26 protein-coding genes and 1 pseudogene are annotated in these 52,490 nt (G+C 39.8%); 4 read left to right on the forward strand and 23 right to left on the reverse strand.

The window, feature by feature from the left end; all coding sequences use genetic code 11:
• The 16 genes and pseudogenes from PSF86_RS17375 to PSF86_RS17450 all read right to left on the reverse strand — a co-directional run.
• Nucleotides 1-742 (reverse strand): annotated as a pseudogene (locus PSF86_RS17375) (hypothetical protein); the annotation flags it as partial.
• 228 nt (nt 743-970) lie between these two features.
• The gene (locus PSF86_RS17380) at nt 971-1,243 is read right to left on the reverse strand and encodes a hypothetical protein (RefSeq protein ID WP_277901368.1); all 273 of its coding nucleotides are present in this window, start codon (nt 1,241-1,243) and stop codon (nt 971-973) included.
• 7 nt (nt 1,244-1,250) lie between these two features.
• Nucleotides 1,251-1,907, reverse strand: a complete 657-nt coding sequence (locus tag PSF86_RS17385) for a hypothetical protein (RefSeq protein WP_277901369.1) — start codon at nt 1,905-1,907, stop codon at nt 1,251-1,253.
• 4 nt (nt 1,908-1,911) lie between these two features.
• A complete protein-coding gene (locus tag PSF86_RS17390) occupies nt 1,912-4,539 on the reverse strand; it encodes a hypothetical protein (protein ID WP_277901370.1) in 2,628 nt (875 codons plus the stop codon).
• Nucleotides 4,536-6,779, reverse strand: coding sequence for a fibronectin type III domain-containing protein (locus PSF86_RS17395; RefSeq protein WP_277901371.1), 2,244 nt, complete (start codon nt 6,777-6,779; stop codon nt 4,536-4,538). The genes PSF86_RS17390 and PSF86_RS17395 overlap by 4 nt, the downstream gene beginning before the upstream one ends.
• 32 nt (nt 6,780-6,811) lie before the next feature.
• On the reverse strand, nt 6,812-7,930 hold the full coding sequence (locus PSF86_RS17400; RefSeq protein ID WP_277901372.1) for a hypothetical protein: 1,119 nt from the start codon (nt 7,928-7,930) through the stop codon (nt 6,812-6,814).
• A 9-nt stretch (nt 7,931-7,939) separates the two neighbouring features.
• Entirely contained in the window at nt 7,940-9,280 is a 1,341-nt protein-coding gene (locus tag PSF86_RS17405; protein WP_277901373.1) for a PKD domain-containing protein, read from the reverse strand.
• Nucleotides 9,281-9,423: 143 nt separating this feature from the next.
• Nucleotides 9,424-14,562 (reverse strand): T9SS type A sorting domain-containing protein, encoded by a 5,139-nt coding sequence (locus PSF86_RS17410; RefSeq protein ID WP_277901374.1) that lies wholly within the window; start codon nt 14,560-14,562, stop codon nt 9,424-9,426.
• Between the two features lie 5 nt (nt 14,563-14,567).
• Nucleotides 14,568-16,679, reverse strand: a complete 2,112-nt coding sequence (locus PSF86_RS17415) for a fibronectin type III domain-containing protein (RefSeq protein ID WP_277901375.1) — start codon at nt 16,677-16,679, stop codon at nt 14,568-14,570.
• A gap of 8 nt (nt 16,680-16,687) precedes the next feature.
• A complete protein-coding gene (locus PSF86_RS17420; RefSeq protein ID WP_277901376.1) occupies nt 16,688-17,491 on the reverse strand; it encodes a lipocalin-like domain-containing protein in 804 nt (267 codons plus the stop codon).
• 108 nt (nt 17,492-17,599) lie between these two features.
• Nucleotides 17,600-22,369 carry a hypothetical protein gene (locus PSF86_RS17425; RefSeq protein WP_277901377.1) on the reverse strand — a complete coding sequence of 1,590 codons (4,770 nt, stop codon included), beginning with the start codon at nt 22,367-22,369 and terminating at the stop codon, nt 17,600-17,602.
• Between the two features lie 1,062 nt (nt 22,370-23,431).
• Complete coding sequence (locus PSF86_RS17430; protein ID WP_277901378.1) at nt 23,432-24,886, reverse strand: sulfatase family protein; 1,455 nt, start codon at nt 24,884-24,886, stop codon at nt 23,432-23,434.
• A gap of 204 nt (nt 24,887-25,090) precedes the next feature.
• Nucleotides 25,091-26,059: a PorP/SprF family type IX secretion system membrane protein gene (locus tag PSF86_RS17435; protein ID WP_493559039.1), complete on the reverse strand. Its 969-nt coding sequence runs from the start codon at nt 26,057-26,059 to the stop codon at nt 25,091-25,093.
• 7 nt (nt 26,060-26,066) lie between these two features.
• Nucleotides 26,067-40,382 (reverse strand): T9SS type B sorting domain-containing protein, encoded by a 14,316-nt coding sequence (locus PSF86_RS17440; RefSeq protein WP_277901380.1) that lies wholly within the window; start codon nt 40,380-40,382, stop codon nt 26,067-26,069.
• 69 nt (nt 40,383-40,451) lie between these two features.
• Nucleotides 40,452-42,590, reverse strand: coding sequence for a PorP/SprF family type IX secretion system membrane protein (locus tag PSF86_RS17445; RefSeq protein ID WP_277901381.1), 2,139 nt, complete (start codon nt 42,588-42,590; stop codon nt 40,452-40,454).
• Nucleotides 42,591-42,594: 4 nt separating this feature from the next.
• On the reverse strand, nt 42,595-44,784 hold the full coding sequence (locus PSF86_RS17450; protein ID WP_277901382.1) for a T9SS type B sorting domain-containing protein: 2,190 nt from the start codon (nt 44,782-44,784) through the stop codon (nt 42,595-42,597).
• 354 nt (nt 44,785-45,138) lie between these two features.
• Between PSF86_RS17450 and PSF86_RS17455 the strand changes: the two genes are divergently transcribed.
• From PSF86_RS17455 to PSF86_RS17470, 4 genes are all read left to right on the forward strand, one after another.
• Entirely contained in the window at nt 45,139-46,821 is a 1,683-nt protein-coding gene (locus PSF86_RS17455) for a glutamine--tRNA ligase/YqeY domain fusion protein (RefSeq protein WP_277901383.1), read from the forward strand.
• A 180-nt stretch (nt 46,822-47,001) separates the two neighbouring features.
• Entirely contained in the window at nt 47,002-47,379 is a 378-nt protein-coding gene (locus tag PSF86_RS17460) for a YtxH domain-containing protein (protein WP_277901384.1), read from the forward strand.
• A gap of 10 nt (nt 47,380-47,389) precedes the next feature.
• Nucleotides 47,390-47,746 carry a phage holin family protein gene (locus PSF86_RS17465; RefSeq protein ID WP_277901385.1) on the forward strand — a complete coding sequence of 119 codons (357 nt, stop codon included), beginning with the start codon at nt 47,390-47,392 and terminating at the stop codon, nt 47,744-47,746.
• A 126-nt stretch (nt 47,747-47,872) separates the two neighbouring features.
• Complete coding sequence (locus PSF86_RS17470) at nt 47,873-48,079, forward strand: DUF6327 family protein (protein ID WP_277901386.1); 207 nt, start codon at nt 47,873-47,875, stop codon at nt 48,077-48,079.
• 294 nt (nt 48,080-48,373) lie between these two features.
• On the opposite strand, the gene PSF86_RS17475 is transcribed toward PSF86_RS17470, so the two are convergent.
• The 7 genes from PSF86_RS17475 to PSF86_RS17505 form a co-directional block, all read right to left on the reverse strand.
• A complete protein-coding gene (locus PSF86_RS17475; RefSeq protein WP_277901387.1) occupies nt 48,374-49,357 on the reverse strand; it encodes an alpha/beta hydrolase in 984 nt (327 codons plus the stop codon).
• Between the two features lie 214 nt (nt 49,358-49,571).
• Nucleotides 49,572-49,859 (reverse strand): type II toxin-antitoxin system RelE/ParE family toxin, encoded by a 288-nt coding sequence (locus PSF86_RS17480; protein WP_277901388.1) that lies wholly within the window; start codon nt 49,857-49,859, stop codon nt 49,572-49,574.
• 45 nt (nt 49,860-49,904) lie between these two features.
• Nucleotides 49,905-50,141 (reverse strand): ribbon-helix-helix domain-containing protein, encoded by a 237-nt coding sequence (locus PSF86_RS17485; protein WP_277901389.1) that lies wholly within the window; start codon nt 50,139-50,141, stop codon nt 49,905-49,907.
• Nucleotides 50,142-50,283: 142 nt separating this feature from the next.
• Complete coding sequence (locus tag PSF86_RS17490) at nt 50,284-50,652, reverse strand: DUF1801 domain-containing protein (RefSeq protein WP_277901390.1); 369 nt, start codon at nt 50,650-50,652, stop codon at nt 50,284-50,286.
• 3 nt (nt 50,653-50,655) lie between these two features.
• Entirely contained in the window at nt 50,656-51,294 is a 639-nt protein-coding gene (locus tag PSF86_RS17495) for a DUF998 domain-containing protein (RefSeq protein WP_277901391.1), read from the reverse strand.
• A complete protein-coding gene (locus tag PSF86_RS17500) occupies nt 51,287-51,778 on the reverse strand; it encodes an SRPBCC family protein (protein WP_277901392.1) in 492 nt (163 codons plus the stop codon). The genes PSF86_RS17495 and PSF86_RS17500 overlap by 8 nt, the downstream gene beginning before the upstream one ends.
• Before the next feature lie 6 nt (nt 51,779-51,784).
• Nucleotides 51,785-52,108, reverse strand: a complete 324-nt coding sequence (locus PSF86_RS17505; RefSeq protein ID WP_277901393.1) for an ArsR/SmtB family transcription factor — start codon at nt 52,106-52,108, stop codon at nt 51,785-51,787.
• Nucleotides 52,109-52,490: the final 382 nt, after the last annotated feature.

Genomic DNA, 52,490 nt, shown 5'->3' on the forward strand with positions numbered 1-52,490 from the left:
TCCCATCCTGAGCCCGTAAATCCTGTGTAAGGGCACTTGAGGCATATTCGGCGAACACGTCAAGATTATTGCTGATCTTATAGGTCCCTTCCACGCTCAACACTAAATTTTCCTTTGGCAGTACTTTTTTCTGTTCCGGGACCGAATCGATGGAATTAATGGCGTCCTTGGCGTAAAAACCAATAACACCTACCGAATATTTCTCGGTTTCGTACTCGGTTTTTAGCCCGTACCCCATTCGCTTGTACGCAGGTACCGTTCGCGGATCCTCATTGTCCGGGGTGGCTTTTAGGAGCCGTCCCGCCATGGCACTTACCTTAAACCTTCCTTTGGGGGTAAGGTCCACGCCTCCGCCCGTAAATTGGTGCCCGTTTAGGGTATAGGGCGAAAAGGCCATGTTTACATCGCCAATATGCCCTGTTATCCATTTGTATTTGGGGTGCAGGCTAAGCCTGTTGAAGTTAAAGGGCAATTGGTAATCCAACTTTTCTCCCTGATTGGTAAAGCTGTAACTAATGGGCATTGCAAAACTGTACAACTGCACGTTGAGCGTTCCCTGTAAAAAGTACGTAAACGGCTCGCGCGCACTGTTCTGGTTGGAATTATAGTACACGCTGTTGGCGGCAATATTGCCGGTAACCTTTAGCGGTTTTTCCTGGCCAAATTGTTCCAAATCGACGCTTTGTGCCATGGAAATACCAGCTACAGATAAAAGTAGTATGCAGAGTAGTTTTTGTTTCAATATTTAGTTAGAATAGATGGAGTTAGCCTATATGGTCGCTGTATTTTGTTTTTGGTGTTTGAAAGGTGGTTATGTTGTGTTTTTTTATTTATTCTTTTGTTTCTATGCTTTTTTGTCTCGTTTTCCCTCTTTTATTGTTTACTTCTTGTTTGACTTTTTAACTATGCTCCACGCAAAGTTGGGAAACCTGAAAGCTTTCGTAATCGCGTAGCGAGGAGAATCATATGATTATTTCATTTTAGATTGCTTATAACCTTTTACAAAATATGTCCATGCCATAAATAAAAAAAGAGCAACTAATAAAAACCTCCAGTTGCTTGATTCTAATTTGGCAACGGCATAAACAAGCCCAGAAGTTTTGGAAGATCCCAGATCAGAGTAACTTCTTTCGCCCATTATTTTTGAAAACCATTTAAAACTTATTGCCAAGGAGAGTAATAAAGAAATTACTCCTAAGACAATATGTTCATACCATTTTATTTTATAATTTGATTTTGCCATAACTTACTTATTTCGAAATGTTTTCCAATTCTTCTTTTGTGTGGTTATCTAAAAACTCAACTACCTTATTTAAATCCTGTCTACTCCATTCAGGCCACTCTTTTATAAGTTCATTGTATTTAGATTTCAATTGCTCATAATTTGGATTCTGAGACAGCTTTGATACTATCAAACCATTAATCAATGTTGTTGGAAGATGCATTGATTCATTTAAAACTTTTTGAGAATTAATAAATTTATCAAGTTCATGAATTTCAGTTAGTTTTTCTAAAAATGGATAAGCCACTTTAGTATAATATTCATACAAATCATTGACCATTTTGGTTATATCTTTTTCTGTTTCAATATCGTATTCTAAAACAGGAAATTCTCCATTATCAAATAATCTAGTTTGTTTAGTACCATATACGGTATATGGATCTCCTTTCTTCAATCCTCTTTCAAGTAAAATAGTAGCTAAAAGGTTATTTACTTTTACTGAAGAAATTCCATAATGAAATGTAGAGGGAAAAGTAATATCACTATCAACTATTCCATAACCAATATAATATTCGTAATCCTTATCTTTTTTAAATAAAAAACCCTTTCTTTTTTTAAATCCTAATTTTTTAAATTTATCTGATAATTTATTCAATAAGACTCTATTAACCTCTGATTTTTTCATTTCTTTAAAAATTAATTATTTTTTTAAATATACTATACCCATCAACAGCAACATCATTTACATAAAATTCAACGTTATTACCAATGCTGATTGGCTCTATCAAGTTATTGCTTTTCACATCAAAAAATTCTAAGGCATTCTTCCCTCTCGGTTTAATGTTTTGAACATTTCCATTTTTTAGAGCATTATAAAAAGTTTTTTGATTTGGAGTAGACCAGCTATTTACAAGATTGTCTGCTGTCTTTGTACTCAAATTTTGAACAGTACTACTTTTCGCATCAATTATTTTATAAATACTCCCATCCTTCACCAGGTTGTCCAACCTACAAGTTATTACATTTCCGTTCTTTAAAGTAATATCTACAGTAATTTGTCTACCCACATTGGTATTACCATAAATTTGTCGTAAATATTTGGTAACATTCATTTCATGGTTGGCCCAAAACTTTTTGGTAGTATTGGAGATTGTATTATTTGTTATAGCTATTTCTGTTTCATTTTCGGCAAAATCTTTTGCCGCTTCTGCCAATTCATCAAGTACATTATTTGTTTTCCCTGAAGCAACATTATTACCTCCATTCGTAGATTCAATATCATCAACCCCTTTTTCTATAGCTTCTATTAATTCATCTGCCTTATCATCAGGAATCCCTCTTTTAATAAAGAGCTCCCTTAACTTTTCTTTACCTTTTAAAATAGCTTCAGATGCTCTCTTTTTAATATAAGGTGAGGAGGTAAGCGCTTTTACTCCATAAGTAATAACCACGTTTAAAGCACAAGCTTCAAAATCAAAATCTTCTTTAAAACCTTTGGCATCTGTATAACCATTAATCAAACATGTTCCGGCACCTGAGGTTAGAAGTTCTGTTAATAGACTCTTATATTCAATTGTACTTTCTGCTGCAGACCAGCCTACTGACATCCAATTAATGTTTTCTGGTTTAGCTGCTTCTTGAAAGGTTTCATACTGGTCGTCAAGGATATAATTAAAAGTAGCTTGTAGGCCATAATCTATTATAGCTCCTTGCAATGCATCTTTCCCCTTCTCAGTAATAATTTTCTCAAGCCCGGCTTTGCCTATTTGCTTAGAAAGTTCTTGCATAAGGAATGGACCAAATTCTACGACCAACCGATAGCCTGAATATGCAATTAGTGGAGCCTCAGCCCACCTCGAAGACCATTCTGCTATAAAAGGATATGCCGAATTAGTGTTATATTTACTTGTGTACTGATCATAAAAATCTTCATAACTAATCGATGATGCTTGCCCTGCATCTTCACTCGCTATTATTTGTCTCTTTATACCACTGTATTGTGGATCGTTAAAGACACCATACCGCATTAATAGATCGTTAAGGGAATAATAGTACCTGTCCGTTATTTCTACATAATCATCGGATTCTTCATAATCCCAGTCTCCTCCATCCTGAATATAATAATCAAATGAATTTTTATTATAGTTTTCTACATCTAAATCGCCCCATAAATCATAGATTGAATAATATGTTGTAAATACATTCTTTCTACCTTCATAATGTCTGGCAACTCCTTTATACGAGAAAGTATCTTTAAATTCTTCTATAGTTTTTATGTTAAAGTCACTGATGACCGTAATTAACTCTTCTTCAACTTCACAGTTATAGTCCAAACAGTCAGCATTATCTACCACAAAATGTTCACCGTTGTAATTATCAGTCAGGTAATTGGCGAGTTCTATGAGTTTCTTATCTTCCTCACTGCCTTTTTCTATTTCACCTACATAAAGTTGGTATATTTCAGTTCCGACACCTTCTTTTAAACCTTCTACTTCGGGAATGTCAATATAATACTCAAGGGCTAGGAGTACACTTTCCATTTGGTCTTCGGAAAATCTGTAGATATTGCTTTTATCAGGGATTCCCTTATATTTTTGGTATAGTTCCTTTAAAAAGGCTTGATTGATATTTTTTTCCTTCTTTTTAGGATGCATCCCCCATACAAAAAACTGCTTTCTCAGTGCATCACCTTCATAATTGGCCATTTTCTCATAGGTAAGGTTCATGATATATGGCAGAAAGTGGTTTTTCTTAGGAGACTGTTTAAAACTTGTAGTATTGTTATAAATACTGTCTAGGATACCTTTTTTTAACCCAGAGAAGTGTCTCAGGGCAAATCTGGCTTCTCTCAGTTCTTTTTGTTCTGGAGAGCCTGTTTCTAATGATCTACTGCTTAACTGGCCTTCTATTTCGGTTATGTGTTCATTAACGGTTTTTCCTTTAAATAAAGAAGTGACCTTTAATGTTTTTCCATAATCGGTGATGGCAGCATAAACTTCATAATCCGGGCTTTCCCTGTTAATGGCAGTTAATTTATCGTTTAAAGCGGTTAGTTTCCGTACATCATATTGCCCCTGATACCGGGTAGCATTGATGATATACTTTAGATCTTCCACATCACTCCCTAAAAAGAAAATGTACCAATTATCCCTATTTGATTGTTTGTTCAAACTATACAGGTAATCCAGTTGCTCTGCTGAACTCTTATATAATTTGTGGTCTACCGTTACAATAGAGTCCTTTTCGGTAGCCCCTACTGTTGTTATGAATAGGAGCAACAATAAGGATGCAATGATATTTTTGATAATCCGGGTCATAACAATATTTTTACAAATGCCATTCTTAATTCTACCTTGAGCTCTTCAATAATTTCGTTATCAGATTTATTAGCTGATTTTCCTTCTTTGATGATCTTCATATAATCTATATCAATTGCTTTTGACTGTGAAATGAAATTAGAAATTATTGTTTGGTCTTCCTTCTCACTAAGCACCTTGGAAAAAAGATATACAGCATACCTTTTTTCAGCATTAAACATATCTTTAGTTGAAATACTTACTTGATCGCTTTCCACTGTTTGGTCGCCTAAGGTCTCAAATCCAAATTCTACTTCTTCGGATACATCGGAAGGAATATCATCAAGGATAAAACTGTTATAACTGTTCACAATTTCAACCTCACTATCCCTTCCCTCCCTATACAACTCTCTTATTGCCTTTTTAAGTAGATCAGCGGCTTCCTTTTTAATTTTCTCTATTTCCTCATTAGCTTCATTAAGACTTTGTTGTGCGTTTTGGAAATCTTGTTGAGCCTGGTTTGCAGCCTGGGTATCTCCAGTTGAAACAGCTTCATCATAATGCTCTTTGGCATCCAGCATGTCATTTTTTGCTTCTTCGACCTGCGATACCAGTTCTTGTGGCAAACCTTCATCTTTGATATCCTCCATCAAGGCATTAGTCAAAGCTTCAATATTTTCCCTCGTAGCCTTATCAATATCCAAGTTCAATAATTCCGTGACAATATCCGCTAACTCCCCAATAGCCTCGGGTATCTCGGCAACAGCATCAAGTTCATCTCTCACATCGTCCACATTGCCCCAATCGGGGTCATAAGTGGTGTAAAGCGTCCCAGCATACAGCTGGTAATCGGTATTGATGCGGATGTTATTGAATTCTACGGCTATTTTCGTATCGGCCAGGTAGGGTACTACAATATAACCTGCCCCGCTATAGGTCCCGTTTTGCCCCTCCACTTCTTTTACCGTTACCGGGAAGTCGCCGGCGGTGAACACCTCGTTGGCAGCAAGGCTTGGTAGCGGGGTTTTGTTGCTGATACGTATTTCGGGGGCTATGCCACAATTATAGTAACTGTCTGCCGTTTTTATCGGTGTGGTAAATTCCTGTACCGCCGAGTAGGTATACCTCGGTTCCTGATTGGCAACGGGTAGCATACACTGCCCGCCCACACGGAACTCATAGGTGGTGCCCGGCTCCAGATTATAGATGCGTGCCTGCGGGTTGATGGCGTTGACATCGAACCAAACCGCACCGCGCACTCCTTTCTTTTTGTACTGTACCTTATACGCCTGGTGGTCCAGGTTGGGCTGCCAGGTGATTTCCTCGCTGTCGCTGCTGAGCGATTTTGCCAAAATAAATTGAGGTGGCTTACAATCAGCAGTATACGTAAAATAAAAGATTTCGCTGTACCCATTGTTCCGAAACACGGAGGTCTCGCTGATGCCATCGGTGACCAAGGCGCGTACCCGCCAGGCATAGGTCTTGTTTTCCAAAAGCGGCGTCTCCCCCGGGCCGTACAACAAGGTATTGTTACGGGTGGTTGTTTGGTACAGGTTCGGGCTCGCCAAGAAAGCGGCCTGTGGGTCTATCTGTGTGTCCCATAGTTCCCGGAGCTCAAACTCGTACTGTACGTTGGTGGCATTCAGGTGCCTTGGCGTCCAGTTGAAAACAATGTTCTGCGGGTTCTTTGCCTCTACCAAATCCCCTTTCCTGGGCAGATTCAAAAACGGTGGGTCGTTGACAATAAGGTATGCATTGGCGCACCCCAATTGTGGGTTCGACAGCCGTTGACCCGATACCCAATCGAAGACTTCAAAACAGAAACTGTAATTGCCGTCCGGTAGCGGGCTGTTGTATTGCTGCGGGGTGATGCCCTGCAGGTTCTGCAGTTCGAAATACGGGCGCAGGTCGATATTGGTGAGCCTGAGCGGTACGCCCCCATCGGCAAAGACGGGATTGGTACCGATGACAAAATCGTTGGAACGGATATTGAGCCCGTTCCCTTTGATGGTCAGCCGGAACCGGAGCTGCCTGTTGTATTCGTTCACGTCGGTCATGAGCACGTTGGCGATGAGCTTGTCGCTCTGTGCGGTCACGTAATCGGACAGTTTTAAGCTATAGGGCGGGATAAGCTGCGTGTGTACCTGTACGGGGTAGACCTGGGCCAATCCACTTTTTGAAAACAATACGCATAGCAGGACCATTAAAAAGAAATTTCTCTTTTTGATCTTAAAGCCTTGATATTTGAAATTTGTGTTCATAGGTGGATCAGGTTCGTACTGTTAGTTTATGATTATTCTGTTATCGTGATAGAATATTCATTAGTTTCATAAAATTCATCTCCTTGTTCAAAGACTACCCGAATTGAAAATTCTCCGGGATGAAATTCATACTCTGATTCAAGCCCTCTAATTACAAGGTGATCCATTCTATGGTATACATTTAAACCAAAAGGATTTTCATAAGGCCTGTCTCCTAACCTTGAGAAAAATGAACACTTTTGTAAATCAGTTAAATGTTCAACAAAAAAGAAATCATCTGTATCCTTATCCGTAACAAATACTCTTACTTTATTTGATTCGATAAAACCTTGCCCTTCATCACCAGTATTGTCGACATTCATAAATGCTCCGCTTAATGCAATATTGTACGATGGTACATTGCCACATGCATAGTCCACTGCTTCAAGCTTCGTTATTACCGATTCTAAAATTTGCGGTTTTTTGTTATAAACAACCATCACGATATTATGTGCCCTGGAATCATCACTGTTTTTTAAGTTGAACGATTGTTCATTGCCCACTGTATACTCGATATTATATGTCCGATATATCTCATAGGGGTCATCCGGTATCATATTTTCTGGGATTGTAAAATAAAGACTGTCGTTTTCTATCCTAACATTTTCCAACAGCACCGGTTCGGTTGTTACTTCTTCCGGGATAAGCTTCGCATTGATGGCATTGACCTTTGGAGATATGTTTTTCAACTTAATCGCATGTTCAAAGCCTTCATGTGAAGCCACATTGTATTCAGAAAAATTAGAATTTTGTTCTTCAAAAACCACATCAAAGGGTAATGTTGTAAATGCCACTTTTTTATCGGATACCTCTCCTGTTTCTGTATCATAAGCAAAGAACTCATAATCAGTATATGGTTCTAACCCTACTTCTCTGTTCTCATCGTCATAAACCTGATTTATTTTAGTATCATTTTTCTTTCTGTATGCAATAGCAATACTTGATAATCCGTTAAAGTTTCCTTCCTCATAATCCACTGTTGTGGCCGAAACATTTGTAACAGTTATGTCCCAAATCGTTTTATCGACTTCTTTAACATCAGGTGTTTCATCATCCTTTGAGCAAGAAAGTAATAATGTAAACATCAACAGAAATAATAATTTGTTTCTCATCTTTAATTTTTAATTAGATTCTTTTTGCGCTTTTATATCGATCAATATATAGGAATCACTTCCCTCTTTTATAAATGCTGTTATTTTGATAGCCCCTTTACGTCCATCGGCTGTTTCGAACAGTACAATCCGTGGGCTTACTTCATTGGTGAAATGCTGTGAACCGGCATTCGTTTCTTCTATGGTTAAATTCTTGAGCAAGCTATCGTCTTCCATACTGTCAAATTCCGCCACCGACATGGAAACGCCACAACCACAATTTTCCTGTGTGTTGATAAACTTGGTATGGGTGGCATTCGGGATTGCCGAAAAAGTAGTTTCTTCGGTAACCTTGTCGGGTGCTATAAATTTGTTAAAGCTAAATGTGCCGTCCAGTCCAAAGAATACGATATCTATTTCTTTTCCTGTTTCGGTCGATACCCCATTTTTTGTATATACTTCGCGAGTCGTTGTGGAGAAAAATGCTCCGATATTGTTATTGTTGTGCGCCGTATTGATGCCCAGTTTTACGTTTTTATGTGTACTCAAATTGGTGTCCGGGAAAACCTCGAATGTTTTGGTAACCTCCTTGGTTTCCTTTCCGTTGGTTACTTTTAAGGTGATGGAATGCACTCCGGGAGTATCAAATGTTGCGGTAGGGGCTTCTTCTGTTGATGTCTGCGGCAAGCCCCTGTCAAAAGTCCATTGATATTCGGTGGCACTGATGCTGTTATTGGTCATTGTCAAGGTTACCGGGGCCTGATAGTCGTCATCCTGAAAGGCCACTTCCCAGCCAAAATCGGCTTCCAGATAGGGCTTCACTGTAATAGTCCGTTGTTGCGAGTAATTTTCAAAATCGGTTCCGGCCTTTAATGTGATTTTATGGTCTCCCGGCGCTGTAAAAACTACATTTTGAGGATGCTGTGCTGTTGATGTTTTGGGAATCCCTCCTTCAAATGTCCACTCATAAGTACTCGCCCCAGTAGTTTTATTAGTGATATTTACTTCCACGGGAGAAAAATCGTCTTTTACGATCGCCACATCAAAATCGAGGTCAATTCCATCAAAAACGGTTATCGGAAAAGATTTTTCCCCTGCTTCCCCATCTTGATTGCTGGCCTTTAATTTGATAAGGTAATCGCCCCCTTTTTCATAAACAATGGTTCCGGGATTCCGGCTCGTGTTCATGGTATTCGATATGCTCCCTTCCAAAGTCCACTGATAGGCATCTGCACCTGTGGTCTTGTTATTGATTTTTACCTGCACGGGAGCCGAAAAATCATCGTTTACCACGACAATATCATAATCTACCTGCACCGGAACCGCCTGTTCTTTGGTGCAAGAGGAAGTGGCAAGCAATAATATGCTCATGAAATACCTTAGTTTTAATATGTCTTTGTTATTAATCACCATTCTATTTTACTATTCCTTCTAACGAACATGAGATTTCTCCCTCCGGTCGAAATGACTTTTCATCTTTTCCATTTAATCCTTCAATATTTAACTTTCCAACTTTACTTTATAATCACCCTTCGTACTTCGTTTCCTTTCGGGGTTTCCAATAACAGGATATAGGTGCCCGAAGCCAATGCCGTGCTATAGGATTCCGAATAATTATCCCTGTTTATCATGGTCCGTATGTCCGAAACATCGGCGGTCAATAAACTGATGAGACGCAAGGCCACATCGGCGGTTTCCGACAGCTCTATTTCTACGGTGAAATTGCCGTCATTTGGGTTTGGATGTATCAAAAACTTCTTTAGGAACGGTTGCTCGGCCTCGCCTATATCATACAGTTCTGTTGGCTCTTCCACCACGATCTGTTTGGTATAATCCTGATAACAGTCGCCTTCAAGTGTCCGCAAACGGACTTCATAGGGTCTGGTTTTTTTGAATTTTAATATGATGGCCTCATTGCTTTCCGAAACAACCGTAACCCCGTCGGGCACGTACCATTCGGTCCCTTCGCCCAGCGGACTGCTAACGTTCACCAATACGACTTCTTCTCCCACGAAGGCCTGCGAGGTAATCAAGAAATCGGCGTCGATGGCCGCATTGCTCTGTACTATTTCAATTTGATCTTGACCAATGCATCCCAAAGAAGTAGTAATAGTAGCCGTATAAACTCCGGCCTTGCTTAAGGTTACCTGCGGATCGGCACTTGTAAATCCGTTATTGGATTCCCAATAATAACCTGCCCCTGCATCGTCAATGGCGATATCCAATGAAAATTCTTGATCGTCGCATAAGGTCCTGTCTTCACCTAAATCGATATAAACGGGCTCGGGGTCTTCCAAAACAATTTCTTTGTAGGCAATACAATCTTGGCCGTCGATTACCCGTAACGTGTACTTTCCTTTTGATAGGTTTGAAATAGAATTGGTTGATCCACCTGTATTCCACTGATATTCATACGGCGGGATTCCCCCGGTGATATTCATGCGTATTGCTCCATCATTGCCTTCAAAACAGGTCGGGTCCTTTTGCACGACTACGTCAAACCGTATCCCTCCCGGTTGTGCCACCTCCACATTGCCGCTTACTTCGCAGCCACGGCTATCGGTCACAAAAACGAAATAGTTGCCGCCAATCAGTTTTTTGATCTCTTGTGCGGTTTGTCCGTTCGACCATTTAATGGTGTACGGCGGTGTCCCCCCCGTGATGTGTACCTTGGCCGAGCCGTCGTTTCCTGCATCGCAGTTTACCTCAGTCGTTGTAAAACTTACTTCTAATAGATCGGGTTCCTTAAAATAAAAAGTGCTATCGATGGCCTTTGTTAAATTATCGCTGGAGTACCTCCCCATTACCGTTCCCTTGGAATCTTCCACGTTTAGGGCATAATTCCCATCGTTTAAATTAAGGGCAATGCTATCCAATTGATCTGTTAAATCTTCCCATTGCCCGGCTTCGTTCTGTTTTTTCCAGTGATAGATGTACGGGAGCCCGCTATCGAAAGGGACACCCCCTGTTATGTGTGCTACCAGGGCTCCATCGCTATACGGATCTTGATATTCATTTGCCGTGTTACACGATATGGGTATCTCTATTTCGATAACCGCTTCAATGGGCTCATCAATAACAAACTCGCTATTGGCAAGGGTACAGCCCAGTTTCGTGGTCGCTATCCCGTAATTTTTATCCTGAGCGGTTAAATAATACGTTCCCGCGGTAATGTTTTTTAACCGGATAACATATGAGCCGTCTACCGTTTCTGCCGAGGTCTGGGCATTTAACAATGTACCTTCTTCGTCTTCCCAGAAATAGGTATAGGTGTCATCATCAAAAGAAGTACCTCCGGTAACCACTGCTTCTATCCAGGCATCATTGGCACCTATGCTTGTTGGCCTGTTATACTGCGGGTAACTTATAGAAACCGGGGCCTCGGGTTCGGTAATCGTTACTTGTGCAATCGCTTCGCAGCCCCTGTCATCGATGACATGGACTTCATAGGTCTTGGCGCTTAATTCGGTTGCCCGTGCAGTTGTATCCCCATTGGACCATTCAATGTCATAGGGAGCTGTCCCCCCGGTAATGGAAACTTCGGCCCAGGCGTCGCTACCGGCATAACAATATACATTTTGTTGGGTCGTGCTTATTTCCAAAAGTGGTGGTTCCTCCAATGTATAGAGCGTGTCAATGGCTTCTTCCAACTCATTATCAATTCCATAATTTCCTAAAATCACCCCATTGGCATCTTTGATGTTCACGGCATATTCCCCGGCATCAAGATTAACGGCGACACTATCGGTCTGGCTGGTCAACACCCGCCATGTCCCATTGGCATTTTTCTTTTTCCAGGTATAATAGTAACGAAGTCCATCGTTAATCTCGGACTGTAACCACACCCCTCCTTTGGCGTGGGCGGTAAGTTCCCCATCGGCCCAGGGATTTCCGTGTTCATTAAGTACATTACAGGAAATCACCTTAGTTTCTACAACTATAAGTTCCAAAGGATCGGGTTCGTCCAATTTGTACATATCAGTTGCCGTACACCCCATATGACTGTCCGTTTTTGAATAATTGGCATCCGTAACCGTTAAGGAATAGGTGCCCTTGCCTATGCCATTCAATTTGATATAATAAGCATTGGTCCCTAAAGAGTCCGTTACTTGGGTATTTAGGTTATTTCCGGCCGAATCTGTCCATTGATAATTGTATGTTTTGTTCGGTTTTGGTGTTCCCCCGGTAATTTTGTACTGGATATAACCATCGGTCAGTCCGGTGGCTTTGGGCTGTTTATAGGCAAACTCTTCTACCATCAATGGTTTATCGGGTTCATCAATGACAACTTCCCTAGTGGTATAGCAGTCGTTAGAGTCATATACGTACAAAGTATAGGTCCCGGCATAAAGGTTCTCTATCCTATTTGTTGTTTCCCCATTACTCCATTCGTATCTGTAGGTCTCTCCGGGGTTTAATGTCCCACCGGTTATACTGGCTTCTATCCAAGCATTGTTGCCACCTTTACAATACACATCCTCTAGGCTAATACTTATTATTATTGGGTCAGGTTCCTGTAATTCGTATTCAATATTAGTAGGTCTTTCCAAGGCATTGTCTTTATGCTTCCCAATGATAATTCCATTTTCATCTTTGATATTGACGGCATACTCTCCCTGGGATAACCCGGATAACACACTGTCTTTTTCATGTTCCATTTCAATCCATTCCCCCTGGGCATTCTTTTCATACCAGGTGTAATAATAAAACTTACCTCCATTATCCCCAGCCTCCAAACGCACTCCTCCCCGTCCACGGGCGGTCAACTCTCCATCGATTAAATCAAATTCATCATTGGTACTGGCATTATTACATGAGATTGCTTGAGTTTCATCTATGATCAAACTCAGAGCTTCCGGTTGACCAATCTCAATATCCCCAACGATAATTATACACCCTTTACTATCTTCAATTGTTGCAGTGTATGTTCCTGCTCCAACATCCAACAACCTTTCGGTATAAGTAAAACTATCGTCGGTCTCTTCTTTCGAATCCGATTCTGTATTGGGATTGCTTATAATCGATCTGTCTTTTTCCCAAACCACCGTATAACCGATATTGTTATGGTTTCCGCCGTTGATTTCAATGGAAATCACCCCATCGGTAAAGCCATGGGCGGTAGGCTCTTTGGTTTCAGCCTCAATGAGGGATGCTTCTAGGGTTAACGGTTCAGTTATTATTTGTGCTTCTTCTATTTCTTCGCCTAAACCGATTATATCCCCTGTTGTTTCATCCCTTTCTATCTCTTTTGCAATACAGCCATTTGCATCTTGTACTTTTACGGAATAATTCCCTTTTGGCAACCCAGAAATTACAGATGTATTTACAGATGAAAATAATGTCCAGTCTCTATATACAGCACCTTCTTTTAGCAATTGGTATTTATAAGTTCCTGTTGTATTTCCTCCGGAAGCTTTTATACTGATAGTCCCATTATCTTCTCCATTACATACTACATCGGTATACCCTGTAATGGAAAATTCTACCGGAGTGGGACGTACAATAGTAATATCAAGAGAGTGATTGGTGCCATCTGTATAATAAGGAAAATCATTATATTCTGAATCTTCAATAGCAATAGGGACTTCTTCTTCATCTCTATATTCCGTACCTTCCCCAAACCCTATCATTTCAAAAAAGTAATGATCGCTTGGTACCAGCCCATCTATCTCTATAAAATATTCACCATTTTCTTCTGTAAAGCTGGTTAAATTATTTTCATTAAATAATGGCGTATAATAAGGTTTGCCCCCAATATCGCCAGCAGGTTTGGTTTTATCAGATATAACATAACTGATTTTGTCTCCGGAGTCTAATTGCCTGTTAAAATAAAGTTTTACAGAGCCATTGGAATCATAACACTTTGGTTGGGTTATGTCTTTTCCGATTATTTTTGGTGCTGATTTTCTTAAATCATAAAATATTTCATCATTTGATGTATATCCTTGACACGATTTAATTCTGAATCGTATTTTTTTATTTATAGCATCTTCATTTAAAAACTCATTAGGTACGATATCAAAATTTTTTTTACCCATCGTCCAATATGGCATATCTCTCCACTCCCATTCTCCCTCTATACGATATTGCCAATTATAGGACGTATTCGAAAATCCCATAGAGTTACTAGCAACCTTTATATTAAATGGATCATCATATCCGATAATGGTATTAGAATTTTGGAATAAATCAATTAATGGCTCTGCATGATCAAAAGTAAAACTTAACTCAAAACAAGCCGCATCGGCGTGAAAAGTTTTTTTCTTAATTGCTCTAGGAATAAAAGTTTTACTTGGGCATGTAATATCTTCAACATTAAATGTTCTAATATACTCTGATGTACAATCTCTTTGGGCATTTTTTATATTAGATGTTGTTCTAATCTCAAAAGTAATATTATTACTTGCATACATCTCGACAGTACCCTTAATTGTCTCCCCAAAAGCCTCCCATAACTGATGTTCGTTGTCATATATATACTTTATGTCTGATGATGATTTAAATATCAACTCCCTTATTCCTGCTTTTTTTCCATCTTTACAATTACAATTTTGATTAGGAATATTTAGTGTCCAATATATTTTATACTTGTTCTGAGAAAACAAGCATGTTATACTAAAAAACATTATCAATAAAAGCAGAACTCTCTTCATGCCGCTTAGTATTTTATGTCCATAGTTTCCAATATAGAAAGCTCGCCTGTTTTAAGGGTCGCCCGTATATGGTAACTATAGGTATTGTTAGGGTTAATATTTGTATCCTTTATTTCGGTAATACCCGCCGGCAATACCTTAAAGGTCACGGGAGGTTGCCCTGCTACATTTTTATATAAGGTTACCTCGGCAACTTCTTCTTCGTTTTGCAGCTTCCAGCGGATTTCTATTACATGGCTCTCCCTATCGGCATAACCGGTAAAGGATTTCATATATGCTTTAGGTTCTATATTGGTTATTGTTACCGTAACCGGCGTGGATGGCTCCGATTCCAGCCCACTTTTATCGGTCGCCATAATTGCATATCGGTAGGTTTTGTTCCCGGTTACTTCCCGGTCGGTGTATTTCTGTATGGTGTCACTGGTCGAGAATACTATTTCCCAGGCCACATCATCGGTTATATTCTTTCGGTACAGGTTGTGCACGGCACCTTCTTCGGTACTTGGTTCCCATTGCAATTGTACGGTACCGTCCGTTACTTTGTAATTGGTGAAAATTGGTGACGACGGAGGTACCACATCCGGTTTTTCCAGTTCCAAAACTTCTGAAAAATCGGATTGGTTATAGCGTTTGTCCACTGCTATAACCGTATAATACACCTTGCCGTTCAAGGATTTTAACTGTACCGTATCTTTGAAGTTGACCGTCTCTGTAGGGGCCACGGTCAACTGTACCGGTTCCTCTTTTTCAATGTTTTTCCTAAATACGCGGTAGCCAAATATATCTTTTTCGGTATTGGCCTGCCACGATACCGTTACCACGCCCAGACTGTCAATGGTGCCTTCAAGGTTTACGGGCGGTAACGGCGGAATGGAATCTACCGGTTGTACAAGTGTTGAAAATGATTCCTTTATTTGATTGTTTTCGCCAACGGCTTGGATTTTTATATAGTTGGACGGGTTTAATTTTGAATACAGTATTTCCCTTTTATGTTTGGGAATGCTGTCAAAGATGAGCTCGTAAGGCCCTTCGTCCTTATCGGCTCGTGTCATTGTAAATTTTTTGATAAGCGCTTCGCCTTCTTCTGGGTATTCCCATTTGATAAGGGCTTCATTTTCATTATCTGTCCATTCAAAATTTGCTATCCTGGGCGTAAACACCAGTGTTGGGCTTGCTTCCCCCGAAATTACTTCCGAATAAGGGCCTTTTTCTCCAAAAGGGGAAATACCATAGACCCTGTAATGATATTTTTTGTGGTTTTGTGCCAAGGTGTCTACATAGTACATACGCTTGGCAGGGGCATCGGGCTTGTCGTTCAGGTTGACAATGGGTGTCGGGCTCAGTTCTGTAAAGTGGGTACCATCTTCGGAACGTTCTACGTTATAAGAAGTATAAATGGTTTTAAAAAGTGCATATTCCCATGTAAGCATTACATTTTTATCGCCCCAGACACCATGAAGTCCCATTGGTTTTGGGAGCTCCTCGTATTTATCGATCCCTGCCAGTACCGAAGCGCTCTTTACAATGGCTACCTCTTGTGGAATGGCCGTTTTTACCTGATAGGCATATTCTTCGCCCGGTTTTACCTCATAATCTACATAGCCCCACCCCGCTTTTACTGCGGCCTTAAAATTCATATCGGCGGCATAAAGGCCAAAGGAGAAACGCTGCTCTATTTCCTGAACAGTATTTATAATTTCTGCTATCTGTCCTTGGTTCTGGGTCCCTTCCACTTCAAAACCTTCTCCGTACAGTGCCTGGGCAATAATGGCCGCATAATCGTTTTCTTCGACGATCTGTTGCCATTTTTCTACCGGATCGGCCTTGATAAAGATAGGGGTCGGGTTGACTTTTTCCAATGGGTCGACCCGGGCTCCGTTTCTTTTGAACACATACTTATCCAAATAAAAACCATAGGTATTGGCCCGTTGCCATTCCAAAGGCCTGTCCACCGCCCAACGCAACAATATTTTGTCCTGTTGGGCACGGGCATGTAGTTGAACGGCAGCCGTATCATTCACTGTAGGGTCGTATTGTGCTTGTGTTATAGACACAAACAGCAACGTTAACAATGTAAGTACCGTTTTTTTATTTGGATAAGTAAGGCTTAAATACATTAGGATATTTAATCAATTTTTGTATAGGTGTCAACATTTGTATAAGTATTTTCACCATCTACATATGTTTCTTCCGATGTAAAAGTGTTTTTATTAAAAGTAATTTTTGCAGTATATTTATCTCCATTTTCATATCTTGTTTCATATACACCTTCTCCTTTGTTTTCCCATTGAAGGTTATCAACTCCTTGTGAAACGCAATCTGTACCATCTTCATCAAAAAATTCAGAAGTTAGTGTCCCATCTACTTTAAATTCAATAGTTGACTGTTTTTCACATTCTGATAATTCTGATGGTTGTTGTTCTCCATCCATATATTCGATTGCTTTGGTATATTGCCATTTCCCAATAACTGGATCTTCTTGCTGCACGCCCTCATCATCCCCACTTTCATCAGGTGTCATTGAATAAACATGGATATCTTGCACACTAGAATCCCCTGAAGTATATGTATACGTCTCTATTAAGGTTTCTCCTTCCAGCTTCACTTCAGTTGTATATCCATCGTCTTCTATGTATGTAAAAGTATATACTCCTTCAGCAGAAATCATCCAATCTATATTTTGACTCCCATCTTTTTGACATTCATCATTTACATCTCTGTAATGAAATGTGGAAAGAATAGTTCCGTCTTCTTTAATATCAAAATTGTCCATTTTTTCACAGGCATTCATCAGAAAAGTTGTTTCTTCCCCATTTACTATCTGTCGTTCCTCTATTTGATACCACTTGCCAACTATTGGATCAATGGTTGGCTCTTGTGAATTATCATCATCACTACTACAGGCTACAAAAGACATTACTGTCACCATTACTATAAACATTGTTTTTTTCATTCTTTTAAAAATTTTAAATTACTGTTAATCAATTCTGTGCACTTGTTCTTTTATTTACTATGGCTGCACTTCACCTTGATTTTTTTATCTAAACCTGTTGTTGTTTTTAAAACCGTATCGGTAACCGGTCCCTTTTCCACCTCCCGGCAATACATACTGCATATCGATAGTGTATTTCCCATAGCGCATAAAGTAAAAGTCCTTGTCCAAAAATGCCGCCGCCAAACTTCCCTTTGGTACCAGGCCATCTACATAATCATTTAGTATTTGCGAACGTAAATCCACCCAATCCTTCTTGTAAATAAGCGGCAGGTTATAGAAATACGGGAAGTTGGTCTGCATCCATGCATGCTCGACATCGTTTTGGGCACTGCTCAAATAGTACGCCAACACCGGTACCGCTTTTCTGGGCGGCATCCCGTATCCATCTTCTTCACGGTTTTCAACCCTATATGTTCCCCCAAGCGGATATTGCCCGTATATGGGCGGTTTCATATCCTTTTGGTAATAATCATCGGTCAAGGTTGCCGTTACACTTACCAAAGGTTTGTTTTCGGTATAATCATTTCCGGTTAGCTCTGCGACATCAAAGGTTTCGTCGCTTTGTATCCGGTTTGCCAAAAAGATGACATCGGAATAGATCTTGCCCCAGTTCCGGCTCACCGTTTTTATGGCCCTTGCCTTTTCTGTAAAGGTATTGTACTTGCTGGTCGAAAAATCATAGCTCAAGCGGTCTATCTCTCCTTCTTTGATAATGCTTTCTGCCTGCGTTTGACGGATTTGGGCAGTGTTCCCATCCCCAACATTTTTGTTCTCATAAGTTGCTTTGCTGCCCGATGTACTTTTCTTTTTGGTCGTACTTACAATGGCCATTTTATATTTGGCGGTATTTTTCAGTTCCGGCAGGTTGTAGTACACTTTATTGTCTGTTGTTTGATAATTAAACGCTGCCATGGTTTCCTTTCCGGTCTGGTCCACCATTTTGACATCGGTTTTCCAATCGGCCAGATCGAACAGGTAATCCTGTCCGCGTTCCAACTGGATATATCCTTGACCGTGTTCTTCCTGCAAGAAATATTTTTGGTCGATCACCGGATATGCATACACAATGTTGTGCAATGGGATATGGTCGGGTGCTTCCCCCGTGGTGAAGTCCCGGGTTTCGGTTTCCACCGCTTTTTTGCCATCCACCATCAGGGTCCGGTAGTTTCCGTTTACGTATTCCTGAAAGCTCACTTCCACCTCAACCTTCATTGGCTGATGCGGGGGTAAGATATCGGTAGAAATAAACGTTCCCCGATCACCGTTCATACCCCATTTTATTTTCCCGGGGATTTCTTTTCCATTATGGACAATCCTGAATTTATCTACAAGAATTTTATAGGTTTTATCCCCCTGGTCTTCCGGAATTACAATCGGCTGATTGACTTTCATGGAGAACGTGGCCTGAGGCGCGGCAAATACATCAATGTCTTTGGTACCGTCCTTGGGGGTAACATCAGCAATTATTTTCATGCCACCCAAAGGTGAAGCATTCATCAGCTCACATTCTTCCCCAATGGTCAGTTTTAACCGGAAATTTCCTTTTACAAGTCCTCCAAGAAGGTTAAATTCACCAGCCACATAGCCCTTCATCCAAACGGGATTCGGGGCTTTTGCCTGCAATAAAACTGCTGCCGCACCCTTAATAATGGGTATCTTCTTTCGTATAAAGAAAAGTTTGATATTGATTCCCAATTCTCCTTGCAAATACGCATACGCCTGCCCGTTGGCATACCAACCGTCGATTCCGATTTGTTTCCCGCCCCTGTTTGAACAGGCCGCTTCACCATAATCCTTCAGCATGATATCAAATCCGGCACCTGCCTGGAACCTCGCATAGAGGATCAAGAAGTTGATGTCGCCCGTATCCACGGATATATCGGCACCAAAAGCAAAGCCACGGCCTTCACCAAGCGCATTCAGGTCCCGCATATAATCAAGGTTTTGCACATCTTCCTTTAAAATTTCCGCTACGATAGGTGGTGGAGGTGGACTTCCCGGGATTTTATCTCCTATCATAAAATAGCCTCCTGATTTTACAGAGACAGGGCCGACACCGATTTTTAAACCCAGGCGGTCGGTAGGGGTTCCCATATGGAGATACCATTCATTTGGTGATGCATGATATACGGCCCATCCGGCCCTTCCGCCACTGGCCCGTCCTTCAACAACCCCTCCGGCAACATTTACAAAAACATCCAATTCCCCGTGAAGGGTAGAATTCTCAAAATCGAATTCAATGCCCAGACTGGCCTCAACCCCCATTTGCGTATTGATTTCAGGAAAGCTCATTTCTGCTTTCTGCAAAAAGGGCTTTCCCATTTTGGCAAGTGATGAATTGGGGTCAATATTGATATAATCGTCCAAGGCAGGGGCATTTTCCTTTACTTTGCCCATCAAGACATTTATATCATCTCCCAAGGGGAGGTCTGCCATAAATTTTGCCTGTCCAAAAAAGCCCATCCGGGACACCCCTCCATTTTTATTGAAAAGGATTTCAAAACCCGCTCCCGCGTCAACCACTCCGTTGGCCCCTATGGAGCACATCATCATAGCTTTTACACCCAAGCCTTGCTCTTTATCAGGTACATATGACAACCCGGAAGGTGAGAATTCAGAACCAAAGCCCCTTCGCTTCATTTTATAATAAGCACCTCCGGCAAACCCTTTAGGTGTTATAAATCCTGTAGTCGTTCCCGGCGGCACCAAATTGTTCACACTGGCATCAAAGTACCAGTACCGATATCCGTCGACCCTTCCAAAAATCCCTTTGGCACTGACCTCAACTCCCTTTAATCCATTAAACGTTGCACTTAATTCCCCGGCAAAGCCATCTCCATATTCAGGATCGTCATCCATGATGGTCAAGGAACCATAGAAAGCAAAGGCCCCCATGTTCGCGGAGACCGAAATCATTCCCATATCAAGTCCGTCATACCTCCACCGTTGCCTGTAATCCCGCTCCTCATTTAATGCCTGGACCCCCAATCGGGTGGAACCCCCAAATCCTGCCCCGTCCATTAAATTGATGTTCAGGTCAAACCATAAGGATGCATAATTTGCTTGTGCAGTTAATTCTATATTGGCAATGGACACAGGGAAGTTGCCAAATTTCACTTCATCCCTATATCCCAAGTAGCCTATGGAAAGTGCCGGGCTTTCTGTTTGCAGCACAAATTGTTGGAACTCGATCCCCTTGAACTGGACCAGTGCCGTAGAATCTTGCCCTGTGGGTGCCGGTTGCCCTTCGTTTGCCAATGTTTTCTTCTGACTGGCATTGATTGCCAACCGTCCGTTTAAAATGGCCTTTGGCCTGAACTTCCCCTCAACTACCCGCAATTCGATACCGCTATTAGGGAACAACTGCCCTTTGGCTTTCCATAAATTAAAGTCGACTATGGAATCGGTGGCCACTTGGAGCATATACTCTTCCTGGGTAATGAGCCCGAGATAACGCAAGCCTATTTTTCCGCTTTCATTGGTTTGTTTGGATACCGGCATCAGGATGCGACCATCCAATTCAGCTCCGATAAATTGATTGGCTGCCAAACTCACCTCAATATGATCTAAAGAATAGGCCCAGGCACTTTGCTCATTGGTTCTTCCCTGATCCATCTGAAATAAATTATCGGCATAAAAAGTTCCCGATAATCCATAGGAATCAATTATCATATGATGCGCCCCGAAACCAACCCTTCTTTTTTGGTCAATTGATTCTTTGGTTTTAAATTCTTTAGGAAGCCGAACATCAATGGTTTCTATATACACTCCCCGCCAGGTATTCGGGTTGGGCATTAACAGTCCTTTATCGGCATAATATTCCGGAAAGGACACACTGGGAGAGTTCCTCAGGTCGCTAAAATCGAGCACGGCCTCGTTTGCATAAAATTGAAAGTTTCCATCGAAATCCTTTCCATTTCTTTTTTTGGCACGTGTGAACGGCTGTATGGATACGTCTACCAACAAATCGTTCCAATCCTCAACGGTCACGTTAAAATCTGCCCGGACCCTTGTCCCGGAGGCTTCATCTACCTCTCCGTTTTCCATGACCGGAAGGATATAGTTACGCGAAAATTCAACGGCCCCGTTTATAGCTATGTTTTTAATTCCGTCGCAATCGATCGTGGCATAGGTTAGATTGGGCGTGAAGCCCGTGCTGTAGTCAAAGCCCCCGTGAAGCGTTACCAGCCAGTTACCTCCGTTAAAAGGGATGGGAACGTCCCCGAGCAGGACCAATTTAGCATCGCCCACTATACCTCCCTGATGTGAAAGTTTTACGTTATCGGCCCCAAAAAACAATTCCAATGGCTCCCCTTTTTCATTGCTCTGGGGTATCCTGATGCGGGCAAAAACGGTCAGCTCGGTATATTGGGGGTTAATCTCTGCCTTTACCACACCTATGGCATATTCTACATTTCCAATAGTATTTTTTACCCCAACGGGCAAAGCCACAATGTCTTCATTCCCGAAACGGTCTACCCAGAGCCCGCTTTCTTCTATTTTCTTAAGTGAAGCAGCTGCCTCGTTTTGAAGGGTATTTACAGAATCGGGAAGTTTATACCTTTCCTTTAAATACTGCCAGTTGAATTCGGGGGATGCTGTTTTTTCTGCCTTTAAGCTTTCTTCTGCCTTTGGAAATTTGGCCTCCAACTTGTCCAAAAAAGAAATGGAAATTTGTTTCTTCAACGATACGGGCTGTCCTTTTTTATCAAGTGAGAGCGTATCGGTATCGGATAGCCCATAACCTCCAGGGATGGAGGGGTACATTGACAGGGAACTAAAAAAACATATACAGAGTAGTAGTTTTTTCATAGGCATCGTTTAGGTATCGAAATAGGGCACAACTTAACAGAAATCTCCTTATTATATTTAGAAACAGATAACTGCAAAAAGTCACTACAAATATACTTTTTTCTATAACAAATCAAAGACCGGGAAAATGAAGAATTTGTTTCTTAGAAAATATCCTTTGTAACCGAGAAGAATCCGGTAGGACAATTACTTCCTTAATTTTACGCTTTGATGATTGAACAATTCCCTGTCCCTTGAAAGAAATAAAGAACAAAAAGCTGCCGAAAACATCTATTTTACTGCTTATGGCAATATATAATATTGGATTATTATGTTGTATAATACGCAGGTACTTAAGGGATGTTCCTTATTAAGGTCGTAAAAATCTTCAATGTGCATCATTTAAAATTTAACATATTATCGATAAGGGGATTTTTCCCCTTTTCAAAAGTCGTGTCACTATTTTGGAACTATCCCATAATATATATTTCCATGGAAACATTCTCTTCACTTCGATGCAAGTTTGTTTAAAACTGCTTCCGTTTGTGTTTTTATAGGTTTAGGGAAGACAAGGAACAGGTCATCGATTTGCTTATACTTGCTTTTCGATTTTCCCTCTACACACTAAGCATCTTTTTAATGATAGCGCTTCGTTTACCGACGAATTCATATGGATAGCGTTTTGAATCTATCGAGTAGTCGGAGGTAGGTTTTACATGGTATAAAGTTCCAACCAGAATGTTAAAGCCGATAGACGTTCCGACTACTTTTTTTATTCAAAAGGTATCATTACAAGCCGTTTTTTAACATTTTAAAATGTTGTATGCTCAGATAAAGGCCCAGAGTTGTTAAAAGAACATTGCTTTTCTGAAACCTATAAAAGAATTACGGCATATTTGTTGCATGCTTTTAGAGCGAAATAATAAGTAGAAATGGGAGTATAGCCATTCCGGAAAATACCCTTATCAACTTTATTGGTCCGGATGATAATTAAAGTGTTATCAATCTTATCTTTAGAAGATATAAAACTTGTAATATTCCCATTATAATTCCCGAGGGGTAAGCAATAATAAAAGCCCTCTATTAGTCAGCAACCTTTCCGGGCTTTCGATTTTCTTTTCCTTCAACCTTAGTCAGGGCATCTCCGAGCTCAGCACGTTTCTTATCGGCTAATTCCATCATTTTCCTAACCACTTCCGGATGCTGTTCAATTACATTTTTTCTTTCAATGGAATCGGTTGCCAAATTGTAGAGTTCCATGTCCATATCTATATATCTGTATTCACCCGGCAACCCATCTTTTCCTGGCTCCTGACCGTCCATCGTTCGGTAACGGTGCGGAAAATACAGCTTCCAGTTTTTGTAGCGGATGCCATGTAGCTCATTCACCCGGTAATAAAAATAAAATGCCTCATGGGGTGATTCATTGGTTTTTCCGGTAAGAATGCTCCATATATTCTTCCCGTCTATTTTGTTTTTTGGAATCGGACTTTTGGTAACCGCCGCTATGGTCGGCAATACATCAATGGCCATAACAGGTGTTCCTATCACCTTGTTTTTAGGCAACCTCCCTGGAAAACGGGCAATAAATGGTTCACGTTGCCCGCCTTCCCAAGCGGTTCCTTTTCCTTCCCTAAAGGGGTCGGCAGAACCGGCATGATTTCCATACGAAAGCCATGGGCCGTTATCCGATGTGAAAATAACCAGCGTATTTTTATCAATTCCTTCGTTTTTAAGCGTTTTTAGTATTTCGCCAACGCTCCAGTCGATTTCCATAATAACATCGCCGTAAAGTCCTCTTTTCGATTTCCCCTTGAATTTATCAGAAACGAATAAAGGAACATGGGGCTGCGGATGTGCAACATATAAAAAGAACGGTTTTTCTTTGTTTTTCTCAATGAATCCTACTGCCCGTTCCGTAATTTGCGTGGTTAATTGCGATTGGTCATCGAGTGTATCAATAATTTTTTCATTGTGGTACAGCGGAAGCGGATCGAAATTAAAAACAGTCCCCTGCTGTGGATGGTGTGGCCACATATCGTTGGAATACGGAATACCGAAATATTCATCAAAGCCTTGCTTGTTTGGCATAAACTGCGGCGCATCGCCCAAATGCCATTTGCCAAAAATAGCCGTATGGTATCCCTGCGCTTTTAACATTTCTGCCATGGTGGTTTCTTCTGGATTCAATCCAATTTTTGAATTGGGCATCAGTGCTTGGTGGATTCCAATCCTGTTGGAATAGCACCCGGTTAGCAAACTGGCCCTGGAAGCCGAACAAACCGCCTGTGTGGCATAAAAACTGGTGAGCTTTACGCCTTCTTTTGCCATTTGGTCCAAATTGGGCGTCTCTATGTCCGGGGAACCAAATGCCCCAACATCTTCATACCCTTGGTCATCAGTAAAAATAATCACGACATTGGGCTGCGTTGGGGTTTCGATTTTTTCTTTTTCTTCTGATTTTTTTGGTTGGCAGGAAACTATCAAAAAAAATGACAGCACAAACCATAAGTTGGAGGTGTTTTGGAGTGTTTTCATATACCAAATATAATGAATTGCTGGATTGTGGAATTTTAATGTCTTTATCGAATTTCGACGATACGAATTTATTGAAAGGGAAGGATTCCGATAAAGGTTAAAGGGATTAGCGGGCAGGGGTCAGTTGAAACTTTTAACAAACCTTTTGCCCTTGGCTTATTGATTTATCCTTTAACTATGTAGCTGAAAACTGAATGCCAAAAATTACCGCATCATACAGCGGCAATTGCTGATTCCCTGAAAGATATCGATTCCAACGGTTACCATGTGCGTTCCCGTGCTGTATGCCTGGATTTCGTTTAGGATGAGCTGGTATGAATACGCAAAGTAAAAACTTCCCTTTTTCATCCCCACCATGGGACCAACATTTAACGGGTCGAAGAATTGATCATTTAAGAAGCGGTAGCTAATCCCTGCCCAGTAATAATCTTCAAAATCCCAAAAACGAACTTTCATGTTCACATCGGTACTGGAACGGCCATCGCTTTCAAAGATTTGGTAAAAAACCGAAGGCTCCCATTCAAAATCCGACCGAATATTTTTCTTGTAGCGATATCCGGTATAAACGTAATAGTTCCTTAAAGTATTGGGCTCGTTTATCGCGAAAACATTTAAGTCTTTATTTAAAATATTAGATGCATTAAAACTGGCATAAAACCCACCGCTTCGGAACAATACTCCAACATCGAAGTTGTGATTTGTTGTTGAGCGGTTGTCTGTAATGCTTGGATCTCCCGTGTCTGGAACACCATCGCCGTCGGTGTCGAAATTGTTAATGTCCAGTCGGAATGAATTAACATTATACGAGATTCCGAAGGAAAGGAAACGGTCTTTTGCATCGTCCAGGGTAAGGTGGTGTGCAAAAGACAACCTAGCCCCAATTTGACGTGTGTTCCCATTTCTATCGTTATAAAACAAAGCCCCCACGCCTGATTTCTGACCCAAACGCACATCGCCAACCAATGTTTGGGTATCGGGTGCATCTTCGATACCCACCCATTGCGTGAGTGCATTTGCGCGTATTTTTACATAATCTCCAATACCGGCGTATACGGGGGAAATTACAAACTCGTTATCTGCCAGGTATTGTGTAAATGTTGGAAGTGTTAATTCCTGGGCCTTGGCAGAAAGCCCAACCGTTATTGCAATTATAAAAAGATACTTTCTCATCATTGTTTCTTTATCTATAAAGTGTAAAGTGACCTACAAATTCCCTATCGTCCTCATCCCCGTTCAGTTTTATAACATACCAGTAATCTCCTGTTGGCAATTGGGTTCCGTTGTAACGGCCATCCCATTCATCGCCTAAACGCAATTCGGCAACAACCCTACCATAGCGATCGTAAATCTTGGTAATTATATTTGGATACTGAATGGTGTTTTTTGGTGTCCAGGTATCGTTATTATTATCGCCGTCAGGCGTAAAGACATTGGGCACATCTACATCTACAAATTCCATTTCTATTTGTGCAATGCGTTCGCAACCATTGGCATCTATTACTTTAACTTCATAAACACCGCTCTGCCTGATTACATAAGTTGGATTGGTTCCGTTGGAAACGCCATCCACATAATATTCATAAGGCGGTGTCCCACCAGATGCTTCCATGGTAAACTCATTGATATTGCTCTGTCCAACGGCCATATTTAATGGCTCAATGGTGTCAACTGTAAAATCGACCGTGCGTTGACATCCGTAGTAAGAAACCGTAACAGTATGACTTCCGGGAGGAATGTTTGTGAATTTATTTTCAAACTGATCCGGGCCTCCGTCCATGCTATAAATTACATCGGTAAGTCCGTCTTGCGCCAAGATAATTTCCACCTCATTGGACGCCGAGTTGTCAATACATGTATAGGCTACCTGTGCTTGCGGGTCTAGGTTTACGGGAGCGTCCATAGTTACAATAACATTGGTTTGACAACCATTGGCATCCCTAACAAATACCACATAGGTTTCTCCGCCGGCTAGCCCGTCAAATGTTATTCTGTCCTGAACAAAAGCATTGTCATCCTGAGTGTTTATAGCGGTTGAATATGGTGCTGTTCCCCCTTCTATATTCAATTCAAAGCTTCCGGTTCCATCGCCAACGCAATACTCTTGATTTAAAATATCTGCTTTGGCAGCAATTGGGTTTGGTGCTACAATTTCCCTTTTGTATACATATGGATTACATCCTTTGGAATCCTGGGCGATAATGGTATAGGTTCCTGGTTCAAGATCTTCAAAAACATTTTTGCTCTGGAACTGATCCAGATTTGGAGAAATGGCATATTGATACTCGCCTGTCCCCCCTTCAAGCTCCAGTTCGATTCGGCCCAAGTCGTCTGAACACATTGGGTTGAACACAACAGGTTCTTTAGAGGTTAATGGCTGACCTTGCATAATTTCAACTCGTAATTGTTCCATACAATCCTCACTATCTACTTGTACATAGTATACCCCTGCAGGGAGGCTGTCAAAGGTGTTTTCTTCTTGTTGCGGACGTACCACTACATTTCCTGAAACATCCATTAAAGTATATAGGTAATTTCCTAATCCTCCGGTAACATCTACTTTAATATATCCGGTTGCTTCGTTATAACAGCTCACATCTGCAACAACAGTTGGAGTAATCTCAAGTGGACGAACCGGAGAGATTGTAACGCTATTTGAAATATTAGACATACATTGGTTTGCATCGCGTACATAATACTGGTGCTTTTCTTCTGAAGCAAGAGGGCCAGCAATGTCTATCCTAATGCTATTTCCACTCATTGTAGCCCATGGGCCATTAAGTGATTGACTGTATTCATATCCTGAGCCAGTTCCTCCATTTGCGGTCAATTCTATCGTTGCCCCAGTTGTACAAGTGTTACTTTTAACCAGCCTTAAAGCTGCTGTAACGGCTGTTGGTTCAGTAATGGAAGCCAGCAAAGGAACAGACTCGCAATCGTGATTGTCGGTAACAATTACGCTATAATCTCCGGCTGCCAAGTTGTTAAAAACGTTTGATAATTGTGGAGCAGATGTAGATACAATATTTCCACTTTCATCAAGTCGGTTTAAGACATATAAATATTCAACCGTTGCGTCAAAATCTGGTCTTCCACCAATAGTCCCAGTTACGGTAATGCTTCCAGTCTTATCACCTTCACAAAGCACATCAATAGAAGTTGAAGTTGCCGTAGCCGAAATAGGATCTGGTTGTGTTAATGTAATTGTTTCATATGCTTCACATCCTTCTGCATCTTTTACATAGATATCATATGTCCCTGCTACAATACCTGCAAATGTTTTACTTGTAGTGTATAGTGCCGGTGTTGGAACGGTTGCTGATGTAACAATAGCATATTGGTAATTGCCCCATCCACCGATAGCCTGTGCAACAATTTCTGCTTCGCTTGTAATACAACTTAAATCTTCTGCAATTGAAACCGTTATATCCAATGCTTTGGTTGGAGATTTAATAGTAACGGAATTCGTTGTTTCCGGACAATATGGTGTATCTGTCGCTGTAATTTCCACATAATAATTTCCTGCCGAAATTCCCGATGCCACAGCTTGACCTGGTGCTACCCCAACACCCGTGACCCCGGTTGATGTTCCATTACTACCGAACACTTCATATGTATAGTCTCCTGTATAATTAGCTACATCAATAATAATTTCTCCGGTGGCAGAGCCAAAACAACTTACAGGTGTGTTTGCCGTTGCCGTAGCAGAAATAAAATCATAAGGATTAACTGTATATGGTGCTGTAGTAAAATAACAACCTGTTACATTGTCTGTTACCTGGAATACATAATCTCCCGGTGCAGGTAAATCGAAATCTGCTGTTTGACCAGTTATAGATTGTGTAGGCCCGCTTGGTAATAGTGTTACATCAAAATCTCCTGATCCGCCAACTATTTCTACCTGGACTTCCTCAGGATTAATACAAGTAATAGCCGTAATTTGAGTTACTCCTACTGCATCAATTTTTGGCAATGTATTAATGCTTACATTATGTGTATCAAAACATCCATTAGCATCTTTTACATATAATGTATAGGTTTCATCGTTTCCGGTATCAACAACATCAAAAACATTAGTAGACCGATAATTTGTTCCGTCTATACTATATAAATAAGGAGCTGTTCCTGTTCCCGCTGTAATATTCACAGTAATTTGTCCTACGGCTAATGTATTATCAGGGTTGCATGCAAATTCTGTGGTAACCGATGCTGTAAAATCTAAGGCAAGCGGCTCTGCAATTTCAACCATTTCTTCATCGGAACAGCCCAATGCCGATCTTACCCTTACTGTATAGCTTCCGGGAGGAAGGTCTATGAACAAGCCACTAGTGTTGGAGTCGGAAACCGGTCCGCTCAATATATAAGTGTAAGGCGGATTTGTAGCTGTAGCCGAAGCAACTGTTGCTTTAATTGTACCATCATCTGCCCCTTCACAAGAAATATCTGTTTTCTTGGTAATCTTTATTTCCGGGATAACCGGAGCATCCAAACCTAACTTGATTGTATTATCACATCCTTCGCTATCTTCGACTGTAAAAATATAGGTTCCTAGTTGATCCAATCCGGTAAAAGAAGCAACGGTGCCATTGTTGGCGATCGAACCATCCGGATACGCTACACTATACGTATAGGTACCGGAACCGCCGGTAGCATTAATCGTAACAGCTCCGGCAACATTATTGTTAGTGGCATCGCAAGCTATTTCACTATCAATATCATAGGTTAATGCTATTTTTTCATACAAAGTAACCGAAGTAGGGAGTGTAATCGAACAATTCCAGGTATCAGAAATCGCTACTTGATAATTTCCAGCTCCCAATCCAGTAAACGTAGCTGTCATTCCCGTTTTTGGTGAACCGAAATCAGCTCCGTCTTTTATTAATTGGAATGTATACAATCCTCCTGAACCGCCGGTAACATTATCAACTGTAATTTCTCCGCTTAAACCATCGCAATTTGGTGTACTTGCCGAAATATTTCCGTCAAGAGGGGTTGGTTCAACAATAGCTTCCGAAGGTAGTTTAAGTGGACAGCCCTTTTGATCGATGACCCAAATCTCATATGTTCCGATTGCTAAATTTTCAAATCGAGGGTTGTCTGAATAATTAGTAATATCATTCTCATCTGGAATCGGTGTGGTATCCACATAATATTTATAACCACCCCATCCACCAGATACATTGGTAATTTCAATTACACCATCATCACCATCACAAGTTTTTGGTGTAACGCTAGTAGTTGCCGTTAATGCAGCCGGTGGCGTGGCAATGGTAAAGTCTCTGGTTTGCGAACAATATGGGGCATTATCTTGAACAACCTCTGCTGTATATGCTCCTGCATTAAATAAATCTATTGTAAGAGCTGCATTTGATGCTCCTGAAACTGATTTTATGGCTGTAGTAATATCACCAACCGTTCCTGTTGAATCATAAATGTAAACAAATACAGTGCCTGAGTATGTTGAATCTACCAATTCTACCGTGATTTCTCCCGTAGCCGAGCCAAAACAAACAGCACTTGAAACTATATCTAAATCGATATCGAATGTGTTTGGATCGGTTAGTTCTTCGGTTGTGTTTAATTCACATCCTGTACCTGTATTGATTACTTTTATTTGATAATTCCCCACATCTAGGTTTTCGAAAGTATGAGTGGTCGTATTCCCTGTATAACCTTCGGAAGCTATTATATTTCCGGCATCGTCATAAATCTCAAAAGTCAATATTTCTGTGCCCAATCCTAATGCCAATGTAGCGTCTACGGTAATTTCTCCATCACCTCCGTTACAAGTTGGGTTGATTGGTGTGGTAGCTAATTTTTCTAGTTTATTGTACGGCAGCACATCCACATTATCAGAAATAGGACATCCTTTTTCATCATACACATTTACAACTACGTTTCCTCCTGCAATATTTGAAATGTTAAACACTGATTCTTCGCTTTTTTGCGTAATATCATCACTCGTATCCCCCGGTGTCCCGTTATTATACACAAATTCATAGATATAGTCCCCTGTTCCACCTGTAACCCCGCTAGCAGTTACAGTCGCTATATTCATGGTATTGCTACCACTCGTACATGCAAATTGCGTTACCGATATCCCTAAATTATTCAATCTTTCGGGTTGGTAAATGGTTTCGGTAATGGTTTCGGTACATTCATTGTCCAAATTACCCGTGACTTGCACAGTATATTCCAATCCGGTTTCTAAGCCTGCTAGCCCTGTAAATGTGGCCGTATAACTATCTGCCGAAGTTGGTGCCAACGACAATGGGTTTGTTATTCCCGAAGCGGCATCATATGATTGAATAATTTCAAATGTAAAAGGCCCTATGCCATTATCTAATGCCGACACTGTAATGGTTCCGTTATCATTCCCGTTACAATCTACATCGGTTTTCCCTTGAATGGATGGCTCTGGAACTATTTTTTCCGGCACATCAACTTCTACAGGAACCGAGCAACCTGTTGCGACATCGTTTACGGTTATGGTATACCTTCCAGGAACATTTGCTTCGGCAAAAGTCCAAGGGTTTGTTCCAATGGCCCCATTTGTTACGGGATTACTAAACCCTGTAGGGCCAGCAATTGTATATGTAATGTTTGCTACTGTAGCAGAAGAGCCTCCGCTTACTTCAAAAGTCAATTCTGCATCTTCGTCGCCAAGTTGACAATCTAAATTTTCGCTTACCTTAGCTTTCAACTCAAGTGGTTCAAAGATGTCTACGGATGTACTGTGCGTACCAATACACCCATTGGTGTCTTTTACCCAAATGTCATAATTTCCGGTAGCAACATTCGTGAATACATTTTCATTAATTGCTTGGTATGTTGCACCGCCATCAATGGAATAATAATAGTCTGTAGTTTCTCCTGTTACATTTATGGTAATGGTTGAGTCTCCTTCGCAATTATCTACAACTACGGAATTTACAACCGGTGGCTGAGAAATAGTTAAGGTTGCCGTTCCTAAGAAATTTGAACATTCAAATTGGTCTATTACATTAACATCGACTGTTATGGTGCCCACTGCTGGGTCTAATATATCATCTATCGAAACTTCCATTGGATTATTGGTGGTTCTAATTTCATCAGAAGTATCATTAACACCATCTCCATTGGTATCAAAATCGGTACTTGTAAGAACATAAGTATATGTTCCGCCTCCGCCAGCAATGTCAGACACCTTTATTAATCCAGGTGTTTCGCAAGCAATGTCTCTTATTTTGGCAGGAGTCCCGGTAATTGGATCTTGTTCTTCAATAAGAATGTTTTCAGTGGCACCATAGCAACTATCGGCACCGCCAGCATCTACTTGAGTAACTTCTATATAATATTCACCGGGTGCTAATCCCGTTACTTCTATTTCTTGAGGTGATGCAAATGGTACTATCCCCCCGCTGGTTGAAATTATATTTTTATCAATATCAAATAATTCCCAACGCATTCTATTTTCTACTGTTCCATCTGTATCGGTAACCGTAAATGTAATTTCAGCATCATTACTTCCAGTACATGCAGGCTCATAAGCATACGTAATCTCCATTGGTAGGGTTACCAAATCGTTCACGTTTTTACTACTTTGGCGCACGCAACCGGCATCATCCCTCACGTAAAATACATACGTTCTTCCCGGAACCAAGCCAGTAAATAGATGATTCCCGTTTGTTGCTGGTGTTGTCCATGAGGCCGTAGCCGGATCAAAAGTTGTCGGCGTTTCAGTATACGTATATTGATAAGGAGGATTTCCTTGCGTTCCTTGTACATCTACTTGCAGCTCATTACAATTAACCACGATAGCAGAAATGGTAATATTTAAATCGTCTAACGGATAAGGAATAATATACCTTGGGAAGTCGGTTTTACAAACGGTATCACCAGAGCCATCCACTGTACGAATTGATGGATACACAATATCTCCGGATTGAAAACCTGCACCAGTAAATTGTGGGGAAGATTGCCATGTAAGCCCCCCATCGGCACTAAATTCTACTGTGCCTAGGGTTGAAGTTACGTTTTGAAACTCGAACCCATAATCATCTGGATTAGCACTTACACAATTTGCAGGTAATATTGGTTCTATATCGGCAGTTAATTCATCTGGGTTTGTAATTGATGGTGTTTTAAAATCATCACACCCATAATTATCGGTTACGGTAACTGTATAATTTGCCGCAGGTAAATTATAGAATGTAGTGTTAGTCCCAGGAAAGTCATTTTTAGTAATTACATCAGTTGTTCCATCGTTAATTACAATGTCATACGGTCCTACGCCTCCAGAAATATCAACCTTAATTGCTCCTTTTTCGTCATGACATTGTGGTTGTGTAGGAGTAGCTGTTATACTAATAGCCCCAAATTCTTTTACCTCAACCATTTCCATATAATCACAATAAGGAGCAGTTCCGTTATTGTCTCTTACATATACATCGTAATCTCCAGCACTACCCGATGCAACTGGAAAACTATTAGACGGCCCAAAATCTGAGTCTGCAACCGTGTTCCCGCTTGGAATAAAGGCGTATTGATAGCTTCCTGACCCTCCCGATGCTGTTACGTCTATAGAGCCGGAATTACAAGCAATGGCCGTTGGTTTAACAACCGCTTTTAATTCCTGACCGATAATAACCCCTGTTAAAGACAAACTACATCCATAACCGTCTTTTAGAACAATATCATAAGACCCCGGGGTTAATCCTGTAAACCTATGGTGGGTATCATCCACGTTTAAGTCGACAAAAACACCACCATTTAAACTTATTCGATAGTTGTCGTTTCCGGCTGTTACTTCAACATCTATATACCCATTATTATCGCCTGCATAACAAGGAATAGGCGTAGCTGTAAACGCAATTGTTTCTGGGCTGGTCACCGATACCGTATTTGAAACGGCATCGCATAATTTACTGTCTCTAGCTCTTACCACATAATCGCCTATTGGCAAATTGCTAAAGATCCTGTTATCTCCATTCGTAGCAAAACCATATCCTGCAATTGGGTTTCCAATAGTATCTTCCAATTGATATTCATATCCCGGAGTTCCTCCTGTGGCTATTGTTGCAGTAATCGTGGCTGTTGCTATATTACAGGTAATTTCTGATGTTATCTGTGCGGTAACCGCTACAGGATCTGGTTGCGAAATTGTAACCGGTAAATCTACATTACATGCAAGAGCAGGCGTAGCACTTTTATTGTCTATATCGCGTATTGATAATGTATATGTGCCCACTCCTAATCCTAAAGAGATTGTTTCCGTTGTGTTTGTAGAGCTTCCTAAAACAGTGGTAAAATTATCTATACTATATTCATAGCCTCCAGCTCCAAAATTACTAACACTAATGGTAATTTTACTATCGTTATCACTATTACATGTTACATCGGTTGTGTTTACTATTTCTGCCGTAAATTTGTGGCCGTCTTCAACAATAACTTGTATGTCTTTACTAAGCGGACATTTTTGAGGTATTTGAGTAACCAATATATCATCAATAGCTAAATCATTACCATCTTCTACTGTTGAATTGGTTCTAACTACCAAGTCCAATTCTGTATGACCGTTCGGGTTTAAATCGATAATAGACTGTTCCCATTGCTCTGATTTAGGAATAACTCCCGTTAAGTCTTGAGCAATTACAGCATCATTGCTTGGGTCTACCAATTGAATTACAATATTAGGATCTCCTTTATTGGGGTCCGAAGAGGCTTCCATTAGGTTTTGTCCCCAAATAGATACTTGCACATCCTGATTTGGAAGGAACTCTTTTATTGGTTTTCTATAAATAACACCGCCCATTCCCGCTACACCACCAATATTAATGGCTAAAAACCGACCATTGGTGTTTCCTGTGTGATCTACAACGTCTACCCAATCCCCAAAGTCTTGGGCTATTTCTTGGGTTACAGAATATTCCCCATCATTTATTCTGGTATCGCTAATATCTCCCGGATCGCCACAGTTACCTCCCGGCATTTGATCTTCATAACAATAAACAGACGCATCAATACTTGGAATACTGGTATTAGGGCCAGCTCCAAAATCTTCTTCTAATAAAACACTTGGCGTGGCCGGTAAATTACTTATATAGTTAACAGTTATATTATGAGTTCCTGGTACCACTCCGATAAATTCATTTTCCGTTTGTTCGGTTCCGCCATTTAATTGATAAGTATAATCATATGTTGAAGGTGATGCCTTTACCGTAATATTTCCTGTGCCATCGCAATTATACGCAACTGATGCGCCCAATTCCGGATCTTCCGGTCCTTCTTCAACAGTAATAGGCATGGGGCCAAAAATACATCCGCTAGCATCTTTTATATATAATTCGTAACTACCAGGCATTAAGTTTCGAGTAGCTGAAGAACCATAACTTGAGCCGCCATCAAAACTGTATTCATACGGCTTCGTTCCTCCCTGCGCATTGGTAATTCTAACATCGGCACCAACTCCGGGATTACATTCCACTAAAGCCGCCACATTTGCCGATGCTGTTAATGCTTGTGGTTGAGCAATTGTATAAAACAATGTTTTTTGACACCCCCTAGCGTCTTTAATTACAATATTATAATTGCCTGCAATGAGGTTGTTAAACTCATTTAATAGCTGGAATGTAACACCATTATCAATAGAATATGTATAACCTCCTGAGCCGCCTCCCGCTGTAATGGTTAAGGTTGATGTGGTGCCATTACACAAAATATCAGTATTTGAAGCCGATACAGTTAAAGTCGGATCTGCTGTAATGGTAATATCGTATTTAGCTTCGCAATAACCTGCTCCTCCTGCATGATCTCTTACATAAACATCATAATCTCCTGCTGAAGTAACACTTATTGGGGTTGTTGTTGAAAAACCAGTTGGTGTACCTCCAGTTGCTACAATTGCATATACATAATTTCCATCGCCTCCAGTAGCTGTTATGGTAACGTCTGTTGAAGTATTACACGCAGAAATAGGGCTGGCCGAAGCAGTTACTTCCAATTCTGGGTTAACTGTAATGGTTTCCGTGTCGGTACAATTCTTTTCATCTGTAACAGTAACGGTATATGTGCCAGGGCCAAGCTCATCAAAAAACCCTATAGTATTAGTTCTTCCACCGTTTAACGTATAACTCAATGTTCCGGCTCCTGTTCCTGGAGTGACTGTAGCTGTTATGGTTAATCCTACAGCGTCGTCATAACATAAATTATTCGCTGAAAGATTCAATTCTGGTGCAATAGCTGGATCAATAGTAATTGTAGTTGATGTAATATCACATTCATTTGCATCTGAAACCTGAATGGTATAATCTCCTGCAGCCAGCCCTGAAAATGAACCTGTTCCATTGCTTTTTATTAAATTATTAGAACTATCATACAGTTCGTATGTATAGCTTCCCCAGCCACCGGAAGCAGTTATGGTTACCGCTCCAAGGTTTGTTCCCGAAGGAGAGCAACTTTCGTGTGTAATATCGGGGGTGCCCAATGCCAATGGAGATACCGGTTCTTCCACCTCAACATTATCGGTATCGGTACACTTTGTGGTGTTGTCTGTAACAGTAATAGTATAGTTTCCGGCCGGTAGTCCTGTTATATCAATAGTGTTGTTTGTTTCATTGCTACTACCATCCACAGTGGTTCCTCCTTCGTTGGTAATATCATAACTATAATCTCCTGTAAAACCACTTACGTTAAACCTAATTTCGCCATTGGTGCCTGTTACACAGCTAACATCGCTTATTAATTGCCCATTAACTCCAATTGGTGTAATGGGCGAAATGGTTAAATTTTCATCATAAAAGCAGCCCTTTTCATCCGTTACCCTAAAAGTATAAGTAGCACCTACAGGTATATTTTCAAAAGTATTATTAGTCTCATTATCTACAATAGCACTTGCCGGCGCAATGATTTCATAATTAATTGTTCCAAAACCTCCTGTAACCGAAAGACTAACATTGGAGGTTTGTGCCGGACATTGTGGTGCACTTGAAGTAAAATCAATATTAGTTGGTGGTGTTAATGAATCGATTGTAATATCATCTAATTCTCGAATACAATCCAAATTGTTTATATCTCTGTATCTAGGTGTATATGTACCTGCTGTTAAGTCACCAAAAACAGGATTATCTTGCCAGTTAATGCCGTCTATTGAATATTCAAAGGTTCCAGAACCTCCGGTGGCATTGCTAAATGTAATTTCACCATCATGATCACAAGTATAATCTTGGGTAAGATCGGCAGCAGCAGAAATTTGCACTCCGGGGGCTATTGTAATGTCTCTGGTATAATCACATGTTACATTTCCCTTGGTAGCTCTTACAGTAATAGTATAATTATCTGCCGTCAAATCATTAAATATGTTTGTTCCGGAAAAAGTAACTCCATCTATACTATATGATATGTTATAACCATGGGCATTGTTTAAAGTAACTGTAATGCTACCATCTTCTGCACCGAAACAAGTTTCATCAGCCTTATCTACTGAAAATTCTGCTTTGGGCTCAAGAACAACAACAACTTCATTTGAAAATGCATTACAATTGTTGCTATCGGTAACCAAAAATGTGTAGATTCCTTCACTTCCCTCTGCAATTGGAAATTGATTTGTTGGTGTGTTTTCGTTATAAGCTGATCCAGGTACTTCTGAAATATCTGAATAGCTTATAGCGGGTGCTGTTGCAGTTCCTGATGGAGAATAACTCCAAATTGCATATGAATATGTAGGCGATCCTCCTTCAACACTAAGTGTAACCAGCCCATCATCACAATTAATATTTGCTGTTACATCTGCATGCAATATTAATTCTTCAGCCTCTTCAATTGTGTAAGGTTCATCAAAATTACATCCATCAACTGTTGTTACTTCTATAGTATAATTCCCCGGATCTACTCCTTCAAATTCATGATGATTGTCGTCTGATGTATCCTCTTGATCTACTACAGATCCTGTATCATCTCTTAAAACATAAGTATACCATGCTCTTGCATCATCAACATTGACTACAAAAGAGCCTTTACTATCTTTACAATTAGGATTATTTGTAGTTACATCAACAGAAAAATTTCTGTTGGCAATAACTACATTTTCAAATTTGAATAAACACGGTTCTCTATCACCGTCTTCTATATCAATATTAACCTGGCGGATATATACGTTGTATGTTCCTGCTGTTTCAACTTCAAAAGAAGGATCGTTTTGCCATGCAGCAGTATTGGGATTAAAAGTAGTTGAAGCTAATGCAATGGCATATTCGTAACCATTTCCTACACCAGAGATATCGATGCTCCCTTTGGTATCGCAAATAATATCTTCGGTTGAAATTGTTGGATCTACTGAATTTTCATAGGCTTTAAAATAAAATCGGTTGAAACAGTTGTTTTGGTAACGAACTTCCAAGCGGTATTCGCCCGGTCCTGCCAATTCATATTGGTCACCGGTTCCTATATCATTCCATGTACATGAATTATCTTTTGTAGGGCAATCATCTTCAGTGGAAGTAGCCGAACAACTTTCGTCTAACTTTTGCCAAACCAACGCTATGGCATCGGGAAAACTAACATTGAGCATCCGGTCATCATTAGTTCCACACAAGAAAAATTTTGGCAATAGTGTTCCGTCGTTAGGACAGGTAACTACTTGATCGGCCACTGATGCAAACGGACTTGTTAAGTCGTTGCTTCTCGGAACTACTGTAATAAACTCATCGTAATCCTTACATGGTTCGGTTATTTTCTTTTCCACCTTATACGTTCCATAATTGGTGGCCGTATATGTTTGGCCGGTAGCACCTTCAATAACTCCGGTTAATGCTCTATAGCTTCCGTCGGGATTTTGAAAAAACCATTGGTATGTATCGTAATTTGCTCCTGCTATTAATTCTACAGAATCTCCACAAATAGCGATTTCCCTTTCGAAGTTACATTCGTCCAGATTTGGCAAGAAGTTGGTTGAACCCGGAATCCCGAAATTGCATGTATCAAAGCCGGAAACACTAGGGTCGTCAGAAATTAAATTATCGTTCAAGACCCCTTGGTATGTTGCAAAAGCCTGGTTTTGAATTATATTGGAGCATGCATCCCGTAATTTATCGCAATCTTCCTGTACACGAACATTAATTTTAATAGTGTAATCTTCTCGTGGAACTTCTACATAAATATCGGGAATGGTAAAAATCAATTCGTTTGTGGTATAGTCGTGCGTATAAGTAATTTGTTGACCGGATATAGAGGGGGGTAATTGTGCGCTTATAAAATCTACATTCACCGGAAGTATATCTTTAATAGAAAAATTAGTTCCGTTGTCATTCCCTATGTTGTCAAAGCTAAGTGTATATTGAATTTCTTGTCCTAAAGCTACTTCTTGACCCTGAATATCGTTTCCGTCGGTATCAAAAACCCCTTTTGCCAATTGCATATCCGGCTCTATAACCTCTACAGAAAAAGAACTAAAGAAAATATCGTACTTATCTTGCGTTGAGCTTGCACGGAGAACTGCTCCGGTTTCATCGTTTGGTATTACCGAATTGTTAGGATTGTTTATTGAGAACAAGTCAACGTCCCATCCTAATGTGTTAATACTATTTGGTGTTCTTGTGGTTACAATATTATCTTCAATGGTAATATTACTGTTGAAAAAATTATTGCTTGGGTTGGTTGTATTTCCCAAGGTAGTAAAAGCACTATTGCTGTTTGCCTTTATAGACAGTTTATCTCCTGTAATTCTATTATCTCCTTCTAAGGTAGCAACGGCCATTTTAGCATTTACAGGAAACGGTGGCGGAAGCGTAATAAAACCATTATATGGAATGTCTACGCTTTCTCCACTTTTTACACCAGCATAACCATCAAAAGTAGTGATATATTTTCCTGGTAGCGTTGGGTTTTCATAAACTACGACCATGGTCCATCCTGCTGAAATACCTCCGGTAATATCGTCTCCGGAACTAGCCCTAACATTGGCAACAAAATATTCCCCATCTGGATTTCCCAAAGCACTTATAATCGAAGTAACATCTTTATAGCAGGCATACGGGCTATAATTTCCAAAATCTGAATCGTTATAACCATCAAACAAGATCTCATCCGCTGTTAAGTTTTGGTATGCACCGCCTGGCGTTTTAAACTTTACCCGATTAAAATCGCTTCTATTGCTTTCTTTATAGACTGCCGACCAATATAACCCTGCATAGACAATACGGCTACAGTTTGGGTCTGGTACAGATAAAATAGCACTACTCGAACTAAACGTTGATCCATCATTATCAATATCGATATATTGCATGTTGAGATCGTCGTTATAACTCGAACTACTTCCCGTTGCATCATACGGATCTTCCGGATCTCTATAGTTTGAATCTCTATTTACTATATTATTGGCAATAAATGTAAGTTCTCCTCTGATATTGTCTTGATACCTGACATCAAAGTTGTTTTTTACCTGCGCCGATAACGCAAAAATGCCTGCAAAGAATATGCATGCAATTAGTAAGTACGATTTTAGGGTAAAGTAGTTTTGTTTCATAGCTTTAAGTTTTGGGGACTTGTTACTATATATATTTTTTGTATGTCTAATATGCTTTATAAGTGCTTGCTAAGTGCTCTTCATGGGCATTATCCAAATATCCCTTTTGTAATTAATGTTTTCCCGGTAAGAGACCATGGCCTTTTGCCAACTTTCATATTTACTTATGTATACATATTTATAATTGTTTTTTGGGTTTATAAAGAATTTGGCATTGTAGCCTTCGCCTTTTAATTTTTTAATATACCGATCGGCATTTTCGTCTTCAGCAAATACATTGGCAATAATGTAATAGCCCTTTTTGGGCGCTGTCGTTTCATGGGGAATTTCTTGGGTGAGGGCTTCAGAATATCCATATTTATCAGACGCTAATATTCTTGCCACATACCTATCGGTACAATATGATACGCCGTTATTGCCATACGTGGCGTTGTTATTGTATGACGTACTGCTATGGGCAAATGCCTCTTGCTTAGTATCTCCATTATCTTTATGCACATTCTTGTTTGCATAAGCGGTATCTGTGTTTGAATAAGAGGCTGGGTTGTTGTTCCTAACATTTAGCAACCAGACATTGCCGTTATAGGTTTGGGCAAGGTCATCGTTGTAGGATTGTCTTGCCTGTTTTACATTGTCGTATCTTTTAATATAAACGTATTTAAGACCGTTCTTTTCGAAGTACCCGGCATCGATTCCCTGGGCATCCAATTGGTCTAAAAACTTATTTAAATAATCCTCCGTCTTGTATACGTTAGCAATCACGTAAGCCCCGTCTTCTACATTGGCTATGGTTGTTGTAGTCATCGATGCAGTTAATACTTTGCCGGAACTTACGCTTTGCTTGCCAACTGGTTTTGGGGAAACCCTATTGCTGTTGTTTCTCTTGTTATTGTTATTAGTAGCGTATGAATATTTGCTAGCGGGATTTAATTTGTTATACTCATTGGTATATTTTTTATCGGCTTCCTTATAGGCGTCTTCATCCATTTCTTTCATCATTGCCACCACATTCTCCTTTACTTGTTGTTGGTTGGGCGCCCCCTTATTATCGTTAATGTATTTTAGGATATAGGCAAACCTCTTATTGATATCGTTCTTTCTGGCTTCTTCCATGGAATCCTGCTTAAACATCATTTCATCAATAATCATGTTGTTTTCGGCTACCAGTTTTCTTAGCCGGGCAATTTCTGCATCTTTATCCGTTATGGTATCTTGTGTTTCTTCGTTTTCTACCATCAACAGGTTTTCGTCTTCTTCCAAATCTTCGAACACACGGTTTTCACTAAGCGTTGGTTGGAAGGAATAGGCAAAATTAATTTCGTGGGTTACCCCAAAGTTGGCCACGTCGTCTTCTATGCCTTTCTCAAAGGTATAGCCCAACGAAAGCCGTTTGGTAATGTTAAAACCAATACCAGCGGCAATGCCATAATAATCGTCGTACCCGGTTTGTAACCACCCAAGTTTGGGCAAATCTAAAATCAAGCTCCCGGACAGGTTTACATAGTCGTCGCCAACACGGCGTGCCCTTGTTAAGCCACTGAGCCTGGCATCTTCCATAATGCCCTGCCCATTTTGAAACCGTTTGGTATACATTAAGTGCCCGGTAAAGGTTTTATCGCCAAAATCGGTTAGTGACTCTCCATTGGTTATGTTGTAATCAAATGCGTTTTCGGCATATACACCAATGTCGAAATTTCCCAAAGAAAGGTTTATTCCCGGCTGAAAGGTCAACAAAGAACCGTCTTGAAGGTCGGCAATCAACGGGTCGTCTGGCTGTCCCGTATTTATATTGCCTTTATCAATGCCACTATTGTAATACGATAAATTGAAACCGAATGTAAGATTGCTTCGTTCTGCCAGCCTGATTCCATATGCGTAATTAGCGATAACACCAAAATTGGAAATGGTCCCGAATTTTTGATGGTAAATACTAAGCCCAAGCCCAGACCTATCGCTTATCCTTCCGGAATAGCTTGCCAAATAGGTTTGGTAATTGTCTTCAAAGCTTACCCATTGGTTTCTGTGATAAAAATTCAAATAAGAAAAATCTTCGTTTACCGTTGAAAAAGTCGGGTTGATCAAAAAGCGATCAAACTTCAAAAGGTTTTGTGCTGGGATCTCAATGGATACAACAGCCTCGTCTTCCTGCCCAAAAAGGGAGCAAGTACACAGCAGTAGGAGTAGGATTGAGAATAACCTGAGCTTCATTAGTTTATTTGATCACGGTAATGGTACCTTGTTTTAATGTTTCTTTTCCTTTGGTAATTTTGTAATAATATATGGGCGGCCTTCCTCCGGTATACATAATGCTGGACGACTCTGGCCAATTGTTTTGATAGGCCGATGCTCGGTATATTGGTGCTCCGGACTGCTCGTAAATGTTTACTGTAACGTCTTTTTGGTATGCATACGAGTTTGGTATGATCCACAAGTCGTTAAAGCCATCTCCATTGGGTGTTATAACGTTTGGAACTACGTAGCTCACTAAATTGGTAAACTTAACGGTATTTGTAGCTTGGCACTCCCCAACGGAAGCCAATAATGTATATTCGCCTTCTTCGGATAAAGTTACCGATGGCCCGTTGCTTATCAATTCGTTCTTGGTGTTAAACCACTGGTAAGCATCTCCTCCCGAAGCTGTAACCGTTTTTGTTTCCCCCTCGGGAACGGCTATGGTTTCTGGGGCATCAATGGTAACCATGGAAGCATCGAATGGATTAATCACAAATTCGTTTGATGCTACCGAACAGCCGTAGGCACTTACTTTTAATTGATACGTTCCTGAAAGGTTGGTAGCGAAATTCGGAGTATTCTCAGTAAGTTCAACATTGTTCCTATACCATGTGTATGTATATTTTTCGTCTGTAACGGTAGAAGTAATTTCAATCGTGTTACCGCTATCGCAAGCAACATTTCTGTTGCCTGTAATCTGAGGGGAAATATGCAAGCCTAATTTTACGTTAAACGCTTCAGAAGTAACCCTCTTGCCGTTTTCCATGGTAACAACCAAGGCATATTTGCCGTTGTTTTCCGGGCTTGAAACTTCAATGCTTTTGGATGCTTCTCCTGTTAAGGGATTTCCGTTATATACCCATTGGTATGAAAACCCGTTCCATGCAGACTGCGGAATGTTGTATACTTCTTCTGAAGTTGCATTGGCTTCTATTTTATCAAGAGATATGGTAACCGAGCTATTGTTGCAATCGCTATAATTTGAAGACGAAACATACGCCACATAATCTGAAGGCTCTACAATTGTAATGGCATCCGAAGTTTTACTGGCAATACATCCGTCGGTCTGCGAAACTTTTACGTAGTAGTCGCCGGGAACGCCCACAACAAGCTTGTCGGCACTTTCATCGGCCAATAGCTGGCCATTTCTATACCATTGGTAACTGGCCGAAACCGCCGTTGTTGAAGTTTGAAGTGTAAGCGTTTGCTGTGGCAAAAGCACCGTGCCGCCAAGCGCCTCAAGACTTAAATCAAAGCCTCCCGCCTCTATTTTCACCGTCGATGTTTTTTCTTTACAGCCACCGGGCTGTTCCAGTTCCACGTAGTAATCGCCGGCAAAACCGGGGTCGCTGCCATTTACCACCAGCGTGTTGCTGTGGTTTTTTTCAAGTAGCTCGCCGTCTTTGTACCAGCCATATGTCATGGATGGATCGTCCAAATCCGTGGTCAAGGTATATGTTTGGTCTTGGCAAAGCGATACTTTCTTAGCGCCTATCAATTCTGCGCCTAAGGAATTTTCAATATAAACCTCTACCAAGTTGGAAGCCGTTGATGTTGAGCAATAGCTTCCATAATCAATTTCGGCAAAGTAAATCCCAGGCTCGGTAACTTCAATGGAAGATTCGTGTTTTCCCGGTATCATTGCCATGTCTTTGTACCAATTGTACGAAGCTTCATTTGGGTAGTTGTCTACTTCCAGATAAACGGTAGCGGCCTCGCAAACCGATGCTTCTTCAAAATTGTTAACCACCAATGGCTCGGTTACATTGAGGTAGTAAGCGCCAAAGGGGTCACTGGCCGGGCTTGTCTTGGCTGGATTTGTGCTCCTTATACGTACTTTGTAGTTTTCACCACGCACGTCTTGGGGCATGTTGAACTCAACGTCAAAGTCGAATACCGTATTTTTGTCAGAAATGGTTGCAAGTGTTGTAGGGGAAGAAAAACTGCCGTTGGCATTGGAAAGTTCAAGCACGAATTTATTATCGGATTCCACAATTGGGTTGGGATCCCATTTAAATTCAACGGTAAAGCTATTGTAGTCTTTGGAAGCGCAAGCATCTGAAAATCCCAAGATGGGCTTTTTTAAATCTTGCGAATACACTGTAGCAACTCCTATGAGCATAGACAGTAGGCAAAGACGAATAGATTTTTGGTGTAAAGTTCTATTCATAGTTCATGGTTTATTTTGGGCAAACACAAAGTAACAACTTTCTGAAATAGAAAACCAAAGTTATTAGATTTTTTCAACAATTCTTACAAATTGTGGTGAAACGCCCGTTTTTATATGCCAAGAAGGTATTTCGTAAAGTTATTCACATTTTTAAGACAAAACATACTCATCGGTTTGTAAAAAAATAACCCAAAAACCTATGTTTTTATAGGATTTTAAAAATTTTACCTTCTGAAAAATCTCATAAAAAATTGTGTTAATAACTTAACCAAACCCCACTTTTTCCATTTTGGGGCATCCACATCCATAAAACCCTAAAATTTACGTAATTTTGCAGCTTATAAGTTTTAAAAAATGGCAGAAGAAGCAAAATCATTAAATTTTATAGAACATATCATTGAAGACGACCTAAAGGAAGGCTTTAACAAAGAGGGCCTTCGTTTTCGTTTTCCGCCTGAGCCTAACGGTTATCTACATATTGGGCACGCAAGTTCCATTTGTTTAAATTTTGGGCTGGGCGAAAAATACAATGCCCCGGTAAATTTAAGGTTCGACGATACCAACCCCGCAAAGGAAGAGCAAGCGTTTGTCGATGCCATTAAACGCGACGTTGAGTGGCTCGGGTATAAATGGGACGAAGTGCGGTATGCATCCGATTATTTCCAGCAATTATACGATTGGGCTCTGGTACTGATAAAAAAAGGGAAGGCTTATGTAGACAGTCAGCCATCCGAAAAAATAGCCGAACAAAAAGGCACACCCAACACACCTGGAACAGAAAGCCCCTATAGAAATAGAAGCGTTGAGGAAAACTTATCGCTTTTTGAACAGATGAAAAACGGGGACTTTAAAGAAGGGGAGCATGTTTTGCGTGCAAAAATAGACATGGCTTCTTCTAATATGCTCATGCGCGACCCCGTAATGTACCGCATTTTGCACAAAGCGCACCACCGAACAAATACCGATTGGTGTATTTACCCCATGTACGACTGGACACATGGTGAAAGCGATTATATCGAGCAAGTGTCGCATTCGTTTTGTACGCTTGAGTTTGCCATGCACCGCGAATTGTACAATTGGTTTTTGGAACAGGTTTATGACCCAAACAAGGTAAAACCAAAACAACGCGAATTTGCCAGGAGGAACTTAAGCCATACCGTGGTAAGTAAGCGCAAATTGCTCCGCTTGGTGGAGGAAGGTGTTGTAAAAGGTTGGGATGATCCCCGCATGCCAACAATTTCCGGATTGAGAAGGCGCGGTTATACCCCCGATTCCATAAAGAATTTTGCCAAAACCATTGGTATTGCCAAGCGCGACAACCTTATTGATGTCTCTCTATTGGAATTTCATGCACGGGAAGACCTCAACAAAAAGGCTCCACGGATTATGGCGGTTTTAAACCCACTTAAGGTGGTAATTACCAATTATCCAGAAAATACCGATGAGTATTTGGAAGCCGAAAACAATCCCGAAGAAGACGTGCTTACCTACAGAAAAGTGCCTTTTTCTAGAGAAATTTACATTGAACAAGAAGATTTCAGGGAAGAAGCCAATAGAAAGTTCTTCCGATTAAAGCTCGGGGGCGAGGTACGCTTAAAAAATGCATACATTATCAAAGCTGAAAAAGCTGTTAAAGATGATCAAGGGAATATTGTTGAAGTACATTGCACATACGACCCATTGAGCAAAAGTGGAAGCGGGACGCCCGAAAGCCAACGAAAAGTAAAAGGGACCTTACATTGGGTTTCCATTCCACATGCCAAAGAAGTTGAAGTTCGGGAATACGATCGCCTTTTTACCGAAGCAGAGCCAGATAGGCACAAAGAAAAAGATTTTTTGGAATTTGTAAACCCAGATTCGCTTCGCATTGTAAAAGGTTATGTAGAACCCAGTGTTGAAACCGCCAAAGAAGGCGATCATTTCCAGTTTCAGCGTATCGGGTACTTTAACGTAGATCGTGATACAACCCATGAAAAACTGGTATTCAACAAAACTGTTGGCCTACGCGATACTTGGGCAAAAATAGACAGTAAGTAATATTCTTAATAAAAATATTTCGCTATAAAGGCACGCTGATTCAGGGTGCTTTTTTATTTCTTTAACATAGTGTGTTAATAATAGGCTAATTAGGTGCTTTTATTCGTAAAATTCTTTCAATTTACGTATCTTAGGTTACATAGAATTTAGTATTTATATTAATCAGAAAAAAATAAAACTATGTCAAGCAACACAGGAAATACATTATTAGCATTACTTACCGGCGCAGCCATTGGGGCTGGTGTTGGAATTTTGTATGCTCCCGATAAAGGAGACGTGACCCGAAAAAAAATTAAAAAGAATGCAAAGAAAACTCAAAAAGAGTTGGAAAAGCAACTTAAAAAAACAACAAACCAACTTTCGGCCAAAGCAAATCATGCCCGAACAGAATTTGAACACAAACTGGAAGACACGTTGTCCAGCATGAGCTATAAGGCCGATGATATTTTGGTGGCCCTGGAAGAAAAGTTAGAAGAACTAAGGGCCAAAAACGCCAAACTACAAAAAGAAGGCGTTGTAAATAAAATAGAAAGCAAAGTTGCAAAAGCAACCAAATAGATAGCTTAATATGGCATTTAACGATTTGTCTGAAAATTTTGAAGGACTTAATAAGAGTACACAGGAGTTTGTTGAAAAAAATTACGAGTACTATAAGTTAAGCATCTTTAAAACACTTACCAAAGGAACCTCTTCAATGGTCTTGTTTATGTCCATTGGAGCTGTTCTTTTTGGAGCAATGCTATTACTAACCTTTGCAATGGCATTATTTATAGGTGCTTGGCTGGATAATTTAGGGCTCGGATTTTTAATACTGGGCGGTATATACCTTATAATTGCGCTTGTTGCATATTATGGGTTTAGAAAAACCATTGAAAGGAAAATATTAATTAAAGCCTCAAAAGATTTTTTTGATTTTGACGACTAGTCCTCTTGTATCAGCTAAATTAGCGTGGGAATAACGGTTGAAGATAATAAAAGATCAAAAAAAATTGATGGAATAATGGCTTTATAGCACGAAGCATGGATTCCCTCTTTTAAAAAAACTGAACGAATGAAAAGGATTTATACCTCATTTGAAGAAATTGACAAAGACCTAAAAGTTCTTAAACTTCAAAAAGAAATTCATAAAGAAGAAATAAAACTGAATTATAACGGCTTAAAAGACGATTTGGGGTTTTTGAACGTAATAGGCAAAACCACGGGCTATATTGTCAAGCGTGCGTTAGCACTTAAGGTAATGCGCAAAATATTTGGTTAAAAAATCCTCCCCAAACTTTGGTTATGTTGTTTGGTATATGTCGGGGAAAAAGGGCTGTTAAAATTCAGTTGGAATTTTAACAGCCCTTTTTAAGCTTTTTTAGCTAACGTTGCAATTTTCGCAATCGGTTCATAAAACCGTTTTCCATCTCCTAAAAAGTCCAACATGTGTCTATAAAAATTCCTTTGCTCATAGAAGCCTTCCCTAAATTGGGTAAGGCTACATACAAGGCTACAGTTGACCTTGTGATTCGGTTTATAAATTATTTTTGCGGATACTTTGTTGGCAACAGTTTTAATTCTTTTTGTTCCACTCTTCAATTAACCTGAACGTTTTACTGTTCTTTACAATATCTAAATGTTTTACATTTTCTAATATTTCAACACGCACAAATTTTTTAGCGGGCTCAAATACAACTGGAAATTGTTCAGGATAAAAGCTTTCATCCTCATTACCGACCAAGACCAAACATGGTATATCAATGTTTTTTATTTCATTTTGATGGTCATTTGTGTCAAAATTCATTGTCAAATTGTATGAATAGGAAGGGACTTGCAGGCTGTCATTAATGTTTTCAGGACGATTAAAAAACAATACGGGTAAGTGATTTAAGCTTTTCACATGCAAGTTATTTAGCATAGAAAGTCCGATGATTCTTTTTAAAGCGACTTTCACCCATCCTCCACTATTGGGTTTTACCGTGGGCGCCTTATAACCTAAATAGGGTGCGAGTAAAATGGCTTTATCCACTTGAATGTTTTTTGGATTTCCAATGTACCTCAAGACAAATCCTCCACCCGATGAATGCCCAGCCAAAATGGTTTTATTTGCATAAAGATTTTTATTGCTAAATTGGATTAAATCCTCGATATCGTTTTCAAGTTGTCCAATAAAATCAATATCACCTCGCCTTCCTTTATTTCTTCCATGTCCTCTTATATCGGGAGTTATTACCGTAGCAATATTTTTACTTGCGATTTCATTTGCAATTTCTGACAAATATCTACTTTCAGATCCCGAGCCGTGAATCAGAATCATCACATCTTTGCTCTGACTTTTATAAATTCTACTAAAAATTTCATAGCCATCTCTCATTTTCAGCCATTGTTCAGTCCCTAAAGCTATTTCTGTGTGTTTTTTAACAGAACTATAATCATAATTCTTTACATTTTTTTCAAGTTTAATCGGCCAGTAAATGAGAGCTAAACAGATTAGTGTATAAATAAAAAGACCTATTAAAAGTGTCTTGATAATTCGTTTAAAAATTTTGTGTCGCATTTTTTCAGTTAATTATTTCTCGCCAAAAATGAATCTAAAATCCTATTTTTAGAAAAATTAAATTCTGAATTGTTGCTTTTAAAGGATGAGTTGTCAAATTGTTGCCAACGGTTCTTGTGTGACCAACTACCGGTTCAGTCAACACGGCGTTCATGTTTGACCGTACCGACCACACGAATCTTAGTTATTGGCAACAGTTTTTTTATTAATTCGCTTATAATTTTTCATTCAAATCTTGTCGTCCGACAATTGCCATTATTTCGACAAAATTTCCATTTATTTTATAGTAAATACTATCAATTCTACATACGCATCGTCTATATCTCTTTTTTATATAATCCACTGATTCAAATGAAAAAGGACGTTCAGCAATAATGTCAAAATATTCAAAAAAAGATTCGAAATATTTGTCTGCTTGAGTCATTCCAAATTTTTCAACTCCGTAATGATGAATTCTAATCAAGTCATTTTTGGCTTCATTAGTCAGTTTGTATTTAGCCATTTTGTAAGCTTCCCCTAATTAGAACTGCTTGATTGTCCAAAAATATCATTTTAGCAAAGACTTTGATTGGGCTAAAATACTTTCTTTACTGTCGGTCGTAAATCCGCTATTTTCAGCTCTTTCCAGTTTTGCTCGAATCCAATCAATTTGAACTTGTTGTTTTCGAGCTTGTCTAATCAAGTCGTTAACCAATTCGCTTTTGCTTGAATACTCTTTATTGTCCACTTGGGCTCTTAACCATTCGTCATTCGGTTTTGTAAATGATATACTTTGTCTTGACATAATTTTATTATTTGATGTAAATATACACCAAAAACGTACCGTATCCAAATTGTTGCCAAGTCGTGGATACTGCATTTCGATAATTAAAGGTAACGGTTAGTATATAAAAAATAGGCGATTTTTTATATACATTGTTAGCGGGTCATTTTTTCTTATTATCTATTTGAATTCCTTGTCTAATGTAGTACTCAAGAACTTCTTCTGAGTAGTCGGTCAGACTTGTTATTCTAAGATTTAAAGTTTTGTTTCCTACACCTTCTAAAAGTCCATATTTGTCTTCAAACTGTTTTCCTTCTGCAAATGAGAATGTAATACCTTTTTGTGTTGGACTTACTGAAATAATTATTTTGTTCTGTCTGTATACTGGAACACCATAATATTTTTCTGTTCCACCACGCATTGCTTCTTGTAAGGTAGGGAACTTCTCTTTTATTAAGGTTCTGAACTTTAAAAAAATAGGCTCAAATTCATGTTTGATTTTTGCATCAATAAACTGCTCTATTTCATTCATATATTAGGTTCTTTGAAAATTAGCTTTCTGCAAATTATTAGCACAGACATAACACCAAACAGCACATAATACTATTACAATTCTCCCATACCAACCAATAGGTGTGTCTTCTGTAATCATGCCGTTTGTTTTACTTAAATAATAGCCCATTCCACCTACCAAAATTAACTCAGCCAACCAAACCAAAGTAGTGGTTAACAATATTGAGATTTTAAAAGGTTTTAAAGACGGTTGCTTATAAAATTGAATTGTAACAAAAATGGTAGCAATAATCATCAACCCTAACAAGCCTGCGGCACCACTATGAATTTGACCAATAACTGTTATGTTCTCAGGACTTGTTGTAATAGGGTCGGTATTAAAAAAACCTGCAAGAAAGTTCCCTACTGATGCCAACAGCAGAAGAATTCCACCGATTTTTGAACCAATGTTAGTAAACTTTTGAATTAGAAACATACCTGAAAAAGCAAAAGAACAGCCCAAAAGAATGAAAGCCAAATTCATCAACCATCCAAATTCACCTAGGGCATATTCGCTTATTGGCTGCCAAGTTGGATTCACCGTAGTATTTATTATATGTAAAAGAAATAGGATTGATACAAATCCAACAGCACTATACTTTGAAAACGTTAGTTTATTCATTTTTTAAAGTTTTAAGTAAAACATCTAATCTTTCGTGAGAATCCACAACGCCTCTTTCCATACCAGATTGGATATGTCCATCTCTGTCAATGACAGATTTGTAGATTATCTGAATGGTCATTTTGCAATGGTTGTCAGTAATATTTTCTAGGGTCAAAAATTCTAGCGACACATGGCCTTTATCAGGCATACCCTCATATTCAAATGTTCGGATTATTCTTTCTGGTTTAGCAACTTCATGAATCACCCCATTGAACGAATGGTTGTTACCTTGTGGGTCTTTGTGTGTAAATCTCCAAGATCCATGCGATTGATTTATTAGCTTATCTACAACAGTGGACATTTCTTTTGGGCCCATCCATTGCCTAATAAGGTCAGGTTCAGAAAAGGCTTTAAATACCAATTCTCTTGGTGCGTCAAATTCTCTTTCGATAAAGAGCTCTTGTTTGTCTTGTTCTGCAATAATTTGCGTGCTTCGCTTCATAAATATTTATTTTTTTGCTTGATTTTTTAATTTCTCTAATACACTATCCATTCTGTCAAACCTGTCTTCCCATAATTTACGGAATGGTTCTAACCAATCAGATACTTCATGCAGTTTCTGAATTTCTAAATTGCAATACCGTTCCCTACCCGCTTTTTGAATTGAAATAACCCCACATTCTTGTAGATATTTTACATGCAAAGAAACTGCCTGTCTGGTCATGTCAAATTTCTCTGCTAGTGCATTTACATTTTGAGATTCGGAGGTAAGCGACATCAATATGCTTCTTCGAGTTGGGTCAGCAATAGCATTGAAAACATCTCTTCTCATAATTTAACTGTCAATTTATGCAAGTAATTGCTTGCAAATATAAATGCAAGTATTTGCTTGCGCAAATATTTTTCTCTTTTTTCAAATTAATTTCTAGGGATTAGGGCTAATTGATTGCAGGATGTCTTTTTATAATGCCCGCCAACGTTTAGTATATGAAAAGTAGGCGCTTTCGAGTCAGGAAATTTTGGCTAAAACCAAAGGTTGAAATGTGCTAAAAACTTGTGTTTGTTAATGATTTCGCCTATTTTTTATATGCCTTGTGCCTGTTGCACAAGTTAGCAAAAAATTGACATAGGGTTGATATTTTCCTTTCATTAGATACCTATATTGTAGTATGCAAGGCAAAAAGCAATATCAGGAGAAACTGTTCAATCAGTTT

This window comes from Galbibacter pacificus (assembly GCF_029603165.1).
Taxonomy (GTDB): domain Bacteria; phylum Bacteroidota; class Bacteroidia; order Flavobacteriales; family Flavobacteriaceae; genus Galbibacter; species Galbibacter pacificus.

What these genes read in the sequence shown, in the direction of transcription:
- PSF86_RS17495 (WP_277901391.1), bottom strand. Translation starts at nt 51,294, where the DNA reads ATGAATAAACTAACGTTTTCAAAGTATAGTGCTGTTGGATTTGTATCA.
- PSF86_RS17455 (WP_277901383.1), top strand. Translation starts at nt 45,139, where the DNA reads ATGGCAGAAGAAGCAAAATCATTAAATTTTATAGAACATATCATTGAA.
- PSF86_RS17400 (WP_277901372.1), bottom strand. Translation starts at nt 7,930, where the DNA reads ATGAGAAACAAATTATTATTTCTGTTGATGTTTACATTATTACTTTCT.
- PSF86_RS17445 (WP_277901381.1), bottom strand. Translation starts at nt 42,590, where the DNA reads ATGAAGCTCAGGTTATTCTCAATCCTACTCCTACTGCTGTGTACTTGC.
- PSF86_RS17420 (WP_277901376.1), bottom strand. Translation starts at nt 17,491, where the DNA reads ATGGTGACAGTAATGTCTTTTGTAGCCTGTAGTAGTGATGATGATAAT.
- PSF86_RS17480 (WP_277901388.1), bottom strand. Translation starts at nt 49,859, where the DNA reads ATGGCTAAATACAAACTGACTAATGAAGCCAAAAATGACTTGATTAGA.
- PSF86_RS17485 (WP_277901389.1), bottom strand. Translation starts at nt 50,141, where the DNA reads ATGTCAAGACAAAGTATATCATTTACAAAACCGAATGACGAATGGTTA.
- PSF86_RS17505 (WP_277901393.1), bottom strand. Translation starts at nt 52,108, where the DNA reads ATGAGAAGAGATGTTTTCAATGCTATTGCTGACCCAACTCGAAGAAGC.
- PSF86_RS17475 (WP_277901387.1), bottom strand. Translation starts at nt 49,357, where the DNA reads ATGCGACACAAAATTTTTAAACGAATTATCAAGACACTTTTAATAGGT.
- PSF86_RS17500 (WP_277901392.1), bottom strand. Translation starts at nt 51,778, where the DNA reads ATGAAGCGAAGCACGCAAATTATTGCAGAACAAGACAAACAAGAGCTC.
- PSF86_RS17450 (WP_277901382.1), bottom strand. Translation starts at nt 44,784, where the DNA reads ATGAATAGAACTTTACACCAAAAATCTATTCGTCTTTGCCTACTGTCT.
- PSF86_RS17410 (WP_277901374.1), bottom strand. Translation starts at nt 14,562, where the DNA reads ATGAAGAGAGTTCTGCTTTTATTGATAATGTTTTTTAGTATAACATGC.
- PSF86_RS17405 (WP_277901373.1), bottom strand. Translation starts at nt 9,280, where the DNA reads ATGAGCATATTATTGCTTGCCACTTCCTCTTGCACCAAAGAACAGGCG.
- PSF86_RS17395 (WP_277901371.1), bottom strand. Translation starts at nt 6,779, where the DNA reads ATGAACACAAATTTCAAATATCAAGGCTTTAAGATCAAAAAGAGAAAT.
- PSF86_RS17425 (WP_277901377.1), bottom strand. Translation starts at nt 22,369, where the DNA reads ATGAAAAAACTACTACTCTGTATATGTTTTTTTAGTTCCCTGTCAATG.
- PSF86_RS17415 (WP_277901375.1), bottom strand. Translation starts at nt 16,679, where the DNA reads ATGTATTTAAGCCTTACTTATCCAAATAAAAAAACGGTACTTACATTG.
- PSF86_RS17490 (WP_277901390.1), bottom strand. Translation starts at nt 50,652, where the DNA reads ATGAATGAAATAGAGCAGTTTATTGATGCAAAAATCAAACATGAATTT.
- PSF86_RS17380 (WP_277901368.1), bottom strand. Translation starts at nt 1,243, where the DNA reads ATGGCAAAATCAAATTATAAAATAAAATGGTATGAACATATTGTCTTA.
- PSF86_RS17435 (WP_493559039.1), bottom strand. Translation starts at nt 26,059, where the DNA reads ATGATGAGAAAGTATCTTTTTATAATTGCAATAACGGTTGGGCTTTCT.
- PSF86_RS17390 (WP_277901370.1), bottom strand. Translation starts at nt 4,539, where the DNA reads ATGACCCGGATTATCAAAAATATCATTGCATCCTTATTGTTGCTCCTA.
- PSF86_RS17385 (WP_277901369.1), bottom strand. Translation starts at nt 1,907, where the DNA reads ATGAAAAAATCAGAGGTTAATAGAGTCTTATTGAATAAATTATCAGAT.
- PSF86_RS17430 (WP_277901378.1), bottom strand. Translation starts at nt 24,886, where the DNA reads ATGAAAACACTCCAAAACACCTCCAACTTATGGTTTGTGCTGTCATTT.
- PSF86_RS17465 (WP_277901385.1), top strand. Translation starts at nt 47,390, where the DNA reads ATGGCATTTAACGATTTGTCTGAAAATTTTGAAGGACTTAATAAGAGT.
- PSF86_RS17470 (WP_277901386.1), top strand. Translation starts at nt 47,873, where the DNA reads ATGAAAAGGATTTATACCTCATTTGAAGAAATTGACAAAGACCTAAAA.
- PSF86_RS17460 (WP_277901384.1), top strand. Translation starts at nt 47,002, where the DNA reads ATGTCAAGCAACACAGGAAATACATTATTAGCATTACTTACCGGCGCA.
- PSF86_RS17440 (WP_277901380.1), bottom strand. Translation starts at nt 40,382, where the DNA reads ATGAAACAAAACTACTTTACCCTAAAATCGTACTTACTAATTGCATGC.